Source organism: Pseudomonas sp. SK2 (assembly GCF_016772395.1).
GTDB classification, from domain to species: Bacteria; Pseudomonadota; Gammaproteobacteria; order Pseudomonadales; family Pseudomonadaceae; genus Aquipseudomonas; species Aquipseudomonas taiwanensis.
In genome coordinates this window covers 1,150,335-1,208,005 of sequence record NZ_CP061944.1, presented here as the reverse complement: position 1 = coordinate 1,208,005, position 57,671 = coordinate 1,150,335, and the positions used below count along the sequence as shown (strand labels likewise).

At 62.4% G+C, this 57,671-nt stretch carries 45 protein-coding genes and 4 pseudogenes (2 of these 49 cut by a window edge); 27 read left to right on the top strand and 22 right to left on the bottom strand.

All coding sequences use genetic code 11. The features are described from left to right. The 3 genes in view from aauS to IF103_RS05325 are tightly spaced (at most 47 nt apart) and all read left to right on the top strand, a layout consistent with a single transcriptional unit that may run on beyond the window. Positions 1–1,842: the 3' portion of a two-component sensor histidine kinase AauS gene (gene aauS / locus IF103_RS05335; RefSeq protein WP_023379006.1), read on the top strand. Its footprint begins 63 nt before the window's first position; only the last 1,842 of its 1,905 coding nucleotides appear in the window; its start codon lies beyond the left edge, outside the window; the stop codon is at positions 1,840–1,842. A gap of 47 nt (positions 1,843–1,889) precedes the next feature. Beyond that, positions 1,890–3,167: a two-component response regulator AauR gene (aauR, locus tag IF103_RS05330; protein WP_238346503.1), complete on the top strand. Its 1,278-nt coding sequence runs from the start codon at positions 1,890–1,892 to the stop codon at positions 3,165–3,167. A gap of 25 nt (positions 3,168–3,192) precedes the next feature. After that, positions 3,193–3,528, top strand: coding sequence for a GlpM family protein (locus IF103_RS05325; RefSeq protein ID WP_023379004.1), 336 nt, complete (start codon positions 3,193–3,195; stop codon positions 3,526–3,528). Between the two features lie 21 nt (positions 3,529–3,549). On the opposite strand, the gene IF103_RS05320 is transcribed toward IF103_RS05325, so the two are convergent. Then, complete coding sequence (locus tag IF103_RS05320) at positions 3,550–4,545, bottom strand: alpha/beta fold hydrolase (RefSeq protein WP_023379003.1); 996 nt, start codon at positions 4,543–4,545, stop codon at positions 3,550–3,552. A gap of 197 nt (positions 4,546–4,742) precedes the next feature. Here IF103_RS05320 and metR point away from each other — a divergent pair, with 197 nt between their 5' ends. Then, positions 4,743–5,660, top strand: coding sequence for a transcriptional regulator MetR (gene metR, locus IF103_RS05315; RefSeq protein ID WP_023379002.1), 918 nt, complete (start codon positions 4,743–4,745; stop codon positions 5,658–5,660). On the opposite strand, the gene IF103_RS05310 is transcribed toward metR, so the two are convergent. After that, positions 5,644–6,057: an NUDIX hydrolase gene (locus IF103_RS05310; RefSeq protein WP_023379001.1), complete on the bottom strand. Its 414-nt coding sequence runs from the start codon at positions 6,055–6,057 to the stop codon at positions 5,644–5,646. The genes metR and IF103_RS05310 overlap by 17 nt on opposite strands. Before the next feature lie 160 nt (positions 6,058–6,217). On the opposite strand from IF103_RS05310, the gene IF103_RS05305 reads away from it, so the two are divergent. The 6 genes and pseudogenes from IF103_RS05305 to IF103_RS05280 all read left to right on the top strand — a co-directional run. Continuing rightward, positions 6,218–10,504 carry a DEAD/DEAH box helicase gene (locus IF103_RS05305; RefSeq protein ID WP_202675918.1) on the top strand — a complete coding sequence of 1,429 codons (4,287 nt, stop codon included), beginning with the start codon at positions 6,218–6,220 and terminating at the stop codon, positions 10,502–10,504. A 1,130-nt stretch (positions 10,505–11,634) separates the two neighbouring features. Then, positions 11,635–12,243 (top strand): annotated as a pseudogene (locus IF103_RS24850) (RHS repeat-associated core domain-containing protein); the annotation flags it as partial. Between the two features lie 360 nt (positions 12,244–12,603). Continuing rightward, the gene (locus IF103_RS05295) at positions 12,604–13,011 is read left to right on the top strand and encodes an Imm44 family immunity protein (RefSeq protein ID WP_023380392.1); all 408 of its coding nucleotides are present in this window, start codon (positions 12,604–12,606) and stop codon (positions 13,009–13,011) included. 58 nt (positions 13,012–13,069) lie between these two features. Then, positions 13,070–13,705 (top strand): annotated as a pseudogene (locus tag IF103_RS05290) (IS30 family transposase); the annotation flags it as partial. 141 nt (positions 13,706–13,846) lie between these two features. After that, positions 13,847–14,198: pseudogene (locus IF103_RS25310) on the top strand (RHS domain-containing protein); the annotation flags it as partial. Continuing rightward, a pseudogene (locus IF103_RS05280) lies at positions 14,196–14,530 on the top strand (FMN-binding glutamate synthase family protein); the annotation flags it as partial. The pseudogenes IF103_RS25310 and IF103_RS05280, both read left to right, overlap by 3 nt. A 52-nt stretch (positions 14,531–14,582) precedes the next feature. Here IF103_RS05280 and IF103_RS05275 read toward each other — a convergent pair. Then, positions 14,583–16,001 (bottom strand): amino acid permease, encoded by a 1,419-nt coding sequence (locus IF103_RS05275; protein ID WP_023378996.1) that lies wholly within the window; start codon positions 15,999–16,001, stop codon positions 14,583–14,585. Between the two features lie 392 nt (positions 16,002–16,393). Here IF103_RS05275 and IF103_RS05270 point away from each other — a divergent pair, with 392 nt between their 5' ends. From IF103_RS05270 to IF103_RS05260, 3 genes are all read left to right on the top strand, one after another. Beyond that, positions 16,394–19,519, top strand: coding sequence for a transglycosylase domain-containing protein (locus tag IF103_RS05270; RefSeq protein WP_023378995.1), 3,126 nt, complete (start codon positions 16,394–16,396; stop codon positions 19,517–19,519). Positions 19,520–19,638: 119 nt separating this feature from the next. Further along, positions 19,639–20,181 carry a PadR family transcriptional regulator gene (locus tag IF103_RS05265; protein WP_023378994.1) on the top strand — a complete coding sequence of 181 codons (543 nt, stop codon included), beginning with the start codon at positions 19,639–19,641 and terminating at the stop codon, positions 20,179–20,181. Beyond that, positions 20,178–20,936 (top strand): siderophore-interacting protein, encoded by a 759-nt coding sequence (locus IF103_RS05260; RefSeq protein WP_023378993.1) that lies wholly within the window; start codon positions 20,178–20,180, stop codon positions 20,934–20,936. The genes IF103_RS05265 and IF103_RS05260 overlap by 4 nt, the downstream gene beginning before the upstream one ends. 69 nt (positions 20,937–21,005) lie before the next feature. Here the strand turns inward: IF103_RS05260 and IF103_RS05255 are convergent, their stop codons facing one another. Then, positions 21,006–21,647: a Pr6Pr family membrane protein gene (locus IF103_RS05255; protein ID WP_202675916.1), complete on the bottom strand. Its 642-nt coding sequence runs from the start codon at positions 21,645–21,647 to the stop codon at positions 21,006–21,008. 1 nt (position 21,648) lies between these two features. Then, positions 21,649–21,870, bottom strand: a complete 222-nt coding sequence (locus IF103_RS05250) for a VF530 family protein (RefSeq protein WP_023378991.1) — start codon at positions 21,868–21,870, stop codon at positions 21,649–21,651. Positions 21,871–22,025: 155 nt separating this feature from the next. Here IF103_RS05250 and IF103_RS05245 point away from each other — a divergent pair, with 155 nt between their 5' ends. From IF103_RS05245 to cmoB, 7 genes are all read left to right on the top strand, one after another. Further along, positions 22,026–24,068 carry a TonB-dependent receptor gene (locus IF103_RS05245; protein WP_104882895.1) on the top strand — a complete coding sequence of 681 codons (2,043 nt, stop codon included), beginning with the start codon at positions 22,026–22,028 and terminating at the stop codon, positions 24,066–24,068. 240 nt (positions 24,069–24,308) lie between these two features. Further along, positions 24,309–25,643, top strand: coding sequence for a carbohydrate porin (locus IF103_RS05240; RefSeq protein ID WP_027908118.1), 1,335 nt, complete (start codon positions 24,309–24,311; stop codon positions 25,641–25,643). Between the two features lie 43 nt (positions 25,644–25,686). Further along, positions 25,687–28,098, top strand: coding sequence for a glucose/quinate/shikimate family membrane-bound PQQ-dependent dehydrogenase (locus tag IF103_RS05235; protein WP_023378988.1), 2,412 nt, complete (start codon positions 25,687–25,689; stop codon positions 28,096–28,098). Between the two features lie 202 nt (positions 28,099–28,300). Beyond that, entirely contained in the window at positions 28,301–30,721 is a 2,421-nt protein-coding gene (gene lon, locus IF103_RS05230) for an endopeptidase La (RefSeq protein WP_202675915.1), read from the top strand. 109 nt (positions 30,722–30,830) lie between these two features. Continuing rightward, positions 30,831–31,223: a protease inhibitor I42 family protein gene (locus IF103_RS05225; RefSeq protein ID WP_023378986.1), complete on the top strand. Its 393-nt coding sequence runs from the start codon at positions 30,831–30,833 to the stop codon at positions 31,221–31,223. 88 nt (positions 31,224–31,311) lie between these two features. Further along, complete coding sequence (gene cmoA / locus IF103_RS05220; protein WP_023378985.1) at positions 31,312–32,055, top strand: carboxy-S-adenosyl-L-methionine synthase CmoA; 744 nt, start codon at positions 31,312–31,314, stop codon at positions 32,053–32,055. Beyond that, on the top strand, positions 32,052–33,008 hold the full coding sequence (gene cmoB / locus IF103_RS05215; protein WP_202675914.1) for a tRNA 5-methoxyuridine(34)/uridine 5-oxyacetic acid(34) synthase CmoB: 957 nt from the start codon (positions 32,052–32,054) through the stop codon (positions 33,006–33,008). The genes cmoA and cmoB overlap by 4 nt, the downstream gene beginning before the upstream one ends. Before the next feature lie 35 nt (positions 33,009–33,043). Here the strand turns inward: cmoB and IF103_RS05210 are convergent, their stop codons facing one another. The 13 genes from IF103_RS05210 to rpoE form a co-directional block, all read right to left on the bottom strand. Next, positions 33,044–34,189: an alpha-xenorhabdolysin family binary toxin subunit A gene (locus IF103_RS05210; protein ID WP_027908116.1), complete on the bottom strand. Its 1,146-nt coding sequence runs from the start codon at positions 34,187–34,189 to the stop codon at positions 33,044–33,046. 65 nt (positions 34,190–34,254) lie between these two features. Beyond that, entirely contained in the window at positions 34,255–35,250 is a 996-nt protein-coding gene (locus IF103_RS05205) for an alpha-xenorhabdolysin family binary toxin subunit B (RefSeq protein ID WP_202675913.1), read from the bottom strand. Positions 35,251–35,262: 12 nt separating this feature from the next. After that, positions 35,263–36,480: an alpha-xenorhabdolysin family binary toxin subunit A gene (locus IF103_RS05200; RefSeq protein ID WP_252189429.1), complete on the bottom strand. Its 1,218-nt coding sequence runs from the start codon at positions 36,478–36,480 to the stop codon at positions 35,263–35,265. A 197-nt stretch (positions 36,481–36,677) separates the two neighbouring features. Beyond that, positions 36,678–37,400 carry a pyridoxine 5'-phosphate synthase gene (gene pdxJ / locus IF103_RS05195; protein WP_189672858.1) on the bottom strand — a complete coding sequence of 241 codons (723 nt, stop codon included), beginning with the start codon at positions 37,398–37,400 and terminating at the stop codon, positions 36,678–36,680. Positions 37,401–37,461: 61 nt separating this feature from the next. After that, entirely contained in the window at positions 37,462–38,145 is a 684-nt protein-coding gene (recO, locus tag IF103_RS05190) for a DNA repair protein RecO (protein ID WP_023378978.1), read from the bottom strand. A 124-nt stretch (positions 38,146–38,269) separates the two neighbouring features. Beyond that, positions 38,270–39,172 (bottom strand): GTPase Era, encoded by a 903-nt coding sequence (gene era / locus IF103_RS05185; RefSeq protein ID WP_023378976.1) that lies wholly within the window; start codon positions 39,170–39,172, stop codon positions 38,270–38,272. Further along, on the bottom strand, positions 39,165–39,854 hold the full coding sequence (gene rnc / locus IF103_RS05180; protein WP_023378974.1) for a ribonuclease III: 690 nt from the start codon (positions 39,852–39,854) through the stop codon (positions 39,165–39,167). The genes era and rnc overlap by 8 nt, the downstream gene beginning before the upstream one ends. Positions 39,855–40,015: 161 nt before the next feature. Beyond that, positions 40,016–40,870: a signal peptidase I gene (gene lepB, locus IF103_RS05175; protein WP_104882899.1), complete on the bottom strand. Its 855-nt coding sequence runs from the start codon at positions 40,868–40,870 to the stop codon at positions 40,016–40,018. Positions 40,871–40,875: 5 nt separating this feature from the next. Further along, complete coding sequence (gene lepA / locus IF103_RS05170) at positions 40,876–42,675, bottom strand: translation elongation factor 4 (RefSeq protein WP_027908115.1); 1,800 nt, start codon at positions 42,673–42,675, stop codon at positions 40,876–40,878. A gap of 226 nt (positions 42,676–42,901) precedes the next feature. After that, complete coding sequence (locus IF103_RS05165; protein ID WP_374374739.1) at positions 42,902–44,302, bottom strand: DegQ family serine endoprotease; 1,401 nt, start codon at positions 44,300–44,302, stop codon at positions 42,902–42,904. A gap of 211 nt (positions 44,303–44,513) precedes the next feature. Beyond that, entirely contained in the window at positions 44,514–45,464 is a 951-nt protein-coding gene (locus tag IF103_RS05160; RefSeq protein ID WP_104882900.1) for a MucB/RseB C-terminal domain-containing protein, read from the bottom strand. A gap of 12 nt (positions 45,465–45,476) precedes the next feature. After that, a complete protein-coding gene (locus IF103_RS05155; RefSeq protein ID WP_023378965.1) occupies positions 45,477–46,067 on the bottom strand; it encodes a sigma-E factor negative regulatory protein in 591 nt (196 codons plus the stop codon). A 31-nt stretch (positions 46,068–46,098) separates the two neighbouring features. Next, entirely contained in the window at positions 46,099–46,680 is a 582-nt protein-coding gene (rpoE, locus tag IF103_RS05150; protein WP_003252049.1) for an RNA polymerase sigma factor RpoE/AlgU, read from the bottom strand. A gap of 435 nt (positions 46,681–47,115) precedes the next feature. On the opposite strand from rpoE, the gene nadB reads away from it, so the two are divergent. Next, positions 47,116–48,738, top strand: a complete 1,623-nt coding sequence (gene nadB / locus IF103_RS05145) for an L-aspartate oxidase (protein ID WP_023378964.1) — start codon at positions 47,116–47,118, stop codon at positions 48,736–48,738. A gap of 83 nt (positions 48,739–48,821) precedes the next feature. Here the strand turns inward: nadB and IF103_RS05140 are convergent, their stop codons facing one another. After that, positions 48,822–49,280, bottom strand: coding sequence for a protein YgfX (locus IF103_RS05140; protein WP_023378962.1), 459 nt, complete (start codon positions 49,278–49,280; stop codon positions 48,822–48,824). Next, the gene (locus IF103_RS05135) at positions 49,264–49,518 is read right to left on the bottom strand and encodes an FAD assembly factor SdhE (protein ID WP_008094993.1); all 255 of its coding nucleotides are present in this window, start codon (positions 49,516–49,518) and stop codon (positions 49,264–49,266) included. Before IF103_RS05135 ends, IF103_RS05140 begins: the two co-directional genes overlap by 17 nt. Before the next feature lie 133 nt (positions 49,519–49,651). Between IF103_RS05135 and ygfZ the strand changes: the two genes are divergently transcribed. Then, positions 49,652–50,593 (top strand): CAF17-like 4Fe-4S cluster assembly/insertion protein YgfZ, encoded by a 942-nt coding sequence (gene ygfZ, locus IF103_RS05130; RefSeq protein WP_027908114.1) that lies wholly within the window; start codon positions 49,652–49,654, stop codon positions 50,591–50,593. A 55-nt stretch (positions 50,594–50,648) separates the two neighbouring features. Next, positions 50,649–51,455, top strand: a complete 807-nt coding sequence (locus tag IF103_RS05125; RefSeq protein ID WP_023378959.1) for an HDOD domain-containing protein — start codon at positions 50,649–50,651, stop codon at positions 51,453–51,455. A 153-nt stretch (positions 51,456–51,608) separates the two neighbouring features. Here IF103_RS05125 and tctE read toward each other — a convergent pair whose 3' ends face one another. Beyond that, complete coding sequence (gene tctE, locus IF103_RS05120; protein WP_023378958.1) at positions 51,609–52,988, bottom strand: two-component system sensor histidine kinase TctE; 1,380 nt, start codon at positions 52,986–52,988, stop codon at positions 51,609–51,611. After that, the gene (gene tctD, locus IF103_RS05115) at positions 52,981–53,652 is read right to left on the bottom strand and encodes a two-component system response regulator TctD (protein WP_027908113.1); all 672 of its coding nucleotides are present in this window, start codon (positions 53,650–53,652) and stop codon (positions 52,981–52,983) included. The genes tctE and tctD overlap by 8 nt, the downstream gene beginning before the upstream one ends. A gap of 200 nt (positions 53,653–53,852) precedes the next feature. Between tctD and IF103_RS05110 the strand changes: the two genes are divergently transcribed. The 4 genes from IF103_RS05110 to IF103_RS05095 form a co-directional block, all read left to right on the top strand. Continuing rightward, on the top strand, positions 53,853–55,142 hold the full coding sequence (locus IF103_RS05110; protein ID WP_023378954.1) for an OprD family porin: 1,290 nt from the start codon (positions 53,853–53,855) through the stop codon (positions 55,140–55,142). 31 nt (positions 55,143–55,173) lie between these two features. After that, entirely contained in the window at positions 55,174–56,154 is a 981-nt protein-coding gene (locus IF103_RS05105) for a Bug family tripartite tricarboxylate transporter substrate binding protein (RefSeq protein WP_023378953.1), read from the top strand. 80 nt (positions 56,155–56,234) lie between these two features. Continuing rightward, a complete protein-coding gene (locus IF103_RS05100; protein ID WP_023378952.1) occupies positions 56,235–56,693 on the top strand; it encodes a tripartite tricarboxylate transporter TctB family protein in 459 nt (152 codons plus the stop codon). Between the two features lie 3 nt (positions 56,694–56,696). After that, positions 56,697–57,671: the 5' portion of a tripartite tricarboxylate transporter permease gene (locus IF103_RS05095; protein WP_023378951.1), read on the top strand. The gene runs 540 nt beyond the window's last position; only the first 975 of its 1,515 coding nucleotides appear in the window; it begins with the start codon at positions 56,697–56,699; its stop codon lies beyond the right edge, outside the window.

Here is a 57,671-nt window from a genome sequence, read left to right as displayed (position 1 = left end):
CAACTGCTGCTGCCACCCCTGGTCATCCTGCTGATGATCGGCCTGGGCCTGGCTGGCTATCTGATCAGCGAGAGCAACGGCATCCGTAGCCTCAGCGAAAATGGCGAGCGTCAGCTGGAACTGCATGCGCGCACAGTAGAGAGCGAAATCAGCAAGTACACCTACCTACCGAGCCTGCTCGAACTGGAAGACAGCGTCTCGAAGCTGCTCACCGACCCGGATGGCGAATACCGTCAGACCGTCAACGAATACCTTGAAGGCCTGAACCGACGCAGCCGCAGCCGGGCGATCTTCGTGCTCGACACCAATGGCCGGGTGCAGGCTACCAGCAACTGGCGCGATGCCGATTCGTTCCTCGGCGAAGACCTGTCGTTCCGGGCGTATTTCCAGGATGCCGTGCGCGGTGAACCGGGGCGCTTCTACGGCATCGGCAGCACGACTGGGGAAGCCGGCTACTACCTGGCCCATGGCCTGGAAGAGCACGGCAAGATCATAGGCGTGGCCGTCATCAAGGTGCGCCTGGATACCCTCGAAGAGCGCTGGCAGCGCGCGCGACTCGAAGCCTTCGTCAGCGATGAGAACGGCATCATCATCCTGTCCAGCGATCCGGCCCGGCGGCTGAAGTCGGTTCGTCCGCTGACGCCACAAATCAAGGAGCGCCTGGCGCGCAGCCTGCAGTACTACTGGTGGCCGCTTAACGAGCTGCAACCCCTGGCCCGCGAAACACTGGCCGATGGCGTGGAGAAACTGACCTTCCCGGCCAACAGCGAAACCGCCCACGGCAAAGTCCACGAAGTGGCCTACCTGGCCCAGACCCGCCGACTGGTCGACACGCCCTGGCACTTCACCCTGCTGACCCCGCTGCAGGACCTGCGCCGTGAGTCCATGGTGCAAGGCGTCCTGGTGGCGGTGGCTTTCGCCCTGCTGGCGATTCTGGGGATCGCCTGGAACGAGCGGCGCAAGGTGATCGCCACCCGTCTGGCTGCCCGTGAAGCCCTGGAAGAGGCCAACAGCCAGCTTGAGCGGCGCATCGCCGACCGTACCGCCGACCTGCGGGCCAGCAACGAGCGGCTCAAAGGACAGATCCGCGAACGTCGCCACGCGGAACAGACGCTTCGCCATGCCCAGGACGAACTGGTCCAGGCCGGCAAGCTGGCGGCCATCGGGCAAATGTCGACCAGCATCGCCCACGAACTGAATCAGCCGCTGGCGGCACTGCGCACGTTGTCAGGCAATACCGTGCGCTTCCTCGAACGCGGTGCGCTGGAGACCGCCAGCACCAATTTGCGTACCATGAACGACCTGATCGACCGCATGGGCCGCATCACCGCCAGCCTGCGCTCGTTCGCCCGCCGTGGCGACGACCGCGGCCAGGCTTCGCTGGCCAAGGCCGTGGAAGCCTGCCTGCAGGTGCTGGGCAACCGCATCGCCGGCTGCCAGCTGCGACTGCACAGCCAGTTCGATGACCAGCAGTTGGCCATCGACCAGACCCGTCTCGAGCAGATTCTGGTCAACCTGATCGGCAACGCCCTTGATGCCATGGCCAGCCAACCGCATCCGGAACTCTGGTTGGAAGGCGAACTGCAGGACGACAAGTACCGGCTGCGAGTACGCGATAATGGCCATGGCATTGACCCCGAAACACGCAAGCACCTGTTCGAACCTTTCTTCACCACAAAACCGGGCGAACATGGCCTGGGCCTGGGGTTGACCCTGTCGGCGAGCCTTGCCGCCGCCGCCAAGGGCACCCTGAGCGTCGAGCACCCCGCCAGCGGCGGGACTGCCTTCGTGCTGGCCCTGCCCCTGGCCACGCCCCCTAGCGAATCGGCAGAGCACCCATGAACCAAGCACCTCTCACTGTCCTGATCGTCGAAGACGACCCGCATGTGCTGCTCGGCTGCCAACAGGCACTGGCCCTGGAAGATATCGCCTGCGAAGGCGTCGGCAGTGCCGAACAAGCACTGGAACGTATTGGCGATGACTTCGCTGGCATCGTCGTCAGCGATATCCGCCTGCCGGGCATCGACGGCCTGGAATTGCTGAACCGGCTCAAGGCCCGCGACCGCAGCCTGCCCGTGGTGCTGATCACTGGCCACGGCGACATCGACATGGCGGTGGGCGCAATGCGCAACGGTGCCTACGACTTCATGGAAAAGCCCTTCTCGCCAGAACGATTGGTCGATGTGGTACGCCGGGCCCTGGAGCAACGCGGCCTGTCGCGCGAGGTAGTGGCCCTGCGCCGCCAGTTGGCGAGTCAAAGTAGCCTGGAGGGACGCATCATCGGCCGTTCACCGGCCATGGAGCACCTGCGCGAGCTGATCGCCAATGTCGCCGACACTTCGGCCAACGTGCTGATCGAAGGCGAGACCGGTACCGGCAAGGAGCTGGTCGCCCGTTGCCTGCACGATTTCAGCCGCCGCCACGGCCAACCATTCGTTGCCTTGAACTGCGGCGGCCTTCCGGAAAACCTCTTCGAAAGCGAGATTTTCGGCCACGAAGCCAATGCCTTCACCGGCGCCGGCAAGCGCCGCATCGGCAAGATCGAGCATGCCAATGGCGGCACGCTGTTCCTTGACGAAGTCGAAAGCATGCCGATCAACCTGCAGATAAAACTGCTGCGTGTCCTGCAGGAACGCACACTGGAACGCCTGGGCTCGAACCAGAGCATCCCGGTAGACTGCCGGGTGATCGCCGCGACCAAGTCCGACCTCGACGCGCTGGGTCAGAGCGGCCAATTCCGCAGCGACCTGTATTACCGCTTGAACGTGGTCACCCTGGAACTGCCGCCACTGCGTGAGCGTCGCGAAGACATCCTGCAGTTGTTCGAACACTTCCTGCAGCAGTCTGCATTACGCTTCGACCGCGACGTCCCCACGCTCGACAGCCAGACCCTCTCGCGCCTGATGGCCCATGACTGGCCAGGCAACGTGCGTGAGCTACGCAACGTTGCCGAGCGCTATGCGCTGGGCCTGCCAGCGTTCAAGAAAAGCAGCAGTGGTGGCGCCGCCCAGGGCCTGGGGTTCTCCGAGGCCGTCGAGGCATTCGAGCGCAACCTGCTCAGCGATGCCCTTCAGCGCACTGGCGGCAACCTCAGCCAGGCCAGCCAGGAACTGGGCATGGCCAAGACGACACTGTTCGACAAAGTGAAAAAGTACGGCCTCGGCTGAATTCAACCTGATCTGGATATACGACGTGGACTTGGTATTCAAAGCGGCCCTGGGCGCTGGGGTCGTCGTTCTGCTGGCCATTCTTTCAAAGACCCGCAACTACTACATCGCCGGGCTGGTGCCGTTGTTTCCCACCTTCGCCCTGATCGCCCACTACATCGTGGGCAAAGGGCGTGGTGTCGAGGACCTGAAGACCACGATCCTGTTCGGAATGTGGTCGATCATTCCCTACTTCGTCTACCTGGCGGCCTTGTACGTACTGGTAGACCGGATGCGCCTTGAAGCATCGCTGGCGCTGGCGACTGTGGCCTGGTTGATGGCGGCAACGGTGCTGGTGACGGTTTGGGTGCGGATGCACTGAGGGAACCCGCGTGCCTGCGGTTCAAAGCCCGGCAATGTGCGTGACACCTTCGCGTTGCGACTGCAGGTAGGGTAGAACCGCCCCCAGCAACGGCGCCTTGAACGGCTCCTGGAACCGATGCGCCAACCCCGGTATCAGCCGTAACTGGCTGCCCTGAATGTGCGCTGCCAGATGCACACCATGCATCACCGGCAACAGCGGGTCGGCGGTGCCATGCACCACCAGCGTTGGCACCCGCAGTTGGTTGAGCAACTCGACCCGACTTGGCTCAGCGAGAATCGCCATGATCTGGCGCTTCGCCCCTTCAGGATTGAACGCCCGGTCATAGGCGGCCGCGGCCTGCTGCAACAACACCGCCCGATCATCCTGGACTTCGGGGCTGCCCAGCGCAGCCAGCAAGTCCGCCTGCTGCTCGATGGCCACTTGCCGGTTCGGCGCACTGCGACGGGCCAGCAGCTGGACCAAGGCAGGGTTCGGTGCCGGCAAGCCTGCGGCACCGGAGCTGGACATCACCAGTGTCAGGCTACGAACCCGCTCTGGCGCCATGGCCGCCATGTGCTGGGCGATCATGCCGCCCATGCTCACCCCCAGCACATGGAAATCCCCTATCCCCAGTGTATCCATCAGCCGCAAGCCATCACGCGCCATGTCGGTCAGGGTGTAAGGCGCGGCCACCGGCAAGCCAAACTTGTAACGCAGCAACTCGACCGTCAGGTTGGCCGAGGGTGGCAACTGGTTCCAGCGCGACAGGCCAACATCGCGGTTGTCGTAGCGAATGACCCGAAACCCTTGGCGACACAACGCTTGCACCACATCGTCGGGCCAATGAATCAACTGCCCACCTAGGCCCATCACCAGCAGCAAAGCCGGGTCCCTGGGCGCGCCGACGCTCTGGTACACCAGGCTCAACTCACCGATCTCAGCCCGTTGCACCGGTACCTGGGCATCGCAGCGCCCGGTGGCAAAGGTAGTCGGTACGCTGAAAACGAAGCACAAAAAGAACAAGAAGGCCCGCATGAAAGAAACACCAGAATGCATATCCCCAGTAGAGCGTGAGTCTGATGAAATCTGTTCGGGCGCGCTGCCACAGTTCGGTGACAGTTTGATGAACCCTGCTGAGCGGTCAGTACCAAAGGCCAGTCGACAGCCAGGGGCAACATGAGGGAAACTCAACTGAATCCCTTCTCAACCCAGTTTCACCCTCGGAGTCAGCCGTGCTGGAGATCCGCCACCTGAAAACCCTTCATGCCCTGCGCGAGGCCGATAGCCTGGTGGAGGCCGCCGAACGCCTCCACCTGACCCAATCGGCGCTGTCGCACCAGTTCAAGGAACTGGAGGAGCGCCTGGGCATGCCGCTGTTCGTGCGCAAGACCAAACCCATTCGCTTCACCAGCGCCGGTCTGCGCCTGCTGCAACTGGCCGACGCCACCCTACCCTTGCTGCGCGGCGCCGAACGCGATATCGCCCGCCTGGCCGGCGGTACCGCTGGGCGCCTGCACATGGCCATCGAATGCCACAGCTGCTTCCAGTGGCTGATGCCGACCATCGACCAGTTCCGCGACGCTTGGCCGGAGGTGGAGCTGGACCTGGCCTCGGGCTTTGCCTTTGCCCCTTTGCCGGCACTGGCCCGTGGCGACCTGGACCTGGTGGTGACATCCGACCCGGTGGACCTGGCCGGTATCACCTACGTACCGCTGTTTACCTACGAGGCCATGCTCGCCGTGGCCAACCAGCATCCGCTGGCCAGCAAGCCGTACATCGTGCCCCAGGACTTGATCGACCAGACGCTGATCACCTACCCGGTCGAGCGCGACCGCCTGGACATCTTCACCCGCTTCCTCGAACCGGCCGACATCGAGCCGGCGGCTGTTCGCACGTCCGAGCTGACGGTCATGATGATGCAGTTGGTGGCCAGCGGCCGTGGGGTGTGCGGCATGCCCCACTGGGCGCTGCACGAATACAGTTCGCGGGGCTATGTGAAGGGCAAGCGCCTGGGCGAGAAAGGCCTGTTCGCCACGCTCTACGCAGCGGTGCGCACCGACATGCTCGATGCGCCGTACATGCGCGATTTCCTGCTGACCGCCAAGGACACTTCGTTCGCCACCCTCGATGGGGTCAGCGCGGTGCGTTGAGGCCGTCGCGCCACAGCGGCAGGATCAGGTCGCGGGTCAGCGGAGCCAGGTCAAGCGCCGTGGCCTCCTCTGCCGAGAGCCAAATCACTTCTTCGATTTCCGCCGCCGGGGCCACAGCCTCGGCGCAGTCGACGCGGAACAGTTCGGCCTGCACTTCGAATCCAGGCTCGTTGGCAGCCGGAGCGCTGAAGCGGCCCAGGTGCACAGCGGCGTCGGGATCGACGCGCAGGCCCAGCTCTTCATGCAGCTCGCGCACCAGGGCTTGGGCCGGCGACTCGCCCGCGTCGATCTTGCCGCCAGGCTGCATGAAGGCCTGGGTTCCCCGTTTGCGTACCAACAGGGTACGGCCTTGCGGGTCGATCAGCAGGGCGGCGGCGATGCGGATGGTGTTGGACATTGAAGGGCTCGCTGAAAATAAATGCATAGGAGGGCCTGATCGCCAGCCCCTGCCAAACCCGCAGGAGCCAACTTGCCGACGATTGGGGCGCTACAGTCTACAGAAGATCAACGACGAACGGCCCCTTGCCAACCCGACGCTAACCCTCCATAACCAACACATGAACCTGCCAGCCCACCAGCACCCGGTGCTCAAGCTGTTCCATCCCGCCGTCGGCACCTGGTTCCGCCGCCGTTTCGCCACGGTCACCGATGCCCAGGCTCAAGCCTGGCCGCTGATTCATGCCGGACGGTCGATGTTGCTCGCCGCACCGACCGGCTCGGGCAAGACCTTGAGTGCCTTCCTGGCCGTACTCGACGAGCTTTTTCGCGACGGCCTTGACCGAGATGGCGCGCTGCCCGCTCACACCCAGATCGTCTACGTCTCGCCACTCAAGGCCCTGTCCAATGACATCCAGCTGAACCTGCAGGCACCGCTCGAAGGCATCGCCAAAGTCCTGGAAGAGCAAGGCCTGAAGGCACCGCGTATCACCACCGCCGTGCGCACCGGCGATACCCCGCAGAAAGAACGCACCGCCATGCGCAAGCTGGCGCCGCACATTCTGGTGACCACACCCGAGTCGCTGTACATTCTGATGGGCTCGGCCTCGGGCCGCGCAGGCCTGGCCAGTGTGCACACGGTGATCGTCGATGAAATCCACGCCTTGGCCGACAACAAGCGCGGCAGCCACCTGGCATTGACGTTGGAGCGACTGGAGGCGCTGGCCGGGCGACCGCTGCGGCGGATCGGCTTGTCGGCGACCCAGCGACCGGTCGAGCGGGTGGCGCAGTTTCTGGTCGGGCATGGGCGCCCCTGTGCGATCGTCGATGTCGGCCACGTACGCCAGCGTGACCTGGCACTGGAGGTACCACCGGTTCCCCTGGAGGCGGTGATGTCCACCGATGCCTGGGGCCTGGTCTACGATCGTCTCGCCAAACTGGCCCGCGAACACCGCACCACGCTGATCTTCGTCAACACACGGCGCCTGGCCGAGCGCCTGACCCGTCACCTCGGCGAGCGCCTGGGCAACGATGCGGTGGCCGCGCACCACGGTAGCCTGGCCAAGGAGTATCGCCTGGCCGCCGAACAACGGCTCAAGGCCGGCGATCTGCAAGTGCTGGTGGCCACCGCCTCGCTGGAGCTGGGCATCGACATCGGCGACGTCGATCTGGTGTGCCAGATCGCCTCACCCGGCTCGATCGCCGCCTTCCTGCAGCGCGTCGGCCGATCCGGGCACCAGGTCGATGGCGTGCCCAAGGGGCGGCTGTTTCCCACGTCACGGGACGAGCTGATCGAGTGCGTGGCCCTGCTCGACGGCGTGCGCCGGGGAGACCTGGATGAACTGCGAGTCCCCAAAGCGCCCCTGGACGTACTCGCCCAGCAGATCGTCGCGGAAGTGAGCAACCAGCCCTGGGCGGAGTCCGCGCTGTTCGACATGCTGCGCAAAGCCACGCCCTACGCCGAACTCGACGAGGGCCATTACCAAGCACTGTTGCGCATGCTCGCCGATGGCTACAACGGCCGACAGGGCGTGCGCAGCGCCTATCTGCACCGCGACGCGGTCAGTGGCACGGTGCGCGGGCGCCGGGGCAGCCAGCTCACCGCGCTGACCAGTGGCGGCACCATCCCCGAAACCGCCGACTATGCGGTGCTGCTCGAACCTCAGGCGCTGAACATCGGTAGCGTCAACGAAGACTTCGCCGTCGAGAGCATCGCTGGCGACATCTTCCAGTTAGGCAATGCCTCTTACCGCATTCTGCGGGTCGAACCTGGGCGAGTACGTGTCGAAGACGCCCATGGCCTGCCACCGACCATTCCATTCTGGCTCGGCGAGGCGCCGGGCCGCAGCGATGAGTTGTCTGCCGCGGTTGCCCGCCTGCAAGCCCGGGTCGACGAACGCCTGGCAATGAGTGGTGGCGATTTCCCGCCAGTGCTGCAATGGCTGCAGTCCACCTTCGAACTGGACGAAGCCTGCGCCAGCCAGCTACTCGACTACCTGGGCCGTACCCGTCAGGTGCTGGGCGCCCTGCCTTCGCAGCAGACCCTGGTGATGGAGCGTTTCTTCGACGAGTCGGGCGGCACCCAATTGATCATCCACGCGCCTTACGGGAGCCGGATCAACCGCGCCTGGGGCCTGGCCCTGCGCAAGCGTTTCTGCCGCACCTTCAATTTCGAGTTGCAGGCAGCGGCCAGCGAAGACGCTATCGTGCTGTCGCTGTCCACCAGCCACAGCTTCGAGCTCGACGACGTATGGCGTTACCTGTCCAGCCGCAGCGCCGAACACATGCTGGTCCAGGCTTTGCTCGATGCCCCTTTGTTCGGCGTGCGCTGGCGCTGGACAGCATCGGTGGCCCTGGCCCTGCCGCGCTTTGTCGGCGGCCGCAAGGTAGCCCCTCAGATCCAGCGGATGAAAAGTGAAGACCTGATTGCCTCGGTGTTTCCCGACCAGCTCGCTTGCCTGGAGAACATCGTCGGCGAGCGGCAGATACCCGATCACCCGCTGGTAGAGCAAACCCTCGACGATTGCCTGCATGAGGCCATGGACAGCGAAGGTTGGTTGGCCTTGCTGCGACGCATCGAAAGCGGCGAGGTACGCTTGCTCAGCCGTGACCTGCCGACCCCCTCGCCGCTGGCCTCGGCGATTCTCAATGCCAGGCCGTATGCCTTCCTCGACGATGCCCCGCTGGAAGAGCGGCGCACCCAGGCGGTGCTCAACCGGCGCTGGAACGCGGTGAACAGCCGCGATGACCTCGGCGCGCTGGACGCCGATGCGATCGTCAGCGTACAGGACGAGGCATGGCCACGACCGGGCAATGCCGACGAGATGCATGAAGCCTTGATGAGCCTGGGCGCCATCGGCCATGAAGAGGTCCAGGCCAACCCCAGCTGGGATTTGCTGCTGCGCCAGCTCGCCAAGGCCGGACGAGCCATGCGCCTGACCGCAGCGAAACTCTGGCTGGCGCGTGAGCGCCTGAGCCTGTTGCGGGCGCTCTATCCGGCATCCCCCCTGGAGCCGGCGCTGGACGTGCTGCCGGGCTTCGACCAGGGCATCGACCCGGACAACGCATTGAGCGAGCTGCTACGTGCCCGCCTGAGTGGCTACGGGCCGCAGACCGTGGCCCAGATCGCCGCGCCGCTGGGCCAGCGCCCTGTTGACGTCGAGCAGGCGCTAGCCCGCCTGGAAAGAGAGGGCTACGTATTGCGCGGCCACTTCACTCCTGGGGTGGACGAACCGCAGTGGTGTGAGCGGCACCTGCTTGCGCGCATCCATCGTTACACGGTCAAACGCCTGCGTCGGGAGATCGAGCCGGTCAGTTTGCAGGACTTCATGCGTTTTCTGTTCGACTGGCAGCACCTGGCAGCGGATGAACGCCTGCGCGGCCCGCAGGCCGTGGCCCATGTGCTGGCCCAACTGCAAGGTTTCCCCAGCGCTGCCGGGGCATGGGAAGCAGAGCTGCTACCTGCACGGATCAAGGATTACAGCCCGCACTGGCTCGACGATGCCTGTCGCAGCGGGCAGTTCGCCTGGAGCCGACTGGCCACGACAACGGCGAGCAACACCTTGTCCAGTACGCCATTGGTCCTGCTGCCACGCGAGCACATGAACCTGTGGCGCAGCTTGGCCCCCGAGCCTGCAGCGCAAGCACTGGGCGGGCGGGCGCAACGGGTCTTGGAGGCGCTGCGCGCGCAGGGTGCACTGTTCTTCGACGAACTGGTCGTGGAGGCCCATCTGCTGCCCAGCGAGCTGGAAGCTGCCTTGCAGGAGCTGGTGGGAGCCGGACTGGTAAGCGCCGACAGCTTCACCGGGTTGCGCAGCCTTATCACTCCGGCGGCGAAACGCGCATCGCGCAACAGCCGCCGCGGCCACTCACCGCTATCCAGCAGCATGGCCCATGCCGGACGTTGGGCGTTGCTGCGCAGAGGCAGTGGCCCGGTGGACGAAGGCCAGCGTACAGAACACGTCGCCCGCGCGCTGCTGCGCCGCTATGGGGTGATCTGCTGGCGGCTGCTGGAGCGGGAAAGCGATGTGCTGCCGCCCTGGCGTGAACTGCTGCGTTGCTATCACCGGCTGGAGGCGCGAGGGGAGATTCGGGGGGGACGCTTCATTGCCGGGCTGGCGGGTGAGCAATTCGCCTTGCCGGAAGCGATCGGTTTGCTGCGCCAGGTAAGGCGTAGAGCACTGGATGGGTCGCTGATCGTCATCAGCGCCAGCGACCCGCTGAACCTGATCGGGACGTTGCTTCCTGGGGTGAAAGTGCCCGCGGTCGCGGGTAACCGTCTACTTTATCGCGATGGCGTGCCGGTGGCGGCGCGGGTGGCTGGGCGTTATAGCTACCTGGTGGAGGGGGTAGCAGGGGAGCAGGCGGTTTGGAAGCAGAAGCTGTTGCGTGACATGGGTGGGGGTTGACTGGGATTCAGGGGGGGCTACGGGCACCAGGATGAGGTTTCTGCGCCTAGGAGATCGAGCGCCGCCCGCGCGGCGCATCGCGAGCAAGGCTCGCTCCTACGTTTGTTTTTGGCCAGTCACGTCAGTGGCAGACGCGCGCGACCGCCGAGATTGATACACACGCACTGATGGGTGCAAGTCGATCTTCCCTACAGTACAGGTCGAATTTGCCTGGCATCTAGTCAGGTAACCCCACTCATACCCTTTGGCCTTCTCGGATTTCCCGGGGTAATCCCCCGGCTAGGAAGGCCTGCCAAATGCCCCAAGGTTCCCCCGGATCCGCGCTGTCCGAGCGCGAGGTCCAGATCGCCATCGCCCCGCTGGAAACCCTGCTGCGCGAAGACCTCGGTGCCGCTGCCGCCGCCGTCGACCAGTGGCTGCAGGACATCAGCTGCGGTCTGCTCGACCTGCAATCGGTGCGTTATCACCTCGAAGCCTCGGTGCCGGTTGTGGCCAACGCCTTCGCCCTGGTGGATGCGCTGCTCGATATCGCCGAGCTGGTACGAAATCCCAGCAACGATCCGCTGCAATGGGTCAGCCTGGGCATCAACCTGATTGGCGTGGTGCCGGTTCCGCTCGGCCTGGCACGGGCGCGCATGGTGCTGCGGCCGGTGCTGCACCTGACCCGACAGAAGCTGCGGCGCAACCCCCGGGCCAACTTGGGCGCGGTGTTCCTGGAAATCCTCGAAGGCCACCTGCACGCCAACCTTCGCGGTGAGCTGGAGCACTACGTCGACGGCGCCCTCGAGCAATTGCCTGCCATGCTCGAAGCCGCCGGCCAGACCGCCAGCCAACTGTTCGGTGGGCTGGCCGGGCTGCTCAAGGACGCCGCTAGCGGCAACCTCGACGCCGAGGTCAATCATGCCCGGGCCCGCCAGCAACTGGCCCAGGTGGCGCTGTACGACTCCCTGTTCGAAGTCGACGCCTGGACCCTGGCCGCCGCGGCCCTCGCCAATGCTGGAGAAGGCCTGCTCAAGAGCGCCTACAACGGCGTTGCGCGACAGTTCGACGAAGCCTTGCCGAAACTGTTGCAGCCCCTGATCGATACCCTTGAGCGCCTGGCCGCCCGTGTTCCGCGCTTCCTCGACACGCTGGGCCAGGCCAAGCGCCAACGTGATCTCGGCTGTGGCTTCACCCTGTTCGGCTGGGACGGCGACACCCTGGCCTGGGAAAGCTCACCGCCAAGGGACGATGGCGATACCGGGCGCACGGTGCACTACCTGTATGAACCGGGCAGCTTCGTGCCGGTGGCCCAGGCCCTGCGCAAGCGCCCGATCGTGCTGCACAGGCAGCCGGATTGGCGTCAGCGGGAGTACGACTTCGATCAGGATCCGTTGTGGCAAACGACGATGCCGCCGCAGGCGTTCGATGCGATTGCCTGGTACCACTGCGATCACCTCGGCACGCCGATGGAGCTGACCGATCCGCACGGCAACGTTGCGTGGGCGGGGCAGTACAAGGCGTGGGGTGAGGTGCGGGAGGAGCGTTCGGAGTGGGCCAAGCAGGTCGGGATGAGTAACCCGATTCGCTTCCAGGGGCAGTATCACGATCACGAGACTGGGCTGCATTACAACCGTTATCGCTACTATGATCCAAGGGCTGGAAGGTTCCTGAATCAGGACCCGATCAGTTACACCGGTGGGTTCAATCTGTTTGTCTACGCACCGAACCCTGTTGAATGGATTGACCCGTTAGGGCTATGGAAAGGCCAGCCGCGGCAGGCGAATGGGCAGTTTGGTGCGGGAAAAGATCCTTCGAAACCGTGTCCGTGTAAGACGGAGGGTACCCATGGAAATAGTCATAACACTACCAAGCCAGCAATTGGATATACGCTTAGGGATCGCGATACGGGTGAAATAATGAAATATGGAGAAACCACCATGGGTACGCGGCGTTATCCAGAAAAGTATATGCGGCAAAATAATCTTGAAATGTTCAGGGAAGCATCCGGTAGTAAGAGGGAGATGCACTCTTGGCAACATGAGAAAATTCTTGAGCACAAGGCTAAAAATGGTGGGGATAGACCCCCGCTAAATAGAAGTGATTACTAGGAGGTTTTGATGGATTTCTGGATGTCAAGTGAGAAGGATGTGCAAGTAGGTGACTCAGAGAGAGCTGCTCGCAAAGCGGTAGAACCTATCATCTCTGAGTTGCTTAAAGGTGTAGACCTATCATGTGGTGCGAAACAGTGGAGTTTTATATCTATTGTTATGCCGGATGATATAGTCGAGGACTATCCGGAGGTTAAGCGCTACCATAAATCAAATAATGTTGTTGAGTTGCGTGTGCAGTTACCATTTCGTGAGTTTAAGGAGTCTGAAGGCCTTCAGCAGGCTAATCTGATGTTTGACGCTTTGGCTCGCTCTGTCGAAATGATGGGCGGAATAAAAAGTTTAAAGCTGACGGTGGACGATGCTCGTGTGCTTATGGACGCCATTGACAAGGCTCGGGCGAAGCTGAATGCATAAACATAGGGCGGCGGCAAAAACTGAGTGCAACACCTGACCAACCCGGTACAGTGTGCCTATGTCCTATCAAGAACTCAGCATCGAAGAGCGCATCACGATTCAATTTGGCCAACTCCAAGGCATGAGCCAGAGGGCTATTGCCAGGCTGCTTGATCGCAGCCCCTCGACCATTAGCCGAGCGCTTCGTCGCAACGCCCCTGAGGCGGGCCGGTACTCGGCGAGTCAGGCTCATCAGCATATGCGACACCGGCGCCTGGCTTGCCGCCCCAAGCGTAAGCTGCTGCCCGGAAGCCAACCGTTTGACCTGGTGGTTTATCTGCTGCGTAAATGCTTTTCTCCCCAGCAAATTGCCGGCAAGCTTAACGCCATGGAATTTCCGAATATTGAAGATGCATACGTCTGTCGCGAGACGATCTACAACGCCATTCATGCGCTGCCGGTGGGCGAGCTTCGCAAGGAGTTGATCATCTGTCTGCGACAGGGCAAAACCAACCGCCGCCCACGTTCTGGCGGGGTGGATCGCCGTGGTCAAATACCCGACTTGGTCAGCATTCACGTTCGCCCGCCCGAGGTGGAAGATCGCCAAATGCCAGGCCATTGGGAGGGCGACCTTATCAAAGGCAAAGCCAATGCTTCTGCGGTGGGTACGCTGGTCGAACGCAGCACAGGTTACTTGATGCTTGTGAAAATGAGCGGAGGCTGCCCACGAATCTCGCACCTTTAAAGGCCACGTTTACTCATCCCGCCTGATGTAGTCCGCATCCTACGAGTCGTGTCGAACTGCGTCTGACATATCTGGGAAGCACTTTTCCGTACTGTTCGCACCGCGACTTTTGGCGGCCGGCTGCATAAGTATTCGGTAGCGCACTACTGGGACCGGCCGGAAGCGGGACGATGGCAATACCGGGCGTACTGTGCATTACCTGTATGAACCGGGCAGCTTCGTACCGGTGGCACAGGCCCTGCACAAGCGCCCGATCGTGCTGCACAGGCAGCCGGATTGGCGTCAGCGCGAGTACGACTTCGATCAGGATCCGTTGTGGCAAACGACGATGCCGCCGCAGGCGTTCCATGCAATTGCCTGGTACCACTGCGATCACCTGGGCACGCCGATGGAGCTGACCGATCAGCACGGCAACGTTGCGTGGGCGGGGCAGTACAAGGCGTGGGGGGCGGTGCGGGAAGAATGCCCGACCGGCGTGGCAACCCAGGATTCATTGCGCCAACGCGCCCTGGTGGTGCCGGACAAGGCCCAGCGGGTGCTGAACTTCCATCACAACACACTGCGCGCCCTGGCCGAAATGCTGGCGGCGGCGGGGTTGGAGCATCCGGCCCAACTGGAAGCCAAGCACCTGGTGCGGCGCGTGTCGGCCACCGAGATCAAGCTGTTCTCGCAGATGCAGTATTCCTCAAGCCGGGGGAGCGGCTTACCGGTGAGGTGGATGGCCAGTTCTACTCGAGTATGTGGCAAATGGCACGGGCAGACAGCTTCGAGCCGCAGGGTGAAACGGTGGCTTGAGCGCTTGCGAATCGAGACCGCCCCCAATGGAAGCGGCCCCGAGAATCTCAGATCAAGACGCCGTGCCGACCGCGCCCTGCTCCTCTTTCGGTGCCAAGCGCAGCGTGTAGTACAGCACCGTCAGCAGCACCAGGAACGCCGGACCGACGTACAACGCCACCCGGGTATCCTCGAAGTACGCCATCAGCCCCACCACCAGCACCAGGAACGCCAGCGCCAGGTAAGAGCTCAGCGGCCACAGCCACATGCGGTACTTCAGGCCCTTCTGCTCAGCCGTGGACAGCCCGGCGCGGAACTTGATCTGGGCCAGCAGGATCATCACCCAAGTCCAGATCGCACCGAAGGTGGCAATCGAGGTCACCCAGACGAACACCTTCTCAGGCACCAGGTAGTTGGCCAGCACACCCAGCAGCAGCGCACCGATCGACAACAGCAAGGCATTGCGCGGCACGCCGTTGCTGGAGGTCTTGGCAAAAGCCGCTGGGGCCTGGCCATTCTGCGCCAGGCTGTAGAGCATGCGCCCGGTGCTGAAGATGCCACCATTGCACGACGACAGCGCTGCGGTGATGACCACAAAGTTGATGATGCCAGCGGCGGTCTTGATGCCCAGGCGCTCGAAGGTCATCACGAACGGGCTGCCCTGGCTACCGATCTCGCTCCAGGGGTAAATCGACAGGATGACGAACAGCGCGCCGACATAGAACAGCAGGATGCGCCAAAACACCGAGCCGATGGCCTGTGGAATGGTCTTTTGCGGGTTGCGCGCTTCACCGGCGGTCAGGCCGATCATTTCCACGCCCAGATAGGCGAACATCACCATCTGCAGCGACATCAGCACACCGGTCACGCCATTGGGCATGAAGCCGCCGTTGCTCCACAGGTTGGAGATACCCACGGCCACACCGTCGTTACCGAAGCCGAAGGCAATGATGCCGATGCCACCGAGCACCATGGCGATGATCGTGACGATCTTGATCAGGGCAAACCAGAATTCGAACTCACCGAATGCCTTGACCGCGATCAGGTTGATGGCGCCCATGCTGCCCAAGGCGGCCAAGGCCCAGATCCAGCGAGGCACGTCCGGGAACCAGATGCCCATGTAGATGGCCACGGCGGTGATTTCCGCAACGCAAGTCACCAGCCACAGGAACCAGTAGTTCCAACCGGTAAGAAAGCCCGCCAATGGGCCGAGGTAATCCTGGGCGTAGCGACTGAAGGAACCGGCGACGGGATTGTGCACGGCCATCTCGCCCAGCGCGCGCATGATCACCAGAATCGCCAGGCCGCCAATGATGTAGGAAAGCATGATGGCAGGGCCGGCCATTTCGATGGCTTTGGCCGAACCGAGGAAAAGACCGACACCGATACAGGCGCCCAGCGCCATCAGACGAATGTGCCGTTCGCCCAGTTCACGCTTGAGCGGGCCGCCTTGGACGGTCTCGCCGTGGGCAGGGTGGTTGCCGACTGGCATAGCAATACAACCTCATTTTGTTATTGGATTTGACCTTCGTGCAGCCTCAGCCATGCCGATAGGCGTGGCGTTGCTTGTCGGGCTAACCTTGTGGGAGGGCCCGCATGCCGGAATAGAGCGGTCGGCAAGGCGAAGGGGCCGAGCAGTATAGGAAGGCTGTCGTAGGGCTTTTCACTATAAAAACGGAAGATTTGGGGAAAACTTCCGTCGCTGGCAGGTGCCAGTGGGCCCTCTCGCACGGCTACCATAGCAATATCGGCCTTGAACGAATGCGCCACCAAAGCCGCATTCCCACGTCAGCTTTATGTTCTTCCTACAAATTTTTCACCTGACTCGGCCAACGTCTAAGCTTCAGGCAAGCAATACGAAAAAACCTGGCCGGATTGAAGACTATGGGCGCACTGTGGCAATCGGAACCAACCAGAACGGAAGCACCCGAGACACCTCTGGCCGAGACGCCACAGCCCAAGCCCCCACGTCAGCGTCGGCTGTGGTGGCGGTTGATCCTGCTGATCCTGCTGGTGGCGCTCGTGGCCATCGGCTTCGCCGCCTATGACGAGTTCCGCACCTCGAACTTGCAGTCCCGGGAGTTCAGCAAGCTGGCCGCCACACTTACCTACTCGCTGCAACCGGGGCCCAGTGACGCCATCGTCTATCCCGGTGAAGGCCCGTTCGACAAACGCCTGGGCTATAGCGCGCTGGGCGAGTTCCTGCCACGCCTGCTCAAGCGCGACTACCTGATCAGCGAGCAAGTACGGTTCTCGCCGGCGCTGATGAACTATGTCGATCATGGCTTGTTCGCGCCCTATATCGAGAAGATCCAGGCGGGCCTGTCGATCACCGACTGTCGCGGCGACACGCTGTACCAGTACAACTACCCGCAACACCTGTACCCGGACTTCAGTTCGATCCCTCCGGTCATCGTCAACAGCCTGCTGTTCATCGAGAACCGCGACCTGCTCGATGCCAAGGACCCTCGCAACAACCCAGCAGTGGACTGGCCACGCTTCGCCAAGGCGGCCTACAGCCAGGTGGCCAAGTACCTGGCCCTGCCAGGGCAGTCGGCCGGTGGCAGTACCCTGGCGACCCAGTTGGAAAAATACAGGCACTCCCCCGATGGCCTGACCGTCTCCGGCGCCGAGAAAATCCGCCAGATGATTTCCGCCAGCGTGCGGGCCTACCAAGGCGGCCCGGACACCACCGAGGCCCGCCAGCGCATCGTGCGCGACTACCTCAACAGCGTGCCGCTGTCGGCGGTCCCTGGCCATGGCGAGGTCCACGGCATGGCGGAGGGCCTGCGGGTTTGGTACGGCGCCGATTTCGACCAGGTGAACCAGGCCCTGAGCGCTACGGCAAGTGACCCGGACAGCATGGCCGCGCGCGGCCTGGCCCTGCGCCAGGTGCTGTCGTTGATGATCGCCCAGCGCCGTCCGTCCCATTACCTGTCCAAGGGTCGGGTCGAACTGGCCGAACTGACCGACTCCCACATTCGCCTGCTGGCGGCCAACGGCGTGGTCGACAAAAAGACCGCCGATGCCGCACTGGCCAGCAAGGCTGTGTACCGCGACTGGGTGGCGCAACCGACCATCGTGCCGATCATCACCAACAAGGGTATCAGCCTGGCACGCAACCGCCTCGCAGCCATGCTCAACCGGCCGCTGTATGATCTGGACCGCCTCGACCTGTCGGCCACCAGCACGCTGCAGGCCGACCTGCAGATGCAAGCCAGTCAGTACCTGAAGAATCTCTCCGACCCTGAATTCGCCGCGCAGATCGGCCTGATCGGCGAGCGCCTGCTGACCTCCAAGACCACCGACCAAGTGCGCTACAGCTTCACGCTGTTCGAACGCACAGCCGACGGATCGCGGGTTCGGGTGCAGACCGACAGCACCGACCAGCCGTTCGATATCAACGAGGGCAGCAAGCTGGAACTGGGCTCCACAGCCAAGCTTCGTGTGCTCACTACCTATCTGGAAATCATCGCCGAACTGCACGACAAATACGCCGGCAAACCTGCCGCCGAGCTGAAGAAAGTCGAGGTCGCGGAGCTCGACCGCATCACCCAGTGGTCGCTGGAATGGCTGATGCTCAACGCCAAGAACCAGAGCCTCGATGCCATGCTCGACGCAGCGCTTGAGCGCAAGTATTCGGCCAACACCGGCGAAGCGTTCTTCACCGGCGGCGGCATGCATGTGTTCAACAACTTCCGCAAGGAAGACAACAGCCGCAACCCCACCCTCAAGGAAGCGCTGCGCGAATCGATCAACCTGCCGTTCATCCGCCTGATGCGCGACCTGGTGCGGTACGTGACCTATCAGCAGCCGTTCAACCGCGTGGCGCTGCTCAAGGATGACGCCGACCCACGGCGCCAGGAATACCTGGCCCGCTTCGCCGACAAGGAAGGCACCAACTACCTGATGCGTTTCTGGAAGAAATACCAGCGCAAGACCTCGCAACAACGCCTGGACACCTTCCTCGACAGCATGCGTATCACCCCTCAGCGCCTGGCCGCGGTGCATCGCTACCTGTTCCCTGAAGCCGGCCAGGAAACCTTCAATGCCTTCGTCCGCGCTCACAGCAAGGAAGACAAGAAAGCCCTCGCCAAGCTCACCGACAGTCGCCTGGTGGAGATGTACGAGGCCTACGGCCCCGGCAAGTACGATCTGCCCGACCAAGGCTTTATTGCCAAGGTCCACCCACTGGACCTGTGGCTGCTGGGTTACCTGCTGAAGAACCCCAGCGCAACGCCCACCGAAATGGCCAATGCCAGCCGTTTCGAGCGCCAGGAAGTGTATGGCTGGCTGTTCAAGAGCCGTCATCAGGGCGCCCGCGACAGCCGCATTCGCACCATGGTCGAAATCGAGGCCTTCCTCGACATTCATCAACGCTGGAAACGCGTGGGTTACCCGTTCGATCACCTCGTCCCGTCGCTGGCCACCGCCATCGGCAGCTCCGGCGACCGTCCTGCGGCGCTCTCGGAGCTGGTCGGCATCATCCAGAACGATGGCGTGCGGCTGCCGACCTTGCGTATCGATACCCTGCACTTCGCCGCCAACACGCCCTATGAAACCAAGCTGATCAGCGACCCGGACCGGGGGCAGCGGATCTTGCCAGTCGAGGTTGCGCGTGCACTCAAAGGGGCCATGTCCCAGGTAGTGGACGCCGGTACCGCGCGGCGTATCTCCGGCAGTTTCAAACTGCATGACGGCACCCCGCTGGTGATGGGGGGCAAGACCGGCACCGGCGACAACCGGATCGAGAGCTTCGGCGCGGGTGGTCGGCTGATCGGTTCCCGTTCGTTGAACAGAACCGCGACCTTCGTGTTCTTCCTTGGCGATAACCACTTCGGCACGCTCACCGCCTTCGTGCCGGGGCGTTCGGCGGAAGCATTCAAATTCACCTCGGCCTTGCCGGTACAGGTGCTCAAGGGCATGGCACCAATTCTCATGCCCTACCTGGAGCCAGGTAACCCGAACGAGTGCAAACCGCCACAAGTGGCGATGCAGGGCCAAAACTGAGGGTGTTGTAGCGGATTGATCGAAGCTTTAGATGATAATCATCCGCATTTTTCGTCTTGTCTTTAGATATATCTTGAGTAATATCTTGCGATATATCTAAACAGACGGAGCCACCTTCCATGCGCGACCCTGCTGCCCATGACCCTTTCGAGCGCCGCCCCGGCCGGGGCGAACGCGGCCCTCGGGTGTTCGCGCCCGGTGATCTCAAACTGCTGATGCTGTCGATGCTGGCCGAGCAGCCTGGCCACGGGTATGACCTCATCCGCCAGATCGAAAGCCTGTTCGACGGCAACTACACCCCTAGCCCAGGCGTGATCTACCCCACCCTCAACTTCCTTGAAGAAGCCGAGCTGATCAGCGGCCAGGTCGAAGGCAGCAAACGCCTGTACGTCATCACCGAAGCGGGCCGCAACGCCCTGAGCGAGCAGGCCATTGCCCTGGACGGCGTGCGCATGCGCATCGAAGTCAGCAAGCGCGCCCTGCGCGGGCATGACCGTCCACCCGAGATTCACGAAGCCGTCGGCAACCTGCGTCATGCCCTGCACATGCACAGTGGCCGCTGGACTGCCGAAGAGATCGAACGCGTGCGCAACCTGCTCAACGACACGGCCAAGGCCATCGCCTCGGGGCCAGCCGACCCCGTTACGGAGAACCATCCATGAGTGACACCATTCACCGCGTCAACCACCAGATTCGCCAGCGCCGCCTGCACGTGCTGCGGGTGGCCGACCTCACCCCACGCATGCGCCGAATCACCCTCGGCGGCCAGGAGTTGCAAGGTTTCACCAGCCTCGGCAGCGATGACCATATCAAGTTGCTGTTCGCCGAAACCGCCGAACAGCAGCAGGCCATCGACGCTCGCAATCTCGGGCGGGACGGGGGCGTCAGGCCTACCATGCGCGAGTACACGCCACGACGCATCGACCTGGTCAACAACGAACTGGACATCGACTTCGTCCTGCATGGCGATGGTCCTGCCTCGACCTGGGCCGCACAGGCAGCCCCAGGACAGACACTGGACATCGCCGGCCCACGTGCCTCGATGGTGGTACCAGACATCTTCGACAGCTACCTGCTGATCGGCGATGAAACTGCCATTCCCGCCATAGGCCGCCGATTGGAAGAACTGCCAGCGGGTCGCAAAGTGCTGGCGGTCGTCCAGATCGAAGACGATCAGGAGCGCCAGCCCCTGGAGAGCAAGGCCCAGCTGGAAATAATCTGGGTGCACCGAAATGAAGATCTGCTCGCCCGAATCGAAGCACTGGGCTTGCCTGAGGGCGACTTGTACAGCTGGGTCGCATTGGAGAAATCGCTGACCCGCCAGGTCAAGGCGTTGTTGCTGGAAAAAGGCGTCAAGGAAAGTGCATTGAAGGCCGCCGCCTACTGGCGTGCCGATGGAACTGCCGACGACGAGTGATGAGTATCGAGCCAGCTCCTGCGGGTGCCACGCGGTACCTGCCGGAGCCAGCTTGCTGGCGATGAGGCCCTACACCGACGCAGGCACTCGCCGCCCCCGCCATCGGTCCAGGCCGAGCAGCACCAGGCCAATGCCCCAGAATCCTGACAACACTCCCAACGCATTCAACATGACCTGCCTGTAACCCAAGCTGGCCACGTCGATGAATGGATAGGGGTAGACGCCGATTTCATTGCCCCGCCACAAGGCATAGGCGAAGTAGGCTGCCGGGTACAGTGCCCAGGCCGCCAGATGCCGAAGCCGCAAGCGCCCCTTGGGCACCTCGCACCACCAATACAGGACGAACAGCAGCGGCATGACGTCGTGCAGCAACTCGTCCGCCAACCATTGCCAACCCTCGGGCTGCCACAGATGGCGCAGTAGCAGGCTGTAGGCGATCGCCACCAGCACGATACTGGCCGCCACCGCGGAACTTACCGAGGGTGACAGAAAGAAACGCTTGGCACCTGAATCACGGCCAAAGGCTGCATAGCTGAGCACCGTCGCCACCAAGGTGTTGGTCAGCACCGTGAAATAGCCGAATACATTGACCAGGCCGCCGATCAGGCTGGCCTGCTCCTGCCAGCGCGCCAGCAGTACCAGATGTACCTGAACCGACAGGCCCACCCAGCCCAGCACCGCCGCCAAGGTCAACCAGGGACGACACGGCATGTCAGGCCTGGCGCTGCAATTTCACGTACAACTGTTCGACCTTTTCTCGCGCCCAGGGCGTCTTGCGCAGGAAGGTCAGGCTCGACTTGATGCTCGGGTTGCTTTTGAAACAGCGCACATCCACGCGCTCGGCCAGCCCCTGCCATTGGTAGTGCGCCACCAGCTCGGTGAGGATCTGCTCCAAGGTCTTGCCGTGCAGCGCGTTGTGTTGGGCCGTGCTCATGCCAGTGCTCCAGCGTGGGAAAGATGCGCACCTTACACGAGTGTAGTGGCCAGAGCAGCCCGCACATAACGCTAGCCATAACAGGCCACTGCATGATCAAATAGAAACGTTATATTATAACAGTAACGTTATCTGCCAAGGACCGTCACATCCCCATGCTGTGCTCACCTTTACGCCTAACCCCCCTCGCCGCCACGCTCTGGCTGGTTTCAACCAGCAGCCATGCCGTTGAACTCGAACCCCAGGTCATCACCGCCAACCCACTGGGCAACCCACAGATGGCAGCCCCTAGCACCATCCTTGAAGGTGACGAACTGCTGCAACAGCAGCACGGCAGCCTCGGTGAAACGCTCAACAAACAACCTGGGGTCGCCTCCACCTGGTTCGGCCCTGGTGCCAGCCGCCCAGTCATTCGCGGCCTCGATGGTGACCGCATCCGCATCCTGCGTAATGGCGTAGGCGCCCTGGATGCCTCGTCGCTGTCCTACGACCACGCCGTACCGCTGGATCCGGTGAACGTCGACCGCATCGAAATCGTCCGCGGCCCCGCTGCCTTGCTGTACGGCGGCAATGCCATCGGCGGCGTGGTCAACACCTTCGACAACCGCATCCCCGCTACCCCCATCGAAGGCATTCATGGCGCGGGTGAACTGCGCTACGGCGGCGCCGATACCACTCGCAGCAGCGCCGGCAAGCTCGAGGCCGGCGACGGGACCTTCGCCTTACATCTGGATGCCAGCAGCCGACAGTTCAACGACTTGCGCATACCCGGTTATGCACGTAGCTCCAAAGTCCGTGACAGCGACGACCCCGGCAGCCGCCACCGCCTGGAAAACAGCGATGGGCGCCAGGACGGCGGCGCCCTCGGAGGCGCCTACCATTGGGACCACGGTTACACCGGCATGTCCTACAGCCGTTACGACAGCAATTACGGTTCGGTGGCCGAGTCCGGCGTGCGCCTGGACATGAAACAGGATCACTACGGTTTCGAAACCGAAGTCCGTGATCTGGAAGGCCCCTTCAGCTCGATCAAGGTCGATGCCGGCTACACCGACTACGAACACAGCGAGATTGAAGAAGGCGAGGTGCACACCACCTTCAAGAACAAAGGCTACGAAGCGCGGGTCGAGGCCCGCCACCAGCCTATCGGCCCGGTCGAAGGCGTGATCGGCGCGCAAGTCAACCGCAATGAATTCTCCGCACTGGGCGAGGAAGCCTTCGTCCCACATACCGATACTGACAGCCTGGCACTGTTCCTGCTCGAACAATGGCAGGCCAGCGAGCGTCTGAACCTGAGCCTCGGCGCACGCCTCGAGCACACACGAGTCGAGCCGGATGCCAAAGGCAACGACAACTTCGCCAACGCCGACAGCGCCAGCACGTTCAATGCCTGGAGCCTATCGTCGGGTGCGGTGTACCAGCTCGACCCCTACTGGTCGCTGGCCGCGAACCTTGGCTACACCGAACGCGCTCCGACCTTCTACGAGCTGTACGCCAATGGCGCCCATGTGGCCACCGGCGCCTTCGAAGTCGGCGACGCCAATCTGAACAAGGAAAAAGCCATTTCCGCCGACCTGGCCTTGCGCTTCGACAATGGCACCCACAAGGGCAGCGTGGGGGTGTTCTACAGCCACTTCCGCAACTACATCGGCCTGATCGGCACGGGCAATCTGCGTGAAGGCCATGATCACGACCATGGCGACGATGATCATGACCATGACCACGACGAAGGCTTGCCCGAGTACCAGTACCAAGGGGTACGAGCGCGGTTCTACGGCATCGAAGCCCAGGATCGTTGGCAACTGGCCGAGAACCGCTACGGCAATTTGGCCCTGGAATTGTCCGGCGACTACACCCGAGCCAAGAACCTCGACAGTGGCGAACCCCTGCCCCGCATCGCACCACTGCGACTGAACAGCGGCCTGGTGTGGGAACTGGACCGCTGGCAAGCAAGGGTGGATGTACAACATGCGGCAGCGCAACATCGCAAGCCAGCCAATGAAACCCGCACCGATGGCTACACCACCTTGGGCGCGAGCGTCGGCTACCGGTTCGATATCGGGCAGAGTCAGTGGCTGGCATTCGTCCGGGGCGAGAACCTGACGGACCAGACGGTGCGCTACGCCAGTTCGATCCTGCGCGATATCGCACCGGCCCCTGGGCGCAGCGTGGAAGTCGGATTACGCACTTCGTTCTGAGGTCGCGGGGGCGCTTTGCGCCCCTATCGCCGGTAAGCCCGCTCCGGCAGGGCCGGACTGTTGCAAACTCGACAACAATCAACTGCGACAATTTGTCTTTTTTTCTTACAACTTCCTCTATATCCTCCACACCGCAAGCTGAATCGCTTCATCTGCCGAACCCTGTCTCCATCCTCATCGAAGGGCCCGCCCTTTGGTGCGCTTGCCGTTTTTTCAATAATCAAAAGATAGCGCTATCTCATGCTCCAACTGCCCAAAAACTGTTACATCGGCCTTGCCCTCACTGCACTCGCGAGCAACGCCTGCGCCAACGACATGTTCGCCAGCGACTCTCCCTGGATGCTCGGTGACTGGGGGGGCACCCGCAGCGAACTGCTGGAAAAAGGCTACGACTTCACCCTCGGCTACACCGGCGAGATGGGCAGCAACCTGCACGGTGGTTACGACCACGACCGCACCGCACGCTACAGCGACCAGTTCACCTTCGCCAGCCATATGAACCTGGAAAAAATCCTCGGCTGGCAAGACACCGAGTTGCAACTGACCCTCACCGAACGCCACGGCGACAACATCAGCAACGACCGTATCAACGACCCACGGGTCGGCGGCTTCACTTCTGCCCAGGAAGTCTGGGGTCGAGGCGAAACCTGGCGGCTGACCCAACTGTGGATCAAGCAGAAATACTTCGACGGTGCTCTGGATGTGAAATTCGGCCGCTTCGGCGAAGGCGAAGACTTCAACAGCTTCCCGTGTGACTTCCAGAACCTGGCGTTCTGCGGCTCGCAGGTGGGCAACTGGGTGGGCGGCATCTGGTACAACTGGCCAGTCAGCCAGTGGGCGCTGCGTGTGCGCTACAACCTCAACAGCGAGCTGTACGCGCAGGTCGGGGTGTTCGAGCAGAACCCTTCCAACCTCGAATCCGGCAACGGCTTCAAGCTCAGCGGAAGCGGCACCCAAGGTGCGGTGATGCCGGTGGAACTGGTGTGGACCCCAAGACTCAATGGCTTTAAAGGGGAATATCGCGCCGGGTACTACTACAGTAATGCCAAGGCTCAGGACGTTCTCAAGGACAGCAACGGCCAGCCGGCAGCCCTGAGCGGCGCCGCCTACCGCAGCCGTTCGAGCAAGCATGGCTTCTGGCTTGGCGCTCAACAGCAGGTGACATCGCTGGCGTCCGACCAGTCACGTGGCCTGAGCCTGTTCGCCAACGCCACCATGCACGACAAGAAGACCAATGCCATCGACAACTATGTTCAGGCAGGACTGGTTTACAAGGGCCCATTCGACGCCCGCGCCAAGGACGACATCGGTTTCGCCCTCGCCCGCGTGCACGTCAATCCCGGCTACCGCAAGAACGCCCGCCTGGCCAACCAGGCCGCCGGCCTCGATGACTATGACAACCCGAATTTCCTGCCTGTACAGGACACCGAGTACAGCGCCGAACTCTACTACGGCATCCACCTGGCCGATTGGCTCACGGTGCGCCCGAACCTGCAGTACATCCGCCATCCGGGCGGGGTGTCGCAGGTCGAGGACGCCCTGATTGGCGGCCTGAAGATCCAAAGCAGTTTCTGATCGACGCATTTGCATCACTTTTTGACCTAACGGAGAACCTACGATGAGCACTGACGGTGCCAAGAACGGAACCCGCTGGCTGCCGCGCCTTCTGGGCGTGCTGCTATTGCTGATGGGCCTGGCCCTGCTGGCAGGCGGCATCAAGCTGAGCCAGCTGGGGGGATCGCTCTATTACCTGATCGCCGGTATCGGCTTCGCCTTGTCCGGCATCCTGCTGCTGGCCAAACGGCGCATCGCCCTGGGGCTATACGGCCTGGTGTTGCTCGGCAGCACGGTGTGGGCCCTGCTGGAAGTCGGCCTGGACTGGTGGCAACTGGTACCACGCCTGGCCATCTGGTTCGCCATTGGCGTGCTTCTGCTGCTGCCGTGGGCCCGCCGCCCCTTGACCGGCCCAGCTTCGAAAGCCAATACCGCCCTGCTCAGCGTCGCGGTCGTGGCCTCTGGTGCCTGCGCCCTGGCCAGCCAGTTTACCCACCCTGGCGAAGTGTTCGGCGAATTGGGCCGCGAGAGCAGCGAAATGGCCAGCGCCGCACCGGACATGCCTGACGGTGAATGGCAGGCCTATGGCCGCACCGAGCATGGCGACCGCTACTCGCCCCTGCGCCAGATCACCCCGCAGAACGTCTATCGCCTGGAGGAGGCCTGGCGTATCCGTACCGGCGACCTGCCGACGGAAAATGACCCTGTTGAGCTGACCAACCAGAACACGCCGCTGAAGGTCAATGGCATGCTCTATGCCTGCACCGCTCACAGCAAGGTCCTGGCCTTGGACCCGGACACTGGCGCGGAAATCTGGCGTTTCGACCCTCAGGTGAAAAGCCCGGTAGGCACCTTCAAGGGCTTTGCCCACATGACCTGCCGTGGCGTTTCGTACTATGACGAAAACCGCTACGTCAGCCGCGACGGCAGCCCTGCGCCGAAAATCTCGGATGCCGGCCAGGCTGTTGCCCAGGCGTGCCCACGCCGCCTCTACCTGCCGACCGCCGACGCGCGTCTGATCGCCATCAACGCCGACAACGGCAAAGTCTGCGAAGGCTTCGCCAACCAGGGCGTGATCGACCTGACCACCGGCATCGGTCCGTTCACCGCTGGCGGCTACTACTCCACGTCGCCTGCAGCCATCACCCGTGACCTGGTGATCATCGGCGGCCACGTGACCGACAACGAGTCGACCAACGAGCCTTCCGGTGTGATTCGCGCCTACGACGTGCACGACGGCCACCTGGTGTGGAACTGGGACAGCAACAACCCGGACGACACCAAGCCATTGGCTCCCGGCAAGACCTACAGCCGCAACTCGGCCAACATGTGGTCGATCGCCAGCGTCGATGAAGACCTGGGCATGATCTACCTGCCGCTGGGCAACCAGACGCCTGACCAATGGGGCGCCAACCGTACCCCAGGCGCCGAGAAGTACAGCGCCGGTATCGTCGCCCTGGACCTGGCCACCGGCAAGGCTCGCTGGAACTACCAGTTCACCCACCACGACCTGTGGGACATGGACGTGGGCAGCCAGCCGACCCTGGTTCACCTTAAAACCAAGGAAGGCGTGAAGCCTGCGGTTATCGTGCCGACCAAGCAGGGCAGCCTGTACGTCCTGGACCGCCGCGACGGCACCCCGATCGTGCCGATCCGCGAGATCCCGGTGCCGCAAGGCGCAGTCAAGGGCGACCACACGGCACCGACCCAGGCGCGTTCGGACCTCAACCTCCTCGGCCCCGAGCTGACCGAACAGGCCATGTGGGGCGCCACCCCGTTCGACCAGATGCTGTGCCGTATCCAGTTCCGTGAGCTGCGCTACGAGGGCCAGTACACCCCACCGTCCGAGCAGGGTTCGCTGGTCTATCCGGGTAACGTCGGTGTGTTCAACTGGGGCAGCGTTTCCGTCGACCCGGTGCGCCAGCTGCTGTTCACTTCGCCGAACTACATGGCCTTCGTCTCGAAGATGGTGCCACGCGAGCAAGTTGCCGCTGGTAGCAAGCGCGAAAGCGAGACCAGCGGCGTGCAGCCGAACACCGGCGCTCCGTATGCCGTGATCATGCACCCGTTCATGTCGCCACTGGGCGTTCCGTGCCAGGCGCCTGCCTGGGGTTATGTAGCCGCCATCGACCTGTTCACCAACAAGGTCGTGTGGAAGCACAAGAACGGCACCACCCGTGACAGCACGCCAATTCCGATCGGCCTGCCGGTAGGCGTGCCGAGCATGGGCGGGTCGATCGTCACCGCTGGCGGCGTCGGCTTCCTCAGCGGCACGCTGGACCAGTACCTGCGCGCCTACGACACCCACAACGGCAAGGAACTGTGGAAGTCCCGCCTGCCAGCAGGTGGCCAGGCCACCCCCATGACCTACACCGGCAAGGACGGCAAGCAGTATGTGCTGGTCACGGCTGGCGGCCATGGCTCGCTGGGCACCAAGATGGGCGATTACATCATCGCTTACAAACTCTCGGAGTAAGCACCACCGCTCCCCCAGGTCCACGCCTGTGGGAGCGGCCTTGTGTCGCGAAAGGGCTGCCCAGCAACCCCGAGGTCACGCTACCGGCCGGGGAACTGGGGCTGCTAAACGAGCCTTGCGCGACACAAGGGCGCTCCTACACCATTGAAACCCATTCCCCCCCGCCCCATCTAAGCACCATAGTCATTTACGCAGGTGCCCCATGAGCGACCAGCAGGATTTCCCGGAACAACCCGACGAACACAGCGAAGTCGAACACCTTCAGTCCCAGGCCAACACTGGCCACGCCCTCGCCTTGCCCGGCCAGCAGTTACCGGACAAGGTCTATGTGATCCCGATTCACAACCGCCCGTTCTTCCCGGCCCAAGTCCTGCCGGTCATCGTCAATGAAGAGCCTTGGGCAGAAACGCTCGACCTGGTGGCCAAGACACCGCACCACTCCCTGGCACTGTTCTTCATGGACACGCCACCCGAAGACCATCGCCACTTCGATACCTCCGCCCTGCCGCAGTACGGCACGCTGGTCAAGGTGCACCACGCCAGCCGCGAGAACGGCAAGCTGCAGTTCGTCGCCCAGGGCCTGACCCGGGTGCGCATTCGCACCTGGCTCAAGCACCACCGCCCACCGTATCTGGTCGAGGTCGATTATCCGCGCCAACCGACCGAGCCTACCGATGAGGTGAAGGCCTACGGCATGGCCCTGATCAATGCGATCAAGGAACTGCTACCGCTCAATCCGCTGTACAGCGAGGAGCTGAAGAACTACCTCAACCGCTTCAGCCCCAACGACCCGTCGCCGCTGACCGATTTCGCCGCAGCGCTCACCTCCGCCACCGGCAATCAGCTGCAAGAAGTGCTGGACTGCGTGCCCATGCTCAAACGCATGGAAAAAGTCCTGCCCATGCTGCGCAAGGAAGTCGAGGTCGCACGCCTGCAAAACGAGATCTCCGCCGAGGTCAACCGGCAGATCGGCGAGCACCAGCGTGAGTTCTTCCTCAAGGAGCAACTCAAGGTCATCCAGCAGGAGCTGGGCCTGACCAAGGACGATCGCAGCGCCGACCTGGAGCAGTTCGAACAGCGCCTGGAAGGCAAGACCCTGCCGGAGCAGGCGAAAAAACGCATCGACGAAGAAATGGGCAAGCTGGCGATTCTGGAGACCGGCTCGCCCGAGTACGCCGTCACCCGCAATTACCTGGAATGGGCCACCGCCCTGCCCTGGGGCCTGTACGGCAAGGACAAGCTCGATCTCAAGCACGCCCGCAAGGTCTTGGACCAGCACCATGCCGGCCTCGATGACATCAAGGAACGCATCCTCGAATTCCTCGCCGTCGGTGCCTGGAAAGGCGAGATCAGCGGCTCCATCGTGCTGCTGGTAGGCCCGCCTGGCGTGGGCAAGACCAGCATCGGCAAGTCCATCGCCGAATCCTTGGGGCGGCCGTTCTACCGCTTCAGCGTCGGCGGCATGCGCGATGAGGCCGAGATCAAGGGTCACCGCCGCACCTACATCGGCGCCCAGCCAGGCAAACTGGTGCAGGCGTTGAAAGAGGTCGAGGTGATGAACCCGGTGATCATGCTCGACGAAATCGACAAGATGGGTCAAAGCTACCAGGGTGACCCGGCCTCGGCACTGCTTGAGACCCTCGACCCGGAGCAGAATGTCGACTTCCTCGATCACTACCTGGACCTGCGCCTGGACTTGTCCAAGGTGCTGTTCGTGTGCACCGCCAACACGCTGGACTCAATCCCCGGCCCGCTGCTCGACCGGATGGAAGTGATCCGCCTGTCTGGCTACATCACCGAGGAAAAACTGGCCATCGCCAAGCGCCACTTGTGGCCCAAGCAACTGGAAAAAGCCGGCGTCGCCAAGGCCAGCCTGAGCATCAGCGACAGCGCCCTGCGCACCGTGATCGAAGGCTACGCCCGTGAGGCCGGTGTACGGCAGTTGGAGAAGCAACTGGGCAAGTTGGTGCGCAAGTCGGTGGTCAAGTTGCTGGATGACCCTGACGCCAAGCTGAAGATCGGCAACAAAGACCTTGAGCCTGCCCTGGGCATGCCGGTGTTTCGCAGCGAACAGGTTTTGGCCGGCAAGGGCGTGATAACCGGGCTTGCCTGGACCAGCATGGGCGGTGCGACCTTGCCGATCGAGGCCACCCGCATCCACACCCTGAACCGCGGCTTCAAGCTGACCGGCAAGCTGGGCGATGTGATGAAAGAGTCCGCCGAAATTGCCTACAGCTACGTCAGCTCGAACCTCAAGCAGCTTGGTGGTGATCCAGCGTTCTTCAACGAAGCGTTCATCCACCTGCACGTGCCGGAAGGGGCCACGCCCAAGGACGGTCCAAGTGCGGGTATCACCATGGCCAGCGCCTTGTTGTCGCTGGCTCGCGACCAGGCACCGAAGAAAGGCGTGGCCATGACTGGCGAGTTGACCCTCACTGGCCAGGTCCTGCCTATCGGCGGGGTGCGCGAGAAGGTGATCGCGGCGCGGCGGCAGAAGATCTTCGAGCTGATTCTGCCGGAGCCCAACCGTGGAGACTTCGAGGAGCTGCCGGACTACCTGCGTGAAGGGCTGACCGTGCATTTCGCCAAACGCTTCGCCGATGTCGCCAAAGTGTTGTTCTGACCGATAGTGCGCCCTTCGCGGGTCAAGCCCGCGAAGAGGCCGGCACAAGTGGCACAAAACCGCGCGATCATCGGTTATCCTCAGGCCAACGCCAGCCTCCGGAGCCACCATGACCGTCCCTCGTCTACTCGTTCCCCTGAGCCTTGCCCTGCTCACCGCCTGCGCCCAGCAGCCCAGACAAACCGTCGAACTGGACGCTGAAAGCGAATGCCCCAAGCGCCTTCAGGTCGGTCAATCCCTCACCCTCACCCTGCCCAGCAACCCCACCACCGGCTACCGCTGGCTGGTGCAGAACCCAGCGTCGGACATCCTGCGCAGCCTCGGCCCCGAGGTTTACAGCGACCCTGAGGACGCTGGCATCGTCGGCAGTTCCGGCCTGTCGACCTGGCGCTTCCAGGCCAAGTCAGCTGGCGAAGGCCACCTGGTCCTGGTCTACCAACAACCCTGGGCTCCCGAAGTAAGGCCTGTCCAGACCTTCGATTGCGCCATTCGGGTAAAGTGATCGCACAGCGCTGGTCAGCCAACCATGCATCCTCGCCGCGGTTTGGCTAGAATGCCGGCCCTGTCTATCGCCAGCGCCTGGATCCACCGTGAGCAAAGAACCCGACCGCCTATTCGCCCAGCCTCTGGAGCAGGTGCCCGACTTCGTCTTCAACGAAGACGTGGTGCGGGTATTCCCGGACATGATCAAGCGTTCGGTGCCCGGCTACCCGACCATCGTCGAGAACCTCGGCGTGCTGGCCGCGCGCTTCGCCCAGCCCAATACCGCGCTGTACGATCTGGGCGCATCGCTGGGCGCTGTGACCCAGTCCCTGCGCCGTCACGTGCGCAGCGATGGCTGCCGAGTCATCGCCGTGGACAACTCGGCGGCCATGGTCGAGCGCTGCCGCCAATACCTTACCGCTCAGGACTCGATGTTCCAGGAACTGCTGCCGGTACAGGTGCTGGAAGCCGATATCCTGGCCCTGCCCTTCGAGCCGGCCTCGGTGGTGGCGATGAATTTCACCCTGCAGTTCATCGCCCCTGACCAACGCCTGGTGTTGCTCGGCCGTATCCGCCAGGCCCTGCTGCCGGGCGGCGCGCTGATCCTGTCGGAGAAACTGCGGTTCGCCGATGACGAGGAGCAAACCCTGCTCAATGAGCTGCACCTGGACTTCAAACGTGCCAATGGCTACAGCGAACTGGAGATCGCCCAGAAACGCAGTGCCATCGAAAACGTGATGAAGCCCGATACCCTCCAGGCCCACCAGGAACGTCTGCACGCCGCTGGCTTCTCCAAGGTCGTGCCTTGGTTCCAATGCCTCAACTTCGCCTCACTGATAGCCCTGCCATGATCGATCTTTCCCCTCTGGTCCGCCGCTTGGCGGGTACGCCCCTCGCTACCTGGTCCCAGGGCCTGCAAGCACAGCTGGATGCCAAGCTGGAAAAAGGCCACGGTGACCTCGACCGCTGGCGCGGCGCCCTCGATGCCTTGCCCGTCCTGCAGCCTAGCGAAATCGACCTGGTCGACGGCCTGCGTCTGGACTGCGCCTGCGACGACGCGACCCGCGCCCAGGTGCGCCAGGCGCTGATGGGCTTGTCGCCCTGGCGCAAGGGACCGTTCAACCTGTTCGGCGTTCATGTGGATACCGAATGGCGCTCGGACTGGAAGTGGTCGCGTGTCAGCCCGCACCTGGACCTCAAGGGCAAGCGCGTGCTCGACGTGGGTTGTGGCAATGGTTACTACCAGTGGCGCATGCTCGGCGCTGGCGCCGACATGGTGATCGGCGTCGACCCCAACTGGCTGTTCTTCTGCCAATTCCAGGCGGTGCAGCGATTCCTTCCAGGACTGCCGGCCTGGCACCTACCCTTCGCCCTCGAAGACCTGCCAGCCAACCTGGAAGGCTTCGATACGGTGTTCTCCATGGGCGTGTTCTACCACCGCCGCTCGCCGATCGAGCACTTGCTGGCTCTCAAGGATTGCCTGGTCAAAGGGGGCGAGCTGGTGCTGGAAACGTTGGTCGTGGAAGGCGATGAACAACAGGTGCTGGTGCCTGAGGACCGCTACGCGCAAATGCGCAATGTCTGGTTCCTGCCCTCGGTGCCTGCGCTCGCGCGCTGGCTGCGCCGGGCGGGCTTCAGTGACGTACGCTGTGTCGATGTCAGCGTGACCACCATCGAAGAGCAGCGCAGCACCGAGTGGATGCGTTATCAGTCGCTGAGCGATTTTCTCGATCCCCACGACCACAGCCTGACCATCGAAGGCCTGCCAGCCCCGCGTCGGGCAACCTTGGTGGCCCGCAAGTAAAACGCAACCCCCGTGGTCGTCGCGGTTTTTTTGGCCTACGCGAAGATATTCCTCATCTGCCCCGCATGCCTGCCGATTCCGCTCCACTGTGCCAGGAACTGGCGGAAGTGCAGGATGAACACCACCAGTTCCTGACGGGTGTTCATCCTGCCGAGCCGGACCACGGAACTTTCCAGGTAGGCCTCGATGGTCTGCCAGGTCGTGTGCAGATGCCCTGACGCCAGCACCACGTCCCATAAGTCGATCTCCAATTCGCCCATGCATGCATTGAGCTCATTGACGCGACCGCTCACCCGCTGGATCTCCGCCAGCCGTTGGCTGAGCTGACGGTGCCGCAGCTCCAGCTCATGCAGCTGGGCGCGGGCCTTTCTGGCCTTTGCACCATAGATCGAGTTGCTGATAATGGCTCCGAACGGTCCACCTAGCCAGCCCAATGTCGACTGCTTGGAGAAGGATCTGTAATCATGACGGACGTCTAGAATCTCACCGTCCAAGCGACTCAACTCCCACTCGAGGTCTTCAGCGTCCGGCGCCAGCGAGAATCGTTTGGCCGCACGGCACTTTTCGAACACCGCTGGCCTGAGTGTGAAGCGCGCCTGGTCGCGAAAATTCTCGAGTCCCAGGCGAACCCCATCGACTTGTTGATCAAAATCGTCGATTTGCCCGTGCAGCCACATCAACTGGTCAGCCATTGACCGGAGCAATTGCAGGTCCCGAGGGCCAAGGTCCATTTCCGGCGCTGAAAGCAACGTGGCCCAGGATGCGCGATCGATGCCCATTGCCCGTGTGCGTGCAGCAAGGTCCAGCACCTGGGCACCGAGCGCTTCGACCTGCCTGGCATGCTCTGCAAGGGCGGTGGTGACAGCCAGGCACTGCGTGTCGAGGATCGACCATGTACGGGCATGCAACGCCAAGTGTTTGAACAGGCCCAACATCCGTTCGGGAGCCAATTCTGGCTCGGTGATTCTGTCGTACCCCAGCCACGCGATGGTTTGCGCCAGCGTGGACGGCAATACGCGCATGCGTTCGCTGTAGTTTCTGATCGTCGACCGCGATTCGGCCGTAAGGATCAAACCCGCAGAACCCTGCCCATCTCGATTATCCATGGCCTGGATCAGTTCACCCGGCAGGACGATCGCTTTCATCTGCTGCTCTTCGAAAGGCAACGTACGTGGATTCATGAGTCTTCAATTGACGTCGATAGCAAAGAAATCGCGCTCCGCAGAGCGCGACATGATGGGCGCCCTCAAAGCGCGCGACGGTGTTGCTCCAACAGCTGGCGCTGGTAGGTCAGCAATTGCTTGAAGAGCCCATTGAGTACTCGCAATTGCTCGCCGTCACCGATCGGAGCGCGCTCCAAATGGGTGTGGAAATTGCCCAGAGCCTGCCTGACGACCGTCATGCCAGATGCCCAATCCGTGCGTTGCTCCTGCAGCATCGGCAGCATTTCCAGTGCAGCAAGCCTCTGCGTCACCGTTGCCTGGCGCTGTACGAGTTCTCTGACCTGAACGGCTAGCTTGCGCACGCGCTCACCGATGTTGCGGCGCTCCTGCTGCAGTTGGGTGTAGCGCATACCTTCGACGACATCGCCCAGCAGGGTTTGAAGCTGTTCGACGGCTTTGGAGACAGCCTCGACGGTGACGACCGTTTCACCACCCGGAACGGCCAGTTTGCCGAGATCGTCGAGTGAAGGGACCACACCACCGAATCGCGTCTGCAGTCCATTGGCTTCCAAGGTGGCAATGGCCTTCTCGACCGTCTCCTTGTTCTGCTGCTCCCGATCATGCTCTTCCACCAACTGGGCGTGGGTCCTGACCAGGTTTTGCTGCTGCTTGTTCAATCGCTCCTGATCGGCTGTACCGACCAGCAAAGGCAACGTAGCGAGCGCCTGGAGCTCTCTGCCCAAATGGGATATTTGATCAGCCAGTCGCGATTTCACCGTATCTCGCTCTTCTGCGGCTATGGCGAGAACGTCACTGTCGTGACCACTACCGAGGCTGGCGAGCATATCGCTCAACGCTTCGTTATCCAGCTCGGCAGTCAGCCTTTGGGCCTTACGCACCGTTTGATCGATGCAATGGGTGAACAGCCTCATGTGTCGCTCCAGGTTTTCCTGGAGCGGTGTCGAAAACTTCAATTGACCCTTCTGCCACACCTCGGTGTAGCTTCGTGTTGCCGCGAGCACTTTGCCGAGCTCGGGCGCATCGGCAGTCATGGGCAGGACGTGGACGTTGTCGTTCATGGTCGTTTCACCTTATTGGGCCGAGGCTGCATCGTCGAAGATTTGGGTTAATTGCAGGGATTTTTCCTGGATATGTTTCCATTGCGCGAGGAACTGGCGGAAATACAAAGAGAACCTGATCAACTGCTTGTTGTCGGAAATGCTTTCGAGCTTTTCGATCGACGCATCGATATAGGAACCTACGGTGTCCCACGCCGTTTGCAGGTGGGAAGCAGCGGTGACCACGTCTTGCAGTCGGGTGTCGAGTTCGCCGACAAACGTCGCCAACTCTTCCATGCGGCCCTCAAGATTCACCCGCAGACGCAACTGATCGCTGACTTTACGGCGCTCCTCCTGCTGCTTCTTGCGCTCTTTGCGCACTTTCTCCGCTTTGCTGCCGTATATTCCCCCGGTGATTGCCGCTCCGATGGGGCCAACGGCCAGGCCACCCAACGCCAGCTTCACGTATTGATCGTACTCAGTGCTAAGTGCAGTGATGTCCTGGTCGAGCAACTTCAGCTGCTCGCGCAGGTTCTCTACCTGGTTGTCACCCTGCTTTCGCTCGACTGCATGGCCTTTTTGCTTAACCGCGGGAATCAGCTCGAAACGCGCGATGTCCCGGAAGCTCTCGGTTTCGAGCCTTACGCTTTCCACCTGCTGCGCATACCACTGCACATCCTCCTTGAGAATGCCCATGTAAACGACGAGTAGCGAAACTGACTGCCTGCCTGGGCCGTCCAGTTTCACCGGAGTGCTTAGCAGGAGCTTCTCCCAGTGCTTGACCTCGCCCACCGCACGCCGGGATTCTTCGAGGATGCCTTCACCGGCCGCGTTGATCGAAGCAGCGGTGGAAGAAAGCCCGGCTGCCAGTTTCTTGCTCCTGTCCGACAGCGGCGCCCATGTACGGGCATGAGTGCGCAGGCTCTCGAACAGCTCGTCCATGGACTCGGGCGTAAGTTCGGGCTCTTCGATTTGCTTGTAGCCCAACCAACGCTCCAGGTTGTCGCGGCTGGAGGGCAACGCGAAGACAAAATTGGCATAGCGATTGAGCGTGAGGATGTGTTCGCGACTGAGCGTCAGGCCGCCTTGGCCCTCACCATCGAGCGAGGCCAAGCCGTTCACTACAGCTTGCGGGTATTTAGCAGCTTTCTGTTGAAGCAGCTCATAGTCAGCCCATTGTTCATTCATGATTTCGCCCCTGTATACGAGCCCTACATTGGCTCGGTCAGGGCAAAGTACGGCAATCGTCATGCACCACAGCAGCGGGCAGGCTTTCCTGATCCGACAGGGGCTGGTGGCTAACGAGGGGGACGGTGATCATGCCGCTGCATGAAGGAAGGCAGCGGTGGGCCGCTGGCCCGAAGGGCCGGACCCGTTTCAATCGCGGGGTGCCATCGCCGGTCAACCTGTCTCTAGAGGTTCGGACTACCGGCGATGAGAAGGAAGAATCAGCGCGAAGCCGCCACGATCAGCGCCTTCATCTCTGCTACAGCGGCCTTGAAGCCGACGAACAATGCATGCGCGACCAAGGCGTGGCCGATATTGAGTTCGTTGATGCCTTTGATTGCCGCCACCGCCTCGACGTTGTGGTAATGCAAGCCATGGCCAGCGTTGACGATCAGCCCTTGGCCAACGCCGAAGGCGACGCCATCGACGATGCGCTTGAGCTCGTCTGCCACTTCGGTCGGTGTTTCGGCATCGGCATAACGACCGGTGTGCAACTCGATGGCCGGTGCACCAACGCGACGCGAGGCTTCGATCTGCCGCTCGTCGGCATCGATGAACAGCGACACTTCGGCACCGGTGCGCGACAGGCGCTCGACTGCTGCCTTGATCCGCGCCTCTTGGCCGGCCACATCCAGGCCACCTTCGGTGGTCAGCTCCTGACGGGTTTCCGGTACCAGGCAGATATGCGCCGGGCGAATCTTCTCGGCGAAGGCCATCATCTCTTCCGTGACGCCCATCTCGAAGTTCATGCGGGTCTGCAGCACATCCTTGAGCAGCACGACATCACGCTCCTGGATATGCCGGCGGTCTTCGCGCAGATGAACGGTGATGCCGTCGGCGCCCGCCTCTTCGGCGTCCAGCGCGGCCTTGACCGGGTCGGGATAGCGCGTGCCCCGGGCCTGGCGCAGGGTCGCCACATGGTCGATATTGACGCCGAGAAGCATGCGGTTGCTGTGAGTCACGAAAGGCTCTCCTGAAGATGTAGCCCCACAGCATACGACGTGCTCAGCGCTTGCGAAACAGTTCCCGGCTAACCAATGGCTTTGACCCCAGGTGCACCGCCAGCGCTTGGCGCATCAGGCGCTTGGCCGCCAGCAGCGCACCCGGTGCGTCCCAGTCGGCTTGAGCCAGGGCCAGCAGCTCGTTGCCGTTGAACAACCCAGGCTGCACCAGATAAACCCGTTCCAGGCCAGCCTCGACCTGGAGGCGGTAGAAACCTTGCGCAACGATGGGTTGGTCGTTGACATCGTGGTCCAGTGCGAAGGCATAACCGAGGTCTTCGAGCAGCCGCCATTCGAACGAACGCAGCAAGGGCTCGAGCGGACGCCCGGCCGCCAGTGCCTGCAAGGTCAGGGCGTAATGCTCGAACAACTCGGGCTGAGGGGCTTCGGCAGGCAAAAGGCGCATCAGTAGCTCGTTCAGATACAGGCCACTGAACAGCGCATCGCCATGCAACCAGGCGGCAATCCCGACTGTATCAAGGCGCCCAACGTTCTTCAGCTCGCCGCGTCCGCGCAATTCCACTTCCAACGGCACGAATGGGCGCACCAGGCTGCCACCCTTGCCGCGTGCACGGCGCAGCACGGCACGTACACGCCCTTGCGGCGTGAAGAAGTCGACCAGTGCGCTGGTTTCCTTGTAAGCGCGGCTGTGCAGCACGTAGGCCGGCTGGGCGGCAGGTTGTTCCATCAGAACTCTCTAAAGGCCAGATGTGCCTGTGGGAACGGGTTCGCCCGCGAACGCTGCAGTGGATTCACTGACGCTTTCGCGGGTGAACCCGCTCCCACAGAGAGGTGCTGGCCGCCTGAAGGGATTACAGGTCGCCGTAACCCAACGAGCGCAGAGCACGCTCGTCGTCCGACCATCCGCCCTTGACCTTGACCCAGAGGTTGAGCATCACCTTGGCATCGAACAGCACTTCCATGTCCTTGCGGGCATCGGAACCGATGCGTTTGATGCGCTCGCCCTTGTCACCAATGATGATCTTCTTCTGCCCATCACGCTCGACCAGGATCAACGCGTGAATGTGCAGCACATGCCCTTGCTGCTTGAACTCTTCGATCTCGACGGTGATCTGGTACGGAAGCTCCGCGCCCAGCTGGCGCATGATCTTCTCGCGGACCAGTTCGGCGGCCAGGAAGCGGCTGCTGCGGTCGGTGATCTGGTCTTCCGGGAAGAAGTGTTCGTTTTCTGGAAGATGCTTGGCGATCAGTGCTTCCAGCGACTCCAGGTTGTGCCCCTGCTGAGCGGAGATGGGCACGATCTCGGCATTCGGCAGCTGCTGCTGCAGCCATTGCAGGTGCGGAATCAGTTCGGCCTTCTCGTCCATCCGGTCGGTTTTGTTGACCGCCAGGATGACCGGGCCGGTGACGTACTGCACGCGCTCGAGCACCAGCTGGTCCTCGTCGGTCCAACGGGTACGGTCAACCACGAAAATGACCACATCGACGTCTTTCAGGGCTGCCGACGCGTTGCGGTTCATGTAGCGGTTCAAGGCCTTGTCGTTGGCCTTGTGCATGCCAGGCGTGTCGACGTAGATCGCCTGTACGTCACCCTCGGTCTTGATACCGAGCATGTTGTGGCGGGTGGTCTGCGGCTTGCGCGAGGTGATCGCCAGCTTCTGGCCGAGGATGTGGTTGAGCAGGGTCGACTTGCCCACGTTTGGGCGGCCAACGATGGCGACATAGCCGCAACGGGTCGGGTTGTTATCAGTCATTGCCATTCTCCACGCCCAGGGCGATCAATGCAGAGGCGGCGGCGACCTGTTCGGCGATACGCCGACTCACGCCCTGGCCGCGGCTCTTGTTATTCAGCAGCACCACTTCGCATTCGACGAAGAACGTGCGGCAGTGCGGTTCGCCCTGGATGTCCACCACTTCGTAACGCGGCAGCTCGCAGGCACGCGACTGCAGGAATTCCTGCAGGCGGGTCTTGGGGTCCTTGTTGGTATCGACCAGGGTCAAGCCATCGAACTCGTCGGTGAGCCAGTCGAGAATGCGCTCACGGGCGGTCTGCATGTCCGCATCCAGGTAGATCGCGCCAATCAGCGCTTCCAGGGCATCGGCCAGGATCGACTCACGGCGGAAACCGCCACTTTTGAGCTCACCCGACCCTAGGCGCAGGTATTCACCCAGGTCGAAGCCTCGGGCCAGGCGGGCCAGGGTCTCACCCTTGACCAGGCGGGCTCGCAGGCGCGACAGCTGGCCTTCGCGGGCCTGGGGGAAGCGCTCGAACAGCGCCTCGCCCACCACGAAGTTGAGAATGGCGTCGCCGAGGAACTCCAGGCGCTCGTTGTTGCGCCCGGCATAGCTGCGATGGGTCAGGGCCAGCAGCATCTGCTCCTGGTTCTTGAAGGTGTATCCGAGCTTTCGCTCCAGACGGGTAAGGGAAGCACTCATGCAGCCACCCGCTCGTTGTTAAACGCGTTGTTCAAATCAACATCCTGAAAGACTGTTTGGCTGTGGTCCGTCGCCATGAACGGCGAATCTCTCCATCCCTGAGAACACAGCCTATGTCAGAAATGCATTCGGCGCTGTCTGCTGGACAGCGCCGATGGGTATCAATGGATCAAGCCGACCCGCGAAAGGTTGGGCAAGTGGCTCAGCTTGGGCTCCGGCCAGCTCATCCAGACCGCGAAGGCCTTGCCGACGATGTTCCGGTCCGGAACCATGCCGTGCAGTTCCTTCGGAATGTTCGGATCGTCCCAGTAACGGCTGTCATTAGAATTGTCGCGGTTGTCGCCCATCATGAAGTAATGGCCAGCCGGTACGGTCCATTGCTGGTCCGGCGGCATGCGATAACGGCTCATCTCCTTGCGGATCAGGTGTTCGGCCTCGCCCAGCTTCTCCTTGTACAGTTGCGCACTGCCCAAGGTGCCTGGCTCGGTGCCGACCAACTGTTCGGCAACCAGCTGGCCGTTGACGAACAGCCGCTTGTCGTTGGTGTAGCGGATCTGATCGCCCGGCAGGCCAACCACTCGCTTGATGTAGTTGACGTTCGGGTCGCTTGGATAGCGGAACACCATGACATCACCACGCTGCGGGTCACCTACCTCGATCACTTTCTTGTCGATCACCGGCAGGCGGATGCCGTAGGAGAACTTGTTCACCAGGATGAAATCACCCACTTCCAGCGTGGGTTTCATCGACCCCGAAGGAATCTGGAACGGCTCGACCAGGAACGAGCGCAGCACCAGCACGATGAACAGCACCGGGAAGAACGACTTGCCGTACTCGACCAGCAACGGCTCCTTGTTCAGTCGTTCGACCACGGCCATTTCAGGCTGGCTGACACTGCCCTGGTAGTTGGCGACCGCTGCCCGCCGGCGCGGGGCCAGGAACAGCAGGTCGATCAAGCCCAAGAGGCCGCAGACGACAACGGCAATCACTAGCAACAGCGGGAAATTTAGCGACATAGGACCTAGCTATCCAACCTGAGCACGGCGAGGAAGGCTTCCTGTGGAATCTCCACGTTACCGACCTGTTTCATGCGTTTCTTACCAGCCTTCTGCTTCTCCAGCAGCTTTTTCTTACGGCTCACGTCACCACCGTAGCACTTGGCCAGTACGTTCTTTCTGAGTGCCTTGACGGTAGTACGCGCGATGATCTGGCCACCAATGGCTGCCTGGATCGCCACGTCGAACATCTGCCGAGGAATCAGCTCCTTCATTTTCTCGGTCAACGCACGGCCTTTGTAGGCCGCGTTGTCACGGTGCACGATCAGTGCCAGGGCATCGACCTTGTCACCGTTGATCAGCACGTCCAGTTTGACCAGGTTGGCCGACTGGTAGCGGTCGAAATGATAGTCCAGCGACGCGTAGCCACGGCTGGTCGACTTCAGGCGGTCGAAGAAGTCCAGCACCACTTCGTTCATCGGCAAGTCGTAACGCACCTGGACTTGACTGCCGAGGAACTGCATGTCGCGCTGGACACCGCGTTTTTCGATGCACAGGGTAATGACGTTACCCAGGTGCTCTTGCGGAACCAGGATGGTCGCGGTGACGATCGGCTCGCGGAAATCAGCCACGGCCGAGACGTCTGGCAGCTTCGACGGGTTGTCGACGGTGATGGTCTCACCGGTCTTGAGTTCGAGCTCGTAGATTACGCTTGGCGCCGTGGTGATCAGGTCCAGGTCGTATTCACGCTCCAGGCGCTCCTGGATGATCTCCATGTGCAGCATGCCGAGGAAGCCGCAACGGAAGCCGAAGCCCAGTGCGTCGGAGCTTTCTGGCATGTACTGCAGCGAAGAGTCGTTGAGCGTGAGCTTTTGCAGCGCGTCGCGGAAGTCTTCGAAGTCATCGGAACTGACCGGGAACAGACCGGCGTAAACTTGTGGCTGGATCTTCTTGAAGCCTGGCAGCACTTCGACCTCGGGGGTCGTGGACAGGGTCAGGGTGTCACCGACCGGTGCCCCGTGAATGTCCTTGATGCTGGCGATGATGAAGCCCACTTCACCGGCCTTGAGATCAGCGGTCTGGGTGTGTTTTGGGGTGAATACGCCCACGCTGTCGACCAGGTGCACCTTGCCGGTGGACTTGACCAGGATCTTGTCGCCTTTCTTGACACGGCCATGGCGCACACGCACCAGGGAAACCACGCCCAGGTAGTTGTCGAACCAGGAGTCGATGATCAGCGCCTGCAGCGGCGCGTCGATATCGCCCTCCGGCGCGGGAATGGTCTGGACCAGGCGTTCGAGCACCTCGTCGACGCCCATGCCGCTCTTGGCACTGCAAGCCACGGCGTCGGTGGCGTCGATGCCGATGATCTTCTCGATCTCGTCCTTGACGCGGTCAGGGTCGGCCTGGGGCAGGTCCATCTTGTTCAGCACCGGCATGACCTCGAGGCCCTGCTCGATGGCGGTGTAGCAGTTGGCCACGGACTGGGCCTCGACGCCCTGGCCGGCATCCACCACCAGCAGCGCACCTTCGCACGCGGCCAGCGAACGGGAGACTTCATAGGTGAAGTCGACGTGACCGGGGGTGTCGATGAAATTGAGCTGGTAGACCTTACCGTCCTGCGCCTTGTAGTTGAGCGTGACGCTGTGGGCCTTGATGGTGATCCCGCGTTCGCGCTCGAGGTCCATCGAATCGAGGACCTGGGCTTCCATTTCGCGTGCCGACAGGCCACCGCACATCTGGATGAAACGGTCTGCCAGCGTCGACTTGCCATGGTCGATGTGGGCGATGATGGAGAAATTGCGGATATGACTCAAATCACTCACGGGTCAACACTCGAAAAGGCTGCGAGCCGGACGCCCGCCGAAAAATAGCCGGGAATTGTACCTCAAGCCGCAGGGATATGGGAGATTCCTGATCGGCTGACATTGTTGCGCAAAAATGCAAATAGCCTGGGTGGCCTACTCCGGCCCTGTCGCCGGCCGACACAGACGAGGATGAAATCTCATGAAAAAGGGCAGCCTGAGCTGCCCTTTCCACGTCGAACCCGGCTTATTCAGCCAGCTTGAAGGTAATGAAGCTCGCACGCCCCTGACGCAGCACGCGCATGGAGACCGAACGATTCTTCGGCAGGTCCTTGGCAATTTCAGTGAATTGCTTGGCCGAGCTGATCGCCTGGTTGTTCAGGTGGCTGATGACGTCACCTGGACGCAGACCGATCAAGGCAGCCGGGCCATCCTGGATTTCCTTGATGACCACGCCGCCCTTGAGCTCCAGGGTTTTCTTCTGCTCGTCGGTCAGGTCCGCCACGGAGACACCCAGGCGGTTGCTGCTGCGCTCTGCGCCGCCCTGGGCACTGGCTTCGATATCGGCATCGTCATCGGGCATCGCGCCGATGGTGATGTCCAGGTTCTGGCGCTTGCCATTGCGAATGATCTCCAGCTTGGCCTTCTCGCCGTCTTTCAGGCCACCCACCAGGTGCGGCAGATCGGCCGACATGACGATCGGCTGACCGTTCATGCTCAGGATCACATCGCCCACCTGCAGGCCACCCTTGGCTGCAGGACCGCCTTCCAGTACCTGGGCCACCAGGGCGCCGGCGGGCTTGTCGAGGCCGAAGGATTCAGCCAGGTCCTTGTTGACCTCCTGGATCACCACACCCAGCCAGCCGCGGCTGACCTTGCCGTCTTTCTTCAGCTGGTTGGAAACATCCAGCGCGACGTCGATCGGGATGGCGAAGGACAAGCCCATGAAGCCGCCGGATCGGGTAAAGATCTGCGAGTTGATACCCACGACTTCACCTTTCATGTTGAACAGCGGGCCACCCGAGTTGCCCGGGTTGATGGCCACGTCGGTCTGGATGAACGGCACGTAGGTGTCGTTAGGCAGGGTACGCCCCTTGGCGCTGACGATACCTTTGGTCACCGAGTGATCGAAGCCGAACGGCGAGCCGATGGCCAGGACCCACTCACCGACTTTCAGTTTTTCCGAATCGCCCAGCTTCACGGTCGGCAGGTTCTTGCCTTCGACCTTCAGCAGCGCCACGTCGGTACGCGGGTCGGTGCCGATCAACTTGGCCTGCAGCTCGCTGCGGTCCGACAGGCGGACGATGATCTCGTCCGCATCGGCGACCACGTGGTTGTTGGTGAGCACGTAGCCATCGCTGGAGATGATGAAGCCCGAGCCCAGCGACATGGCCTCTCGCTGGCGGTCGCCCCGGGGCGCGCGCGGTTGTTGCGGCATGTTGCGCTCGAAGAACTCGCGGAACATCGGCGGCAGGCCTTCGAGATCGGGCATCTGCCCGGCAGCCACGCGGCGGTCCGGCAGTTTCTGCTTGGTACTGATGTTGACCACGGCCGGCGAGGCCTGCTCGACCAGGGTCGTGAAGTCCGGCAGGGCTTCCTCGGCCTGGGCGGTGAGCACCTGACCGAGCATGAGCACGGCGGCGAACATCGTTAGGTAGGATTTCAAGCGTGGTATTGACATACGGCTCCCGTCACAACGAGCGTAAGTTAGTTAGACCATCTGCAGAAGCAGCAAAGGCCAGGCTCCAAGAAGCCTGACCTATAGAAAATTTACCGATGGATTGCAAATGACAATGCTTTAATTTCATTTCAGCCGCGGACTCCCGGAGCCTGCGCACGGCCCGTCGTCACTGGCACGCCTAGCTGTCCTGGGGGCGCATCGACAGTGCGATACGCTCGGCGGTACCCAGCGGAATTTCGCCAACCACCGTGACCATGACCTTGCCTTTGGGCGTATTCAGACGGCGTGATACCGCCACGGTAGGCCCGAGCTGGGCACGGGTGTCAGGGCCGGCATCGTCGGTCACCGGTTCGAGGAATACGGAGAAACGCGCCAAGCCGTCGTCATACATCAGGCTGCTGACCGCACTGTTGCGCTCAGGGTCGCGACGGACCGAGCTGTTGATCAATTCGAAGCCCGCCGGCAGCCAGTCCGAACGCCACCCGGCAACGGCTTCGCCATCGGTACTGGCGACCCGCTCGACCGGCTTGCAGGCAGCACTGGGACGCAGGTCGTCGTCGCTCGGCAGGTGGGTTTCAAGACGTGTCATCTGGAAACGCTCGAGCAGTTGCCCCTTGTCGTTGATCATCAACGAACGAAGCGGAAGGCCGGTCTGGCGATCGAGATGAAGCTCGAAGGCGTAACGATGCTGGTCGCGTGGCGTGAGAGTCACGATCACGGCATCGCGCCCGGCGACCCGCGACGTGCCCGCCAAGCCCAGGTTGTACCAGCTCATCAGCTTCAAAGGATCAAGCACACGCGGTGTTGAGTCGGGCGGCGTACCGACGCCACTGACCAGGGAACCACTGACGCACTGCACCTTGCCATCCACGCGCACGACCTCCTGGGCGGCGCCATCGAGCTGCAGCAGCCGCTCGCTGACCTTGCCGTCCTGGACCCGATGCCAGATGTCGTGGGAAGAAAAGCTGCCGTTACGTTCGTAGACGAAGGAGCCCTGGTAACTCTGTTTCTGCTCGGCCTGGGCCAGCTTGCTCAACCACTCGCTCGCCTGAGGCGAAGAGTTGGCCGCCAATGCTGGCACCGTCACGCAGCTGCTTATCAGCAGCGACAGGAGAGGTAGCGCGCGCATGATCCTCCTTACTTAGCGGTTTTCCAGGCTGGCGGCCCGTGCGTAGGGCAAAGCGGTCTCAGTGCCCTTGAGCGCAGATTCCTGGGCATGCTGGCGCAGGTAACCTGGCAGACGCTGATCCCAGCCGGCCTGGTTCTGCAGCACACCGTTGGCCATCGGCCCGGTCGGTTGCTCACTGCTTTCACTATAGCCTGCCAAAACGGCCGGACCCTGGCTTTGTGGCATGGCCAGCCCCTGCTGCGCAGGTTGTTGGGCCGCAAGCTCGGCACCGGTGATCTCGTCCTGGTTGTACAGGCGCACCCCAGCCAGCACCGCCAAGGTCACCGAAGCGGCAACCGCCAGGCGACCGATGCTGCGCCAAGGGCCTTGCTTGACCTTGGCCGGCACGGCCTCGTCAGCCAGTGCGGCGGACACCGCCGAGGCGATATCAAGCTTGGGCAGCAGCAGTTCTTTGTGCATGGCTGCGCGAGCGACCTGGTAACGCGACCAGGTGGCACGGGTTTCAGCATCGTCAACGGCATTCAATACCCGACGCAGTTCCAGTTCGTCCGCTTCGTTGTCCATTACCGCGGACAGCGATTCCTGCAAAGCTTCACGACTCATGGCGGTTCCTCTCTTGGCTGTCGCCGCTGTCTCAGGTTTCCTGCAACAACGGCTGCAGGGCTTTGTCTATGGCCTCCCGAGCGCGGAATATCCGAGAGCGCACGGTACCCACCGGACACTGCATGACGCTGGCAATGTCCTCGTAACTCAACCCGTCGAACTCGCGCAGGGTCAGTGCCGTACGCAGGTCTTCGGGCAGTTGCTGGATGGTGCGATGGACAGTGCCTTCGATTTCATCCCGCAACAACGAGCGCTCTGGGGACTCGAGATCCTTGAGGCCATGATCGCCGTCGTAAAACTCCGCATCCTCGGAGCTCACATCACTGTCTGGCGGCCGTCTTCCACGGGACACCAGGTAGTTCTTCGCCGTGTTGATGGCGATGCGGTACAGCCAGGTATAAAACGCACTGTCACCGCGAAAATTACCAAGCGCTCGGTAAGCCTTGATAAAGGCCTCCTGCGCCACATCCTGGGCTTCGTGGGTGTCATGGACAAACCGCACGATCAACCCGAGAATCTTGTGCTGATACTTCAGCACCAACAGATCGAACGCTCGCCTGTCTCCACGCTGCACGCGCTCGACAAGCTGCTGATCCTCTTCCTGGGTTAGCATGAACACTCCTCAGTGAACTCGAAGGAGCGTTGCAACAACCTTCGTTCAGGCTTGCAACCATAGACTCGGGCTTTACGCAAAAGTTCTCCCCTCCAAGCAAGTTTCCTGCGGCCCTTGGTCGGCTCGCACGAAAGACGCAGCGCGGTCACGGCCGGCTGCGACGATAATCGGGTTTCGAATACGCAGAGGTCAGCCCGGATAGAGCCACCGCCCTGCGTCGCCGCGACATATTATGGCGTGCGGGCAGCCTTCATAGGATTTCCTGCCGTGTCGGAAAGTTCCCACAAAAGCTGAACGCACCGCACAAGTGGCATGGAAATTGGCCACCGGGGGCTGCTATAAAGGCAGCCCGGCTGCGTTTCACGATAGTTTCACAATGCCATCTGTGCCTGACTATTGTGCCGCGCCCCTTCCAAAGATTACTAGTGTCCCGACATGAGCCAACAATTCCAACATGATGTCCTGGTGATCGGCAGCGGTGCCGCCGGTCTCAGCTTGGCGCTCAACCTCCCTGGCCACCTGCGCATCGCGGTACTGAGCAAGGGCGACCTGGCCAACGGCTCGACCTTCTGGGCCCAGGGGGGCGTCGCGGCGGTGCTCGACGATACCGATACCGTGCAGTCCCATGTCGAGGATACCCTCAATGCCGGCGGTGGCCTGTGCAATGAAGAAGCCGTGCGCTTCACCGTCGAACACAGCCGCGAAGCCATCCAATGGCTGATCGAACAGGGCGTGCCGTTCACCCGAGACGAACACTACAGTGTCGACGACGGTGGCTTCGAGTTTCACCTGACCCGCGAAGGCGGCCACAGCCATCGGCGTATCATCCACGCCGCGGACGCCACCGGTGCGGCCATTTTCACGACGCTGCTGGGCCAGGCCCGTCAGCGCCCGAACATCGAGTTGCTGGAACAGCGCGTGGCAGTCGACCTGATCACCGAACGCCGCCTCGGGCTGCCGGGAGATCGTTGTCTGGGCGCCTACGTGCTGAACCGCAATACCGGCGAAGTCGACACCTTCGGTGCGCGTTTCACGGTGCTGGCCACCGGCGGAGCGGCGAAGGTCTACCTCTACACCAGCAATCCCGACGGGGCGTGCGGCGATGGCATTGCCATGGCCTGGCGCGCCGGCTGCCGGGTAGCGAACCTGGAGTTCAACCAGTTCCACCCCACGTGCCTGTACCACCCGCAGGCCAAGAGCTTCCTGATTACCGAAGCCCTGCGCGGTGAGGGTGCGCTATTGCGCCTGCCCAATGGCGAGCGCTTCATGCCACGCTTCGACCCCCGCGAAGAACTGGCTCCACGGGACATCGTGGCCCGCGCTATCGACCATGAAATGAAGCGCCTGGGCGTGGACTGCGTGTACCTGGACATCACCCACAAGCCTGCCGACTTCATCAAGAGCCATTTCCCCACCGTCTACGAACGCTGCCTGACCTTCGGCATCGACATCACGCGCCAGCCGATTCCGGTGGTGCCGGCGGCGCACTACACGTGCGGCGGAGTGATGGTCGACGACCGCGGCCACACCGATGTGCCGGGTCTTTACGCCATCGGCGAGACCAGCTTCACCGGCCTGCACGGCGCCAACCGCATGGCCAGCAACTCACTGCTCGAATGCTTCGTGTACGGCCGTTCGGCCGCTGCCGACATCCAGGCGCACCTCGATGAAGTGGCAATGCCCAAGGCCCTGCCCTGCTGGGATGCCAGCCAGGTCACCGACTCGGACGAGGACGTCATCATTGCGCACAACTGGGACGAGCTACGGCGTTTCATGTGGGACTACGTCGGCATCGTACGAACCAGCAAGCGTTTGCAGCGCGCCCAGCACCGGGTGCGCATGCTGCTGGACGAAATCGACGAGTTCTACAGCAACTACAAGGTCAGCCGCGACCTGATCGAATTGCGCAACCTGGCCCAGGTCGCGGAGCTGATGATTCGCTCAGCGATGCAGCGCAAGGAGAGTCGTGGGCTGCATTACACCCTGGATTATCCGGGAATGCTGGATGAGGCGAAGGATACGATCCTGAGCCCGGCCTGTGACTCGGCCTCATCCTGATCGCCGGCAAGCCGGCTCCTGCACGCCCAGCGCCATCCTTGCAGGAGCCGGCTCGCAGGCGGTAGCGACGACGCGTCATCTGCCTACCGCGCCGACACCTCACCCCACCGGCGACGGCTGAACTTCAGCCGAACCCGCAGACGCCGATGCTGATCAGCACCCACGGCATCCCATAGCACGCATTGGCCTTCGCCCAGCCAGCCGCCTTCGCGTACGAATCTCAACACCACCACGCCAGGCAATGCCACGCTATCGCGGCACAGCCGCACCGGCTGCCAACCGCGCGCACGGCTGAACACTCGCCAGCCAAGTGCATCACGGCGCACGCCGACAACGGCGTGATCATGGGTCAACAGGATACGTCGGGGAATTACCCAGCCAGCATGAGCAAGGCAGGCGACAACGGCCAGGACGGAAAACCACCAGGGCAGCGCGATGACCCATAAGACGAACCACGCCAACACCTGACAGAACAGGTAGGCCGTCAGCAGCAGCGGCGAGCCCTGCCAACGGCACTCGAAGGACTCACTTGGGCTGGACACGATCCAGAATGATGCGGACCATGCGCTGCAGTTCAGGATCCTCGGACTCGGTACGCTCCATGAACCAGCCGAACATGTCCTGGTCTTCGCAGCTGAGCAGGCGAACATAGAGCTCGCGATCGGCTTCGCTCAGGGTCGGATAGACCTCCTGGGTGAATGGCACCAGCAGTACGTCCAGTTCCAGCATGCCGCGGCGACTGTGCCAGAAAAGCCGGTTGAGTTCAGTTTGTTCGACCATGGGGCCCTCCTCGAATGGCCGGCCAGTATACAGCGCCCGCAACGATGCGGCACCGGGCGTTGGTCTAGTCACCTACCTATTTTGTTACCGGCGTTCTATGATGGCCGCCAGTCTTTAGCCACCTCGATGACCCATGGCCGATTCCGCTTTCTTCAGTCCCCTGTCCCACGAAGGCATCCTCGCCGTCCGCGGCTCCGATGCCGGCAAGTTCCTGCAGGGTCAACTGACCTGCAACATCAACTACCTGAGCCTCGAGTACGCCAGTCTGGGTGCCCGCTGCATGGTCAAGGGGCGCATGCAGTCGAGCTTCCGTATCCTTCCCGAAGGCAACGGTTACCTGCTGGCCATGGCCAGCGAACTTCTCGAAGCGCAGATGGCCGACCTGAAAAAGTACGCTGTGTTCTCCAAGGCGACGCTGACCGACGAAAGCGCCGCATGGGCGCGCTTCGGCCTGCAAGGCGGCAACGCAGCGCTGGCAGCGCTGGGCTTGACAGCGCCAACCTCGATCGGCGCCACAGTCCGTCACCAGGGCCTGATCGCCCTCTGCGTCAGCGCAGATCGCATCGAACTCTGGGTGCCTGGTGAACAAGCTGACGCCGTGCGCGAGGTCCTGGCTGCCAGTCTGCCCGAAGGCAGCCTCAACGACTGGCTGCTGGGTCAGATCCGCGCCGGTATCGGCCAGGTGACGGGCCCGACCCGTGAATTGTTCATACCGCAGATGATCAACCTGCAGGCCGTGGATGGCGTGAGCTTCAAGAAAGGCTGCTATACCGGCCAGGAAATCGTTGCCCGCATGCAGTACCTGGGCAAGCTCAAACGTCGCCAGTACCGGCTGGCGCTCGACGAGCAGGCGGTTCCCGCACCCGGCACCGAAATCTTCTCGCCCACCCATGGCTCGTCGGTCGGTGAAGTCGTTATCGCCGCCAGCGACGGCCCGGGCTGCGAACTGCTCGCCGTGCTGAGCGCCGAGGCGGTCGAGGACGACAACCTGCACCTGGGTAGCCCGGAAGGCCCTCGCCTTACCCTGCTCGACCTGCCTTACACACTGGACCGCGACCGGGAAATCCAACGCTGACCAGCCCGCCCCGCCCTGTCGGCGGGGCCGCACCACCACTGCGGTAGAAAAGCCCATGAACAAGCTGGCCGAGATGGTTCAAGCACAACTGCTCGATGCCATCGACAATGATGACCTGGTCCTGCCGACCTTGCCCGAGGTTGCCTTGAGCATCCGCGAAGCGGCCGAGGACAGCGAGATCAGTGTTGCCGCCCTGAGCAAGGTGATCGGCCGCGATGCCGCGCTTTCGGCGCGCTTGATCAAAGTGGTCAACAGCCCGCTGCTGCGTGCAGCGGTCGAAGTCACCGACCTGCATACCGCCATCACCCGCCTGGGCATCAACTACAGCTGCAACCTGGCCATCGGCCTGGTGATCGAACAGATCTTCCATGCCCGCTCGCCTGCCGTAGAGCAGAAATTACGGGATATCTGGGCCAACAGCCTGGAAGTGGCAGGCATCAGCTATGAACTGTGCCGCCGTTACACACAATTGAAGGCTGACCAGGCCACCTTGGGCGGGCTGGTTCACCAGATCGGTGCCCTGCCGGTATTGATCTACGCCGAGGAGCACAACGAACTGTTGTCCGACCCGGTGTGCCTGCACTATGTGATCGAGGAGATCCAGCCGGCTCTGGGCGACAAGATTCTGACTTCGTGGGAGTTTCCCGAGCAACTGGTCAATCTGCCAAGCCAGGTTCAGAACCTGGAACGCGAGACCGACAAGATCGACTACATCGACATCGTGCAGATAGCCCGCGCCCTGAGCCACCGTGGTCGCAACCTGCCACTGACCGCACTGCCGGCTTACCGGCACCTGAATCTGCCCCATGGGACAGAGCTTGAGATCGGTGAGTTGCTCGAAGCCCGAAGCATGTTGCGCTGAGGTGGCGGTGCCGCCTGGGCTTTTCGCGGGCGCCCTGTGCCCACGGATGCGCTGGGTGAGCTGAACTGCCCCAACGGATTGGATTTTTGTTCAACTTCGTGGGGGCAGTCCAAACCGTGGTTTGTCCGCGAACAAGCCTGCCCAATACCCGCCTCAATCCGCGATAAAACTCACCCGCACCTTCAGCCCACCGTTCGCCCCATCATGCAGGCTGATCTGCGCCAGATGGGCGCGGCAAATCTCTCCGACAATCGCCAGCCCCAAGCCACTGCCCTGGGCACTACGCCGATAGAACCGCTCGAACACCCGTTCGCGTTCAGCCTCGGGAATTCCCGGTCCGTCATCCTCGACCTCAAGGACCGCTGGCGCCAATACCCGCAAAATGACATTACCGCCCGCCGGGGTATGGGCCAGGGCGTTGTCCACCAGATTACTCAGCAGCTCGTTGAGCAGGGTCGGCTCGCCCTTGAGCCATACCGGCGCCTCGGCTTCCAGCGCCAACGCCACTCCACGGTTGTGCGCCAGCGGCGCCATGGCCATGCCCAGCTCTCGGGCCAGCTGACTCAGGTCCAGACGCTGTGCGCCCCCTTCGGCGATCGCCCTGGCGCCATTTTCCACCCTGGCCAGCGATAGCAGCTGGTTGGCCAGATGGGTCAGGCGATCGGTGCCTTGGGCTGCGCTTTCCAGGGTCTGGCGCCACACCTCTGGCTGCGACGAGCGCAAGCCCAGTTCGACACGAGCCTTGAGCGCGGCCAACGGGGTCCGCAGTTCATGGGCCGCGTCGGCGATGAACTGCGCCTGGCGTTCGAACTGCCCGCGCAAGCGTTCGGTGAAGTGGTTCAACGCCCGCACCAGAGGGCCCAGCTCTCGCTGCACCTGCACCACCGGCAACGCGCGCAGGTCATCCGGCTGACGCTCTTCGACCGCTGTGCGCAAGCGCTCCAGCGGGCGCAGGGCGGCACTCACGGCGAACCAGACCATCACCAGGGCCCCCAAGGCCAGCATGCCCAGGCGCAGCAAAGTGTCGGCCATCAACCCGCGGGCCATACGGACCCGCGCTTCTTCGGTCTCGGCCACGCGGATCTCGGCCATACCGTTCATGTTCGGCTCGCTGACCGCCTTTAGCAGGCTGACCACACGCACGTCCTGGCCCAGGTAGGTCGCATCGTAGAAGCGGGCCAATGCCGGATAGTCGTCGGTTCGCGGCGTACCCGGTGGTGGCGGCGGCAGGTTCTCGTACCCCGAGATCAGCCGCTGCTGGATATCCAATACCTGGTAGTAGATGCGCCCGGCGCTGTCGTAGGCGAAGGTATCCAAGGCAACGTAAGGCACGTCGGCACTCAACGAACCATCACGCTGTGACAGACCTGCGGCAATGGTCCGCGCCGAAGCCAGCAAGGTGCGGTCGTAGGCGGTGTCGGCAGCTTCACGGCCGTTCCAGTAGGCGCTCAGGCCGCTGGCCAGCATCAGCACCACCAGCAGCAAGGCCAGGTTGCCCAACAGCCGGCCACGCAGGCTGCCATTGTCACGCATCGCGGTGCTCGAGCAGGTAACCAAGGCCACGGAAGGTCACGATCGCCACCGGATGGCCATCGAGCTTCTTGCGCAAGCGGTGGACGTAGATCTCGATGGCGTCTGGGCTGGCCTCCTCGTCCAGGCCGAAGACCTGGGCCGCCAGCTGCTCCTTGCTCATCACGCGACCCGGGCGGGCGATCAGCGCTTCCAGCACGCCCTGCTCTCGCGAGGTCAGGGTCAGGTTGTCCTCACCCAAGGTGAAGCGCCGAGTGTCCAGGTCGTAGACCAAAGGCCCGCAACGCTGCTGACGCTCACCGCCGAGCACACTGCGGCGCAGCAACGCCTTGACCCGCGCCTCCAGTTCGGTCAGTTCGAACGGCTTGGCCAGGTAATCGTCGGCGCCCAGGTTCAATCCGTGGACCCGGTCCTTGACATCGCTGCGGGCGGTAAGCATCAGCACGGGCAAGGTCTTGCCTCGGCTTCGCAAGCGCGCCAGCACCTCGAAGCCATCCATGCGCGGCAGGCCGACATCCAGCACCGCAACGGCGTATTCCTCGCTGGCCAGGGCCAGGTCGGCGGCTACGCCATCATGCAGAACGTCCACGGTCAGGCCTTGGCTTTTCAGCGCTTGAGCCACGCTTTCGGCCAGTTGCAGGTGGTCTTCGACCAGCAGCACACGCATCGGATTCTCCCTGCTCGGGTTTGACGGTGGCGCGGAGTGTAACGCCGTCGCACGACCTGTGTAGCCCCCATTCACAAACCTTTCACGCTGAAAGGTTAGCGAAAGGTTCGTTGCCTAGCATCGCACCACGGTCGCCCCACGCGCCGAAAAAAGCACCAGCAAGGTGCAGCCGATAAGAACAATAAACGGAGTCATCCTCGATGCTGTCATCGCAGCCGCAGGCGTTCGCGCCTACCCGTTACCTGTCCGCACGTCCAAGCGCCATCGCCAGCGCTCTTGCCCTTGCCGGTGTCGCACCGATGAGCCAGGCCGCTTTCTTCGAAGACAGCACGGCCACCTTCGAAACCCGCAACATGTACTTCAATCGCGATTTTCGCGATGGCACCAGCGCGCAACAATCCAAGCGCGACGAATGGGCCCAGGGTTTCATGCTCAATTTCGAGTCCGGCTACACCGAAGGCACCGTAGGCTTCGGCCTGGATGCCTTGGGCATGCTCGGGGTCAAGCTCGATTCCAGCCCTGATCGCACCGACACCGGCCTGCTGCCCACCCACGACGATGGCAAGGCCGCCGATGAGTACTCCAAGCTCGGCCTCACCGGCAAGATCAAGGTCTCCAAGACCGAACTGAAGGTCGGTACCCTGATTCCCGAACTGCCTACCCTGCAGCCCAATGACGGGCGGATCCTGCCGCAGACCTTCGAAGGCGGGCTGCTGACTTCCAAAGAGATCAACCACCTGACCTTCACCGGCGGGCGCCTGGAAAAGGCCAAGGACCGTAACGACACCAACTGGGAAGACCTCGCCCTCAACAACAAGAACGGTCGCTTCGGCGGTACCTTCTCCGCCGACAACTTCGACCTCGCCGGACTCGACTACCAGTTCACCGACCGCATCACCGGCAGCTACCACTACGCCCAGCTGGACGACATCTACCGTCAGCACTTCCTTGGGATGGTCGCCACTCAGCCATGGGGCCCAGGCACCTTGGGCGCCGACCTGCGCCTGGCGGTGAGTGACGACCAAGGCGCAGCCAAGGCCGGCAACATCGACAACACCACCGTCAACGGCATGCTCAGCTATGCCCTGGGCGGGCACAAGGTCAGCGCGGCTTACCAGCATCTGTCCGGCGACAGCGCCTTTCCTTACGTCGACGGCGCTGACCCGTACCTGGTCAACTTCGTCCAGATCAACGACTTCGCCGGTGCCGACGAGCGCTCCTGGCAGGTGCGCTACGACTACAACTTCGCCGCGCTCGGCATTCCCGGCCTGACCTTCATGACCCGCTACATCAATGGCGACAACGTCAGCCGCGCCGATGGCAGCGAGGGCAAGGAGTGGGAGCGCAACACCGAATTCAAGTACGTGGTACAAAGCGGCCCGTTGAAGAACGTCGCCGTGCGCCTGCGCAACGCCACCTTCCGCTCCAACTTCGCGCGCGATGCCGACGAAGTGCGGCTGCTGGTGAGCTACAGCGTAGCCCTGTGGTAATCCATAACAACAACGCTCACGGAGATCGACGATGACCTTTTCAATGCGCCACCTCGTCCTGGCAACCGGCTGCCTGCTGTTGGCCGGCAACGCCCTGGCCGCCGAACCCAAACGCCCTGAATGCATCGCCCCGGCCTCGCCCGGCGGTGGTTTCGACCTGACCTGCAAGCTGGTGCAGAGCGCGCTGGTCGAGGAGAAAATCCTCAGCAAGCCCATGCGCGTGACCTACATGCCAGGTGGCGTCGGCGCAGTGGCCTACAACGCCGTGGTCGCCCAGCGCCCGGCCGACGCCGGCACCTTGGTGGCCTGGTCCAGCGGCTCGCTGCTGAACCTGGCCCAGGGCAAGTTCGGCCGCTTCGACGAGAACGCCGTGAAGTGGCTGGCGGCGGTCGGCACCAGCTATGGCGCCATCGCGGTGAAGAGCGATTCGCCCTACAAGACCCTCGATGACCTGGTCGCGGCCCTGAAGAAAGATCCAAGCAAGGTGGTGATCGGCTCTGGCGGTACCGTGGGTAGCCAGGACTGGATGCAGACCGCGTTGATCGCCAAGGCGGCCGGCATCAACCCCCGCGATCTGCGTTACGTGGCCCTGGAAGGGGGTGGCGAAATTGCCACCGCGCTGCTGGGCGGGCATATCCAGGTCGGTTCCACCGACATTTCCGACTCCATGCCGCATATCCAGAGCGGTGACATGCGCATCCTCGCGGTATTCGCCGAAAACCGCCTGGACGAGCCCGAGATGAAGAACATCCCTACCGCCAAGGAACAGGGCTACGACATCGTCTGGCCAGTGGTGCGCGGCTTCTACCTCGGCCCGAAGGTCAGCGACGAAGACTACGCCTGGTGGAAAGCCTCGTTCGACAAGATGCTGGCGTCCGAGGATTTCGCCAAGCTGCGTGACCAGCGCGAGCTGTTCCCGTTCGCCATGACCGGTGAAGAGCTGGACGTTTACGTGAAGAAGCAGGTGGCTGACTACAAGTCGCTGGCCAGGGAATTCGGCCTGATTCAGTAACTCATCAACGCTGTTTCACCCACCTGTGGGAGCGGACCTGATCCACTCCCACAGCGGCCGCGTTCTACGAGGACTCCCTGATGATCCTGCAACGCCTCTTCGCCTTGGTCCTGCTGGCGGTGTGCGCCGCCCTGGCCGTGATGGCCTGGCCTTACCAGGCTGCATTTTCCTATGAACCGGTGGGCCCGCGCGCCTACCCCTTGCTGATGCTCGGCCTGATGAGCGTCGGCCTGCTGTACCTGGCTATCCGCCCAACGCCCATCGTGCGCAAGGACGACGAACCCGAACTGGACCGCGAAACCCTCACCAAGATCGGCTTGTGCATTGGCCTGTTGCTGGTCTTCGCCAGCACCTTCGAGGCCTTGGGCTTCATCCTCAGCGCCATCCTGGTCGGCATCCCCATGGCCCGCCTGTACGGCGGCCGCTGGCTGCACAGCGCCATCGTGGTGGTGGGCATGAGCCTGTTCCTCTACTGGCTGTTCGACCGTGTGATGGATGTGCCCTTGCCCCTCGGCCTGCTCGACGTACTGGAGAACTGACACATGGATACCTTGAGCTACCTGGGCCAGGGCTTCGGCGTGGCCCTGAGCCCTTACAACCTGGTGACCGCCCTCACCGGTACCCTGATCGGCACGGTGGTCGGCCTGTTGCCGGGCCTGGGTCCGATCAACGGCGTGGCCCTGCTGATTCCCATCGCCTTCGCCCTCGGCCTGCCGCCGGAGTCGGCCCTGATTCTACTGGCCGCGGTCTACCTGGGCTGCGAGTACGGCGGCCGGATCAGTTCGATCCTGCTGAATATTCCGGGCGAAGCCTCCACCGTCATGACCACCCTCGACGGCTACCCGATGGCCCGCCAGGGCTTGGCTGGCGTGGCCCTGTCGCTGTCGGCGTGGAGTTCGTTCATCGGTGCCTTGATCGCCACCTGCGGCATGGTGCTGTTCGCGCCGTTGCTGGCGAAATGGGCAATCGCCTTCGGGCCGGCCGAGTATTTCGTGCTGATGGTGTTCGCCATCGTCGCCCTCGGCGGCATGGCCGGTGACAAACCGCTGAAGACCTTCATCGCGGCACTTATCGGCTTGTTCCTGTCGGCAGTGGGCATCGACGCCAACAGCGGTGTATACCGCTTCACCGGCGACAGCGTGCACCTGGCCGACGGCATTCAGTTCGTGGTCCTGGTGCTGGGGCTGTTCTCGATCAGCGAGATTCTCCTGCTGCTGGAGAAGACCCACCACGGCCACGCCGCGGTCAAGGCCACCGGGCGCATGCTGTTCAACTTCAAGGAAGCCGCCTCGGTGTTCGTGGTCAACATCCGCTGCGGACTGCTTGGCTTCATCATGGGCGTGCTGCCAGGTGCGGGGGCAACCCTGGCCAGCGCGGTGGCCTACATGACCGAAAAACGCATCGCGGGTAGCTCGGGCAAGTTCGGCAAGGGCGATGCCCGAGGCCTGGCAGCCCCGGAAACCGCCATCGGCGCTTCGTGCTGTGGCGCGCTGGTGCCCATGCTGACCCTCGGCGTA

Excerpts from the sequence above, each read along its gene's own strand:
- IF103_RS05165 (WP_374374739.1), bottom strand. The coding sequence starts at position 44,302 with ATGTTCGCCGCCGTGCTCATGCTCGGTCAGGTGCTCACCGCCCAGGCC.
- cmoB (WP_202675914.1), top strand. The coding sequence starts at position 32,052 with ATGATCGATCTTTCCCCTCTGGTCCGCCGCTTGGCGGGTACGCCCCTC.
- IF103_RS05235 (WP_023378988.1), top strand. The coding sequence starts at position 25,687 with ATGAGCACTGACGGTGCCAAGAACGGAACCCGCTGGCTGCCGCGCCTT.
- IF103_RS05310 (WP_023379001.1), bottom strand. The coding sequence starts at position 6,057 with ATGTCCAACACCATCCGCATCGCCGCCGCCCTGCTGATCGACCCGCAA.
- IF103_RS05275 (WP_023378996.1), bottom strand. The coding sequence starts at position 16,001 with ATGCCAGTCGGCAACCACCCTGCCCACGGCGAGACCGTCCAAGGCGGC.
- IF103_RS05200 (WP_252189429.1), bottom strand. The coding sequence starts at position 36,480 with ATGACGATTGCCGTACTTTGCCCTGACCGAGCCAATGTAGGGCTCGTA.
- IF103_RS05320 (WP_023379003.1), bottom strand. The coding sequence starts at position 4,545 with ATGCGGGCCTTCTTGTTCTTTTTGTGCTTCGTTTTCAGCGTACCGACT.
- IF103_RS05135 (WP_008094993.1), bottom strand. The coding sequence starts at position 49,518 with ATGGTCGAACAAACTGAACTCAACCGGCTTTTCTGGCACAGTCGCCGC.
- tctD (WP_027908113.1), bottom strand. The coding sequence starts at position 53,652 with ATGCGTGTGCTGCTGGTCGAAGACCACCTGCAACTGGCCGAAAGCGTG.
- IF103_RS05295 (WP_023380392.1), top strand. The coding sequence starts at position 12,604 with ATGGATTTCTGGATGTCAAGTGAGAAGGATGTGCAAGTAGGTGACTCA.
- IF103_RS05245 (WP_104882895.1), top strand. The coding sequence starts at position 22,026 with ATGCTGTGCTCACCTTTACGCCTAACCCCCCTCGCCGCCACGCTCTGG.
- IF103_RS05255 (WP_202675916.1), bottom strand. The coding sequence starts at position 21,647 with ATGCCGTGTCGTCCCTGGTTGACCTTGGCGGCGGTGCTGGGCTGGGTG.
- recO (WP_023378978.1), bottom strand. The coding sequence starts at position 38,145 with ATGGAACAACCTGCCGCCCAGCCGGCCTACGTGCTGCACAGCCGCGCT.
- ygfZ (WP_027908114.1), top strand. The coding sequence starts at position 49,652 with ATGGCCGATTCCGCTTTCTTCAGTCCCCTGTCCCACGAAGGCATCCTC.
- IF103_RS05270 (WP_023378995.1), top strand. The coding sequence starts at position 16,394 with ATGGGCGCACTGTGGCAATCGGAACCAACCAGAACGGAAGCACCCGAG.
- IF103_RS05105 (WP_023378953.1), top strand. The coding sequence starts at position 55,174 with ATGACCTTTTCAATGCGCCACCTCGTCCTGGCAACCGGCTGCCTGCTG.
- IF103_RS05210 (WP_027908116.1), bottom strand. The coding sequence starts at position 34,189 with ATGAATCCACGTACGTTGCCTTTCGAAGAGCAGCAGATGAAAGCGATC.
- IF103_RS05305 (WP_202675918.1), top strand. The coding sequence starts at position 6,218 with ATGAACCTGCCAGCCCACCAGCACCCGGTGCTCAAGCTGTTCCATCCC.
- IF103_RS05155 (WP_023378965.1), bottom strand. The coding sequence starts at position 46,067 with ATGAGTCGTGAAGCTTTGCAGGAATCGCTGTCCGCGGTAATGGACAAC.
- era (WP_023378976.1), bottom strand. The coding sequence starts at position 39,172 with ATGACTGATAACAACCCGACCCGTTGCGGCTATGTCGCCATCGTTGGC.
- IF103_RS05225 (WP_023378986.1), top strand. The coding sequence starts at position 30,831 with ATGACCGTCCCTCGTCTACTCGTTCCCCTGAGCCTTGCCCTGCTCACC.
- nadB (WP_023378964.1), top strand. The coding sequence starts at position 47,116 with ATGAGCCAACAATTCCAACATGATGTCCTGGTGATCGGCAGCGGTGCC.
- tctE (WP_023378958.1), bottom strand. The coding sequence starts at position 52,988 with ATGCGTGACAATGGCAGCCTGCGTGGCCGGCTGTTGGGCAACCTGGCC.
- IF103_RS05160 (WP_104882900.1), bottom strand. The coding sequence starts at position 45,464 with ATGCGCGCGCTACCTCTCCTGTCGCTGCTGATAAGCAGCTGCGTGACG.
- IF103_RS05240 (WP_027908118.1), top strand. The coding sequence starts at position 24,309 with ATGCTCCAACTGCCCAAAAACTGTTACATCGGCCTTGCCCTCACTGCA.
- IF103_RS05260 (WP_023378993.1), top strand. The coding sequence starts at position 20,178 with ATGAGTGACACCATTCACCGCGTCAACCACCAGATTCGCCAGCGCCGC.
- rpoE (WP_003252049.1), bottom strand. The coding sequence starts at position 46,680 with ATGCTAACCCAGGAAGAGGATCAGCAGCTTGTCGAGCGCGTGCAGCGT.
- pdxJ (WP_189672858.1), bottom strand. The coding sequence starts at position 37,400 with ATGCTTCTCGGCGTCAATATCGACCATGTGGCGACCCTGCGCCAGGCC.
- lon (WP_202675915.1), top strand. The coding sequence starts at position 28,301 with ATGAGCGACCAGCAGGATTTCCCGGAACAACCCGACGAACACAGCGAA.
- IF103_RS05265 (WP_023378994.1), top strand. The coding sequence starts at position 19,639 with ATGCGCGACCCTGCTGCCCATGACCCTTTCGAGCGCCGCCCCGGCCGG.
- IF103_RS05110 (WP_023378954.1), top strand. The coding sequence starts at position 53,853 with ATGCTGTCATCGCAGCCGCAGGCGTTCGCGCCTACCCGTTACCTGTCC.
- IF103_RS05100 (WP_023378952.1), top strand. The coding sequence starts at position 56,235 with ATGATCCTGCAACGCCTCTTCGCCTTGGTCCTGCTGGCGGTGTGCGCC.
- IF103_RS05125 (WP_023378959.1), top strand. The coding sequence starts at position 50,649 with ATGAACAAGCTGGCCGAGATGGTTCAAGCACAACTGCTCGATGCCATC.
- IF103_RS05205 (WP_202675913.1), bottom strand. The coding sequence starts at position 35,250 with ATGAACGACAACGTCCACGTCCTGCCCATGACTGCCGATGCGCCCGAG.
- IF103_RS05250 (WP_023378991.1), bottom strand. The coding sequence starts at position 21,870 with ATGAGCACGGCCCAACACAACGCGCTGCACGGCAAGACCTTGGAGCAG.
- rnc (WP_023378974.1), bottom strand. The coding sequence starts at position 39,854 with ATGAGTGCTTCCCTTACCCGTCTGGAGCGAAAGCTCGGATACACCTTC.
- lepB (WP_104882899.1), bottom strand. The coding sequence starts at position 40,870 with ATGTCGCTAAATTTCCCGCTGTTGCTAGTGATTGCCGTTGTCGTCTGC.